Raw genomic sequence first — 57671 nt, forward strand, 5'->3', positions numbered from 1 at the left:
CAATAAATAGCCAACTGGCTTAACCAAACCCACCAACCCGCCCACAGGTTATGGGTAAGAAAATGTGCGCCGCGCATGATCTGACCAAAGCCCATCACCATGCCTAGCGCGATGCCGCCGCACCAACACCACCAGGCGAGGCGCGGACGCTGCGGATAAAACAGGAAAAACAACGCCATCACCGTGAAACCGCTCGAGGCGTGCCCGCCGGGGAAACAGCGGCCGGGGCCCGGCAGCGCCGGTACCGCGCCGAATAGCGGGAAGGACATCGCTTTGCCGCCGTACTCAATCAGATCCCACGGGCAGGAGTGCGCGCTGGTGGCTTTGAGAATGCCCACCACCAGCGGGCCGATGCCAATCAGCAGCATGGTCACGATCAGGCGCGCGCTGCGGCGATAGATGCCCCAAAACAGCGTCAGCACCGCGCCTACGATCACTATCTGCTTCAACAGGCGGTGATTGATCAGATCCAGCCAATAATTGTTTTGCCACGGGAAATGCCCGCTGGCGGCATCGTACCAATAGTTGCTGATCGCCCAATCCAGCTGTTCGTTGCGGGAGAGCCACAGAAACGCCAGACCGCTGATCAGCAGGCCAAAAACCTGCCAACGGTAAAAGGATGTCGACAGGGAGTAAAGGGCGGTTGTCTTAATTTGCGGTGTCGTTGAGGATTGATTTAATGACGATTCTGGATTCACGCGCAGGCTCGGTGACAGGATTGAATGACGTCACTGTAATAATTCTGTCTTAAGAAAACCTTAGTCCGCCGGCAAGAAAACCCTATCTGATACACCCGCTTGTGCGAAGGTAATCGCTTGTTTTTCTCGTCTTAACCCGAGGGTGTGCTGGCTAATTGCTCCGCTTAACGGTTTATATCAGGCGATTGTCACTATTTATCACCTATTGTAAAGAAGATTAAACCTGTGGCGGGCTTGGCGGTAGTGTATTAGTTTATAGTCGGATTATTTGACAAAGTGTAGGGATAAAACATGAACAAGGCATCCGTTGTATTTTCCGGCCTGCTGATGGCCGTTTCCGCTGGCGCTATGGCGGCGACCTCTGGCGATGATGCAGACATGAGCAAACAGCCGCTGGAAAAAGTCGCGCCTTACCCGAAAGCCGAGAAGGGCATGAATCGCCAGGTGATCTACCTGCCGAAGCAAGAGCACGAAGAGAACTACAAGGTAGAACTGCTGATCGGCAAGACGCTGGAAGTGGACTGCAACCGCCATATGATTGGCGGCACGCTGGAGACCAAAACCCTGTCCGGCTGGGGTTACGACTACCTGGTGCTGGAGAAGCTGTCTGAACCGGCCTCGACCATGATGGCCTGCCCGGACAATACCAAGACCAAGAAATTCATCGCCGCTAACCTGGGCGACGCCGCGATGCAGCGCTACAACAGCCGCCTGCCGATCGTGGTGTATGCGCCGAAAGACGCGGAAGTGAAATACCGCATCTGGAAAGCCGAAGACACCGTAAGCCAGGCTGAGCAGAAATAACCGCCGCCTGACGCCGCTCCGCTGGCCATTCCCGGTTGGCGGAGCCTTTCTCCTTCCTGTCTCCTTATCATTCCCGCATCTTTGACACTCGACTGATTGCTTTCGGACGTGGCTTTTAGGCGCGACATGGCAACGAAATACGCAAGCCAATACCTCTTCACAAATGCACAGGAAGCACGCAGCTGCATGGATGGGAGAGGATGCGCGCGTATAGAAATAGAGCAAAGAAATCTTTACTGAAGTGTGATAATTTTGCGCATGCCCTATTAATGGAATGACACAGAAGATAAGGATATCCAATGCGTTATCGTTCACTAACGCTCGACGAGCCCTGTAACAGCCGCACACCTGGCGAGTTGCTTGATGATGGTGCGCCTGTGCCGACCACGGAACCCTGCGAGTGGGCAGGCACCGTATGAAACTGATTCATTTCTCCTCTGAACACACGGCGCCGGAAAGCTTTTCCAGGATACTTAACCCGACAGCAGCGCGGCATGAGCTGGAACGGCACTATTTGTTCGGCGGCGCAGCCGGCATATCGATAAGCAGCCGGTATCCGATTACCCGCAATACTCAATCCGGGATTGGCGTCACCGGTTATCGTGAGGACGTGGCTATGAAGCGCAGCGTACTCGATGAGATCAACCGGGGCGGCTTGCTGGCGATTGATCAGGGAATCGGCACCTGGACGCCGACGAAATATGCCTTTTACGTCGACGCGGAAGGCCGATTACAGCGCTACCCAGGCAGCTCTCTTCCCGCCTTTTATCCTACCGGGCGCGTGATCGCCCGCTATGAAGAAATGGTCAGCCGCTATGGCCACCGGGCAAAACCGACGGTGCTGCCGGCGAGGCAGAGTACGACCCGGAATCCCCCTCTGCAACAAGCCATTGCTACCGCAGTGGCAACCGTTGCCGCCACGGTGCAGGCCATCCGCCCAATGACCAAGGCAGAACGCTGGCAAGAACGCCAGTACCTGATAGGGCGAGGCAACCGCAGCATTTACCCGGATGCGCGCATGGCGGCACAGCGCCTGGCGGAGAACAACGTCGCGGTCGAAAAGGCGAAGTTGGCTGAGAATGTCTATAAGACCACTAACCCGCTCAAGGACACGATAGACATCCCTGAAGGCTGGAAGGATATCAGTAACAATGATGGGGCACTGGGTCGGCTAGGTTTGAGCAGTAACATGCTTTATGACAAACCAATGAATCCTGATTTTTTAGCCCGAGTTTATCAGCCAGACGAGAGTGTCTTTGGCAAGGCGATGAACCCGACGGTGGTGTTCCGCGGATCGCCTGCGCCCGAGTTCCCGGAGGGAATAAGCAAGGCTGCCCAGAAAGCGTTATTGAACGGCGATTTGTCAGGGATTAAAAACCTGAGTGACTGGTCAAATAACGGCGCTTAGGGGTTGGGGTTTAATTCTGAATACTATAAACAAGCCGTTATAATTGGCGATAAAATTTCGAAAGTATCAAATATTGACGTTGCGGGTCATTCATTAGGAGGCGGTATGGCCTCTGCGACCTCCATAGCCAGCGGCAAACCGGCTTGGACGTTTAATGCAGCAGGCCTGAATGCGGGAACCGTCGAAAAATACGGTGGCTCTATAATAGGCAGCGCCGATAATATTCAGGCGTATCGCGTAAAAGGGGAGCTGTTGACCAAGCTGCAGGAGGTTGATTTGTGGGAAGATGCCAAAGACCTTAAATTTTATCCCCCGGCGGTGATGGCGAAAGAGCGGTTGTCCATGTTGGCGCCTGACGCCGTGGGAGTAAAGCACACGCTTCCCGGTGGAACAGGTTCACTGCTGGATAAGCACGGTATAGACCAGGCGATACAATGCATTGAAAATGAGAAAGACGATGACATTGCCACAATCAAGGGACGAATATGAAAAAAATCATACTCATTATCACGATGCTAGTGTCTATGCTCATCATTCAGGGGTGCAAACAAGGTATGGATTTACAACCGCAGGATTATTTTGACGGTCAGCAATTGGACATTGCCAAAGCCATTTATGATGGTGACAGGCCGCAGTTGGATAACTTATTGTCATCAGTAAACAAAGAGATCTTAAATCGTCCAGCTAAGGAAGAAATGACCTTATTGTTTTGGGCAATAAACAATGCCATCTATGACAAAACCACACCTGAAAGGCTGAAAATTATCACTGACTTGGTAAAAGCCGGAGCAGACCCTTTACAGCCTCAACCTAACACGCCGGGTAGTCCCGCTGAATTTGTTATGAAAGCGGATAAAGGCATCTGGATACAGGCTATGTTAGAGGGCGGACTCTCTCCAAATGCTAAGGATAAGGTTCATAATCAACCCATTATATTCAATAGCATCTTTGCAAAAAACACAGAGACATTAGAGGTCATGTTGGATTATGGCGCTGATATAAATATAAGAAATTCACTGGGTGATACGCTGCTCATCGATGCTTTAGATTATCACTCCTATGACCACGTCATTTTTCTATTAGAAAAAGGCGCCAATAGCGATATAAGAGGCAACTCAGGTTGGACGATGGGCAATCAACTGCAACGGCTGATTAATAGAAGTCAGGATGGCAGCGAGGCGAAAGCGTCTCTTGAGCGCATCAAAGACGAGCTAATTAAGCGTGGTGGGAAATGGCCGCCTGCTCCTGTCAGTCAATAAGCCGTTCTCAGTATCCCAAGGGTGTAGAGGGATACTGATACGGTAATAAAGCAAAGTTGGGCCGTGGTTATGTTAAAAACGGAGATGGCATGAGGCACAGCGCTCTTATCATTATCATGTTGCTGTCGATGCTCATGATGCAGGGATGCGAACAAGGCAGGGATCTACAGCCACAAGATTATTTTGAAGGGACGCAGTTGGCTATCGCCAAAGCTATCTACGAAGGCGAGAGACGGAAGCTGAATGCGATGTTACCGACGGTAAGCAAAGAAACGTTAAATCGGCCGGGCAAGGCGGAGATGACGTTGCTATTCTGGGCGATCAATAACGCTATCTTTGACAAGAACACGCCAGAGCGGCTCAAGATCATTACGGATTTGGTCAAGGCGGGAGCAGACCCATTGCAGCCAAGAGCTGAGGGAGGGAGTAGCCCAGCTGAATTTGTTATGAAGGCGAATAAAGGCGTATGGATACAAGCTATGTTAGAGGGCGGGCTCTCTCCAAATGCCAGAGATAAGGTTCATAATCAACCCATTATATTTGAAAGTTTTGATGCGGCGAACACAGAAACATTAAAGATGTTAATTGCATACCAAGTTGATGTTGATATCAAAGGCGCTATGAACCGAATGCCATTAATTAATGCCCTGTATAACAGTTGCCCAGAACACATTGAGGTTCTGTTGGCTCATGGAGCTAATCCATTAGCCAAAGATGATTTTAATGACAGCTTCCTCTCGCTGATTTCTGCGGAAATAGCTAAAGGGGATAAGAGCAATGCGTATATAAAGAAACTAATTAAAATTAAAGAAAAAATAAAACAGGTGAATTAGATAGTCTCGACTATCATGGGGGACAATGCTGGTCTTCTTCCAGTGCAGTAACATGACGTTATGATATACAGGAAGATGATGGAATGAGCCACCAAAGAGCACCCAGCCGACGGCGACGAGAGTGCTGTTGTTAAGTCCCGTTTGTGACGCCATCTCTTTGAACAGTGGCGAACCCACAAGCAGCGTTTCTATGTTGAAACCTGCACATTGATAGGGATGCTGGCGTAAGCGACGCTCAGAGATAGGATGCTTTATGCCTGATGGTGAGGTAAGTAACGGCGGCCATCGGAGTCTGTTCCAGGCAACAAAAAAACCGATTTCCTCGCTAATGACGATGATCGCCGATTTTGAGCAGGCCGCCGCTATCCGTGGCGATAAAGGGATGTTTATCACCCTCACCACCCCATTCAAATATCACCCGACGCGCGCCGTCGGCAAGAACAGCCCAAAGGTGCATTTTAACCACAAGCGGGACGATGAAGCCTACACGCCAAAAGACGGCCAGCGCTATCCTGTGAAGCTGTTTAGCAAGATCCGCACGGCGTTTAAAGATGCGGGCCTGCAGGCCTACGGCGTGCGCGTTGTCGAACCGCACCATGATGCGACGCCGCACTGGCATATGATGCTGTTTACCTCTAAAAAACAGCGCCAGCAGGTGATCGACATCATGCGCCGTTATGCCACGGCTGAAGATGGCGACGCCGCCAAAAATCGTTTTGACTGCAAGCACCTGAACAAAGGCGGCGCGGCGGGCTATATCGCCAAATACATTGCAAAAAATATCGACGGCTACGCGCTGGACGGCGAGCGCGATTATGAAACCGGCGAGCTGTTGACTGATACTGCCGCCGCCGTCACCGCGTGGGTGTCAACATGGCGTATCCCTCAATTCCACTTTATCGGCCTGCCGTCGCGCGGCGCATGGCGTGAGTGCCGCAAGATCCGCTCTGTCAGTCTGGCCGATGAGTTTGACGAAACCGTTGAGGCGGTGCGCGCTGCTGCTGATGCAGATGATTTTGCCGCTTATATTCTGGCGCAGGGTGGCCCTAACGTTGCCCGCGACGATCAGACCGTGCGTGTAGCTCGCCGGGTTGCCGACGAACGCAACGCCTATGACGAAGAAGTGCAGAAAATCGCGGGGATTTTTGCCCCGCATATCGGCGCCGATCGCGTTTATTAAACCCGCACCACGCAATGGCGCATCGTCGCTAAAGCCGTTGCCGTTGAGCCTTTGACTTTGAAAAGCGCCTCCGGCGCGCCTCGGAGTCCTGTCAATAACTGTGGGTTGGTCGGCAGCGGTGGCGCCGAAAATACGCAGGATGGGGAGCCTGTAGAGGCTGTGGCGGTGATGGAACGTGCACCGGAAACCCAGATGACTGGGATGACATGACCGTTGCACGGTCTGTTATGACGCGTTTACGGGCAAATGCTCCGCAGATAAACAGGCAGCAAAGAGGAATTGACCCACATAAGCGCATAGAGCCTGCTGCCTCGGCCAGATTGACCACCAACGAGCACGATCGTGTAACCAGAATTTACTCAGAGCTGGCACTACATGGCATCGAGCCGACGCGATGGGAACTCGAGGCGCTAGCGCGCGGCGCTAAAGTCAAATTTGTTGATATTTCAATGCACTATCCAGCGGTTAACGATTGGACTAGCTTCCAATAATGTCTTGCGCACATAAATCCGATAGGCATATTCTGTATATGCATACAGTAATTAAGCATCGGAGGGAAAGGGTGCAAGCAGTGGATGAATTGGTTGTTTTAGAAAGAATTGAACTTATCGCCCGTCTGGGGGTTTGTTATGAGAGCCAAGCGAAAGACAAAGACATTGCACTGATATGGATTTCAGAACTGGCGGGGGAGATGAAAACTAGCATTACCCCCGAAAAAGTAGAGGTGATCAGGCAGCTTGCCGCGATCTCTTAATCCATAGGTGACGTATGAGACAAGATTTAAACTTAGCCGGGGCGTTTATGGAGGCGCTGAACTTCAACGAGAACGGCAAGGGCCGCCGCATAAGAACCGTTGATTTCATTCACGCCGCAAACCGGCTCGGCACACACCTAACGCCTGAAGAGGCGAATTACTACATCAAGCACCAGTCCGGCCACGTGTTCAGGCTGATTGACGAGGGACGTTATCAGCACAATACATACCTGTTTCTCTGCTAATAGGCCTATGCATGCACTGAGTGCATGAAATCGCATGATGATCCGGTGTTGTCTTTCTCCATGCGGCTCCAGTGCTGGTGCGGATCGCACCGGATCATGCAACTGCATCAAAAGCGACACATGAAGCGGGCAGGCGAGGCGGGGATAGCATTGCGCGCAAACTGGGTAGATCGATTGTTTTTGTTCGATTACTATGTATCTTTGACGATCACTCTTAAAAGTGGATCTTGAAATTCAGCCGTAGAGAGGTAGGTAAATGGAAGACTATGCCAGCGCTGCAATTAGGCATTATATAGATGCCGAAAAGTTAAAGAGTAGTGGCTCAATTGATAATGCAGGGCACCTTGTCGGATTTGCTGCAGAATGCGCTTTAAAATATAAAATAAGCACTATCTCTCCAGATATGGATAGACCACGAGGACATTTTCCTGATTTTGTTAATATTGCGAAAAAAAAGATTGAATTCTAGAGCACATATGTCTGTCTTTAAGCTTCTTTCCAATCCAATTTTAGCTGGGTGGGATGTTAATTATAGATACTATGTTGATGGTACAGTTAACTCGGCCGTTCTAGATTCTTGGATTAGAGATACAGTTAGATTAATTTCTGCTGCGGGGTTAAAAGTAAGAAAATGAATAAGAAAATATATTTTGATGACTCGCTGCCTATTTTTGCAAAGTTTGTAAGTGAGGAGCTGGGCGTTGCAGCCCTCGAGAATAATTATTTTTTGCGCGATGCGGAAGGTCGACTCTCCGTAATTGTTTTAGATGATAAAATTGACAAGGAAAATAGAACGCGACTTTCAACTAAAGCTAAAGATCATTTGGGTGATTATGTCGATGATAATGATTTTGTCTTCTCTACTCCTGATGAGCTCTTTGATGAGTCGTTAAAAGATATTGGTATTGCTTCTAAAATAACCTTGTCCTCTAGTTTTTATAGCGGGAATGTGTTTTTATTTGAAAGGCGAATAATAGGTTCTGATTGGTTGAAAAAAACAAAACAAGAAACTAACAATCCAGTGAGAATTGTTTTTTCAAGTATTAAGGGGGGGGTGGGTCGTTCGACAGCCTTGTGTGTTGTTGCTAGTGCATTAGCCCAAGAAGGAAAAAGAGTATTAGCAATAGACATGGATTTAGAAGCTCCTGGGCTTGGCAACATGCTTTTAACTGAAAAAACTTTGCCAAAATATGGTCTTTTAGACTTTTTTGTTGAAAAAAATGTCAGTAAAGTTAATGGTTCTAGTTATATTGATATGGTCAGCTCTTCATGGATTTCATCGGGGAAGGGGCGTGTTGATGTAATTCCTGCTCTTGGTGAAAGTTCATTCAATAATCCAGAAAATGTCTTAGGGAAGATTGCTCGATCTTATCTTTCTACAACTGATTGTGCTGGTAATAACTTCTCTTTCATTGATTACATGGATATCTTGGTAGATAAATTTTCTGATCCCACTAGATATGATGTTATTTTAATTGATGCTCGTTCCGGTTTGCATGAAACGACAGCGTCTGCAATGGTCGGCTTGGGGGCGAATATATTTTGTTTCGGTGTGGATCAGCCTCAAACTTTTGCTGGGTATGATCTGTTGTTTTCACATTTATCTATATTCAATAATATTGATCCCTCATGGTTAAATAGATTTAATTTTGTTCAGGCTAAAGCTTCTGACGGACAAGATAAACGAGATCTTTTTGCCCAAAAAATGGAAGCTAAAATAGCTTCATATTTCTCAAAAAAAGAGGCTGATGTTGATATTAATGTGGCATCCCTTAAGGACACATTTGAAGTAGAATGGGATGATACTGAATCAGTAGAGCTTATAACCGAAGAGATTGATGTTATTAATCCGATAATAAGTATTTTAGATGATAGCAGGTTCAGTGATTTTGATCCTATTTCGAATAGGGATATACTAACAAGTAATTTTTATGATGTTACATTTAAACTTCTTTTGGAGAGGGTGAGATCAATCCTAGAGGAGTCTTTGGAGGGGGAGGAGATATGAATACCATTAATTACTCCAAAATATCAGAGGCCTTAGCTTCGTTGCCTTCTGATCATGATGCTAGTGGAGAGTATAAACCAACAGTAGATGAGATATTTGCGCCACAGCAACATGCTAATGCCTTAGATCCTTATACGACAATAGTTGTAGGTGCTAGAGGTACAGGGAAGAGCTTTTGGGCTGGTGTACTAGCGCAAAAGGATACTCGAGATGTTGCGGCTCAGTCGTATCCTAATTTAGGCCTTGAAAAGCTATTGGTTGCGGAAGGTTATAATGGTTTTTTATCGACAAGAATACTGCAGGAGTTAGTGCCTGAGGGACAGGAGAGTAAAAAATCTTACGAATTTTGGCAAGCGTCCATAATAATGGCTATCGATCGGATGATTGCTGAAGAAAAGGGCGTTAAATTTAAAGAAAAATTATCTGACTATATAAAGAGATACTCAGATCCTGAAGATGCAGATCTATATCTTTCTGATCTTGATGATAAACTTGAAGAGGATGAAAAGACAGTTTTAATAACATTTGATGCCTTGGATAAGTTGTCTAAAGACTGGAGCCGTTCAAATTTATTACTGGATTCTTTGTTTGAAGTTGTATGGGACTTGCGAATCAGAAAGCGTATTCGTGCAAAAATATTTATACGTCCTGAGCAATTCAATGATGATTCTTTAAAGTTTGTAGAAATACCAAAATTGAGAAGTTCTCGAGTTGAACTAGAGTGGACACAGATCGAGCTTTATGGGCTTTTGTTTTCTCGCTTAGGTTATGATCAGTCTAAAAATGCAGATGAATTTCTTAAAGTTGCAAAGTCGATAGGGGCTCCATTTAAGCCTTTACCCCATAAGCAAAGAAGAAATTGGAATCTTGTTAGTGATAAAAAAATTCAAAAAGACATGATGACTGCTCTTGCTGGCCCTTATATGGGGAAGAACTTTAAAAAAGGTGGAACATATGATTGGCCTTATAAACATTTGGCTGACGCTAATGGGGATGTTACACCTCGGAGCTTCTTGAAGCTATTTTCAGAAGCTGGTAAGTTTGGCTCCTTATTACAAGATAGGGCGATCTCCGCGGAAGGCATTCGACATGGTTTACGTGAGGCTTCAAAAGTAAGGGTTGAACAGTTAGTTGTTGAATATCAATGGGTTAAGAGGGCTTTGGCACCTTTGGCCGGATTGCGTGTGCCATGTACGGAAGAGGATATACTTTCCCGTTGGGAAGATAGTAATACCATAGAAGTTATTATGAATGCTTCTCAGTCTGATAGTGGTGGTTTCTTGCCACCATACCCTTATCCCCTCTACAAGAAGTTGAAGGGTGAGGCGAAATTATCAGCCTTAGCCGACTCAATGGCTAAGATTGGCTTGTTTGAAATTAGAGCTGATGGCCGCTTTGATATCCCTGATTTATTCAGGGTTGCAGCTAAGATGTTGAAAAAAGGCGGTATAACACCAACCGCAAAATAATTTGGTAAGGCTGCTATTATTGCAGCCTTAATTTTAAAATAATTTTATAGTATATATTTTTTAAAATTAATCACATTGCAATTGAAATGCGAATTTATTGCTTGCATTCTTTCTTGTAGTGGTATCAATTCGTTCCGCACAAACACCTGACTAGCCTTCTCAACATCTCCAAAACCGCCAGTATTGTTCGGAATAATCCCCATCATCTGAGGTGGCACCCGATGGGCACTCAGCAGATCGTCCCTCGTTGCATTCTTAATATTGAAGAAATCATCTTTGGTAGCGACTTCACTCAGAGGCAGTATTTTTATGCCGTCCGGCTTGCCGTTCGGCGCGTACATAAACAGATTCCGGAAGTTCCCCAGTCCCTTTGTGTCTCGCATCGCTTGGCGCATTCTGTTGACGTCGCTGGTACTTTGCGCAGCATCGGTCATATACAGTATGTATCCGGCGTGCGCGCCGTTTTGATAGTATTTACGGCGAAATAGTGTTGCCGCTTCATTCAACCACGCAGAGTTCAACGCACTAAGGTATTCCGGCAGGCCATAAAGTTCCTGATTAATGTCCGGTTCAATTAGTTGAAACACGCTTCCCGGCGCAAATTGGTGTGGCTCTTTCCAGTCATGCACAAACCAATACGTATCAGGTTCAACACCCCGGCGGGTGTATTTTGCCGGTGAACACTGCAGGTGCAGTGGTTCACCGAGTCGATTTTTCCTGACCTCTAAAAGGCGTTACCAAATACCAGATAATCCAGCGCATAGCGGCTAAACTCCTGCTGACTTAACAGCCGGTGCGGGATAAACGTTGACGCTAAAATGTTGCGCTTAACGTACATCGGCGAGCTGTGATGCACGGCGGCGCGCACGCTGCGTGCCAGCCCATCGAAGCTGATCGGCGGCTCGTACCACTTGCCATTGGTCGTGCACTCGGTGTAATCCAGAATTTCCCGTTTATCCAGCACAGTGGACGGCTTGCCAAAGGTGAACGCCTTAAAATCCTGCTTCTGCTCTGCTGCCGGGGCTGGCGCCGGGGTGGTAAATGCCTTGCGGCCTTTGCGCTTGCTCATCAGTAAAACTCCAAAATGTTCGGGCTGCTGTGGCCGCTGCCTGCGGTCAGCGGTTCGTTTAAGAGGGCGTGCATGATTGCCCACGAAACATCGGCGTGGCTCGCTTCTTCGCTGCGGCTGGCGGTGTAGGTGGAGCGCGCGCCGCTGGCGGTCATGGTTTTGCGGATCGCCATAAAGGCGGCGGTGATGTTGGTGTGGCTGGTGTCGTATTCCAGACAGCCGCTCCCGATGGTGTCTTTTGCCTTCAGCACCATGGCGGTTTTGATTTCCGGGGTGTATTTGATTTCCCGCGCGGCCGGGAAGAACTCGCGCACCAGTTGGAAAACACCTTGGCCGACGGTGGTCGCATCGATGCCGATGTACTCCACGCAGTATTTTTCGGTAAGGTCTTTAATCTTCTGGGCCTGATCGGCAAAGTTCATGCCCTGCCACTGGTGGCGCTCGAGCACGCGGAACTTGCCCCCGGCCACCATGGGCGTCGCGATCACCGCGCACCCGGCGCTGTCCCTGCCGTTGGCTTCCGATGGGTCGTAGCCGATCCACACCGGGCGATAACCGAACGGCCGCACGGCGTAAGGGTTGAAGTCCTCCCATTCTTCCAGCGTATCGACCATGCAGCCTTGCAGCTCGGCGAACGTGAATACCGACGCGGTATCGCCCACAAATTCACACATCAGCAGGTTCTGATACTCAGCCGGGCTGTATTCGAGCGACAGCTGATCGAGGTCGAACAGGTTACAACCGCCGGTCAGCGCATCCTCAGCCGTGACAATCTGGCACCATTGCCCATCATCGCACAGCACGCCTTTTGACAGGTGGCTGTGGCTGAGGTCGAGCTGAACGTGATCGGCTTTGCTGCGCCGCCCTTTGTTGAACAGTTCCCCCGACCAGAACGGATAAGCGGAGTGTGCCAGACTCGACGGTGTGGAAAATAGGTGGTGCTCCATCGCTTGTGCAGCGACATCCCGCTGGCGGTGAAACTTCGGTATCCAGAAATACTCATCCAGATACAGATTTAGCTCTGCGCGGTGCGCACGTTGGTGCCGAGGAACATCAGGCGGGAGCCGTTCGGCAGCACCATCGGATCTCTTAGTGAGAACACTAAAGAGCGTTATCATCAATGCCAAAACATAAATTGCAGTTGTACTTTTGTAACGTTGGAATCCATTCAGCGGCAGATCGTATCACCGGGCAAAGTTGATATCGCTCCGCCACACCCAACCCGAAGCAATCAGGGAACACTTTGGATTTAACAAGAAGCCTGCGAAAGCAGGTTTTTTTATGTCCGTAAAATGGCTGTCGCCACTTTGTCGCCACAGGGTAATTATGTGTTTTTCGAAGCATTGTTTTATAAGGATATTTTTCAAGGCAACAAAAAAACCCGATAATCTTGAACCTAAAAGGCGGGATTATCGGGCTCCACAAAATGGGGACATCAAAGAAAAGCAGTGGCACTAATTCAGACTGCGGCCCCCAACGAAAGTTCTGGCCGGCGACAAAAAAATACAAAATAATTTTTATCGCCGATCCATCTCTCCCGCTAATCGATCAGCCGAGTATGCCCGGCCATAGCACCACGATGAGTGAACCCGCCAGCGTTAACAGCACGTTAGCGATGGCGTAGGTGCCGGCGTAACCCAGCGCCGGGATGTTGCTGCGCGCGGTATCGCTGATGATCTCCATCGCCGGTGCGCAGGTGCGGGCGCCCATAATCGCGCCGAACAGCAGGGCGCGGTTCATGCGCAGCACGTAGGCACCGAACAGGAAGCAGATAATCACCGGCACCAGGCTGACGATCAGCCCGGCGATCAGCATCTGGCCGCCGACCGCGCCCAGGCTGTGGCCGATGCCGGCGCCGGCGCTCAGGCCTACGCCCGCCATAAACACCATCAGGCCGAACTCTTTCACCATGTTCAGCGCGCCCTGAGGAATGTAGCCGAAGGTCGGGTGGTTGGCGCGCAGGAAGCCGAGCATGATGCCGGACATCAGCAGGCCGGCGGCGTTGCCGATGCCGAACGAGAAGTTGCTGAACTGTATGGTGATCTGGCCGATCAAAAGGCCGATGATGAAGAAGGCGCAGAACGCCAGCAGATCGGTCACCTGGCTGTGAATCGAGATAAAGCCAATTTTCTCCGCCACGCTCTTCACCCGGCGCGCGTCGCCGCTCACCTGCAGCACGTCGCCTTTGTTGAGCACGATGCTGTCGTCGATCGGCATTTCGATCTGGCTGCGGATCACGCGGTTGAGGAAGCAGCCGTGGTCGGTCAGCTTCAGCTGGCTCAGGCGTTTGTTCACCGCGTTGCTGTTCTTCACCACGATCTCTTCGGTCACGATGCGCATGTCGAGCAGATCGCGATCGAACACTTCCTTACCGTTGCGGAAGCTCGGATCCAGCCGCGCGTGGGCGTCCGGGTAGCCGACCAGCGAAATCTCATCGCCCACCTGCAGCACCGCGTCACCGTCCGGGTTGGCCAGAATGCCGTTGCGGCGGATGCGTTCGATGTAGCAGCCGGTCTGGCGGTAGATGCCCAGCTCGCGCAGGTTCTTGCCGTCGGCCCAGGCCACCAGCTCGGGGCCGACGCGGTAGGCGCGGATCACCGGCAGGTAGACCTTGCGCTGGCTGTCGGTGTCCAGGCCGCGTTCACGGGCGATTTGCTGGGCGGAGGTGGACAGATCCTGGTGCTGCAGCTTCGGCAGGTAGCGAGCGCCAAAAATCAGGCTGACCAGACCGATCAGGTAGGTGAGGGCATAGCCGAGGCTCAGATGATCCTGCGCCGCCAGCAGCGCCGGGCCGTTGACGATGGTGTTGCGCAGCGTATCGCCTGCCCCCACCAGCACCGGCGTGGAGGTCATCGAGCCGGCCAGCATGCCGGCGGTCAGGCCGATGTCCCAGTGGAACAGCTTGCCGAGACCGATGGCGATCACCATCGCCGAACCGACCATCACCAGCGCCAGCATCAGGTAATTTTTGCCGTCGCGGAAGAAAATCGAGAAAAAGTTAGGCCCGGCTTCCACCCCGACGCAGAAAATAAACAGCATGAAGCCGAGATTCAGCGCCTCGGTGTTAATGGCGAAGTGTTGCTGGCCGAGCAACAGGGAAACCACTAAAACGCCAATGGAATTACCGAGTTGGACGGAGCCCAGACGGAGTTTACCGAGGCACAGCCCCAGCGCGAGTACCACGAACAGTAACAGAATGTAGTTACCGTTTAACAAACTAGCGACGTTTATGTTCACGGAGGATAACTTATTGTTTACCAGTAAGTGCTTGATATAGATAACTATAAGAGATAAATTCAGCCTTAAAACGACGTCATAAATCACCACCAGCAGAAAGCGAAGCGAACCATCGTTCGGCGGCGTTCATTCTAGACGCTATGACCGATGACAGCCAGCACAGAAAGCTGATTTCCTGCGCCGCCGTGCGCATTTAACTCTCTTTTGGCCAAGGAAAAAATTCGGTTCAGCGTCACCTCACGGGTGGCTGGGCTGATTTCTATTGATGCGGTAATTGGGCGGGGGAGAATTCGCATGACGAGTTATCGATATTGGCTGGGCATTCTCAGCTGTTTTCTGTTGTTCAACCTGGTGTTTCTCGGCCAGCAAACCGGCCTGTTCGGCAGCACGGATCATGAGCACCACGGGGAAACCGGCCTGCTGCTGTTTGTGATCCCCGGCGCGATCGCCAGCTATCTGTCGAGCCGCAAGCGGCTGCTGTGTCCGCTGCTGGGGGCGCTTTATGCCTTGCCGCTCTGCCTGCTGATCCGTCACTTCTGGCTGACGCCGTCCTATTCGTTCTGGCAGGAGCTGGCTTACGCCACCAGCGCGGTGTTCTGGTGCGTGTTCGGCGCGATGCTGATGCTGTTCGCCCTCGGTCTGTTGCACACGCTCCAGCAGCTGCATCGGCGGCAGCGGCAATAAAAAAAGGCGCGTTAAGCGCCTTTTTTGTCGTTCAAAAACTTACTGGAACAGGTTCAGGTGTTCTTTAGCGTAAGCTTCGAAATCGGTGCAACCGCCGATGTGCTTCTCGTCCAGGAAGATCTGCGGAACGGTTTCAACCGGTTTACCGACGGTTTTTTCCAGATCGGCCTTGGTGATGCCTTCCGCGTGGATGTCAACGTAACGGAAGTTGAAATCGTCGCGTTCTTCAGTCAGTTTTTCCGCCAGTTCTTTAGCGCGGACACAATAAGGACAGCCAGGACGCCCGAAGATTACTGCAAACATGCAACGCTCCTTAATTGGATTTTCAAAAAATTGTTCGCTACCGCAACGACATCCCGTCACCGAAAAAGTCATTACCTGCGTCAGATGGCGCCTACTATGCCCGTTGAGGCGGTGAAAAAAAAGCAGGAATTACCTGTTAATCTGATTCATGTAACCAATTAGTCTGCCGGGGCTGTCGTCGTCGACGGGAATTCACTACACTGGGGGCAGACCTTCTGGAGAAGAAAAATATGCGTTCATTCGGTGACTTACCGCGCCCAGTGCTGGTGTTGGAAGGGCTGGGCATCGTGATGCTGGTATTGGCCTACCTCAGCATTCACGGGCACCTGCAGCTGCCGGGCTGGCTGGCGTCGCAGCAGGCGGCGGTCGGCATGATTTTCCTCGGCGTGGCGCTGATGGTGCCGGCGGCGGCGTTTCTGGTATGGCGCGTGGTGCAGGGGTTCGGGCCGCTGATGCGCGGCGGCCTGCCGCCGGAAAACGATCGCCGCAAGCCGCAAGATACGGACGTATCGAAAAATCATCAGGACAGCGATCCGCGCGCCTGAGCGCCGCGGCCGCTAACCCGCCTGCGGGGCAGGCGTTGGCCTTTTTGGGGTGACGAGTGAAAATTGCCATTCTTTCTCGCGACGGATCGCTCTATTCGTGCAAGCGGCTGCGTGAAGCGGCGGAAGATCGCGGGCACAGCATCGATATCATCGATCCGCTTTCCTGTTATATGAACATCAACCCGGCGGCGCCGACCATTCACTATCGCGGCCGTCAGTTGGAGCGTTATGACGCGGTGATCCCGCGCATCGGTTCCGCCATCACCTTTTACGGCACCGCGGTGCTGCGCCAATTCGAGCTGCTTGGCAGCTACCCGCTCAACGAATCCGTGGCCATTACCCGCGCCCGCGACAAGCTGCGTTCGCTGCAACTGTTGGCCCGGCAGGGTATCGATCTGCCGATCACCGGTTTCGCCCATTCACCGGACGATACCGGCGATCTGATCGAACTGGTCGGCGGCGCGCCGCTGGTGGTCAAGCTGGTGGAAGGCACGCAGGGCATCGGGGTGGTGCTGGCGGAAACTCGCCAGGCGGCGGAAAGCGTGATCGACGCCTTTCGCGGCCTGAACGCCCATATTCTGGTGCAGGAGTACGTGCGCGAAGCGCAGGGCCGCGACGTGCGCTGCCTGGTGGTGGGCGGCCGGGTGGTGGCCGCCATCGAGCGGCAGGCGAAGCCCGGCGAGTTTCGTTCCAACCTGCACCGTGGCGGCAGCGCCCGCAAAGTGACCATCACCGCCAGGGAGCGGGCGATTGCGGTCAAAGCGGCGAACACGCTGGGGCTGGACGTCGCCGGGGTGGATATCCTGCGCGCCGAGCGCGGCCCGCTGGTGATGGAGGTCAACGCCTCACCGGGGCTGGAAGGGGTGGAAACCACTACCGGGCTGGACATTGCCGGCATGATGATCGAATACGTCGAGCAGCGCGGCCGGCCGGGGTTCCGCCTGAAATCGGGCGGCTGACGGTACGCGCGTTGCGCTTTTCCCGCCGAGCAATATCTTAATTAGTGAATTAAGCCGCATTGATCGTGGCGTATCGGGTGAATATTCCGTAAGCTATGCGCCTTTTCGCGTTTTGAATATTGTGAGGCTGGTTATTATGGATTCACTCATTGTCCCCGATTTGGCGCTGTTGCGGCGCTGGCTGGATCAGTCGGGCATTTCTTTCTTTGAGTGCGATTCCTGCCAGGCGCTGCACCTGCCGCACATGCAGAACTTCGACGGCGTGTTCGACGCCAAGATAGATCTGGTGGACAACGTCATTCTGTTCTCCGCGCTGGCCGAGGTGAAGCCGACCGCGCTGATCCCGCTGGTGGCGGATCTGAGCCAGATCAACGCCAGCTCGCTGACCATCAAGGCCTTTGTCGACATTCAGGACGACAACCTGCCGAAGCTGATCGTCTGCCAGTCGCTGAGCGTGGCGGTCGGCATCACCTACGAGCAGTTCACCCACTTCATGCAGCAGGGCGAAGAGCAGGTCTCGATGGTCATCCTCGAGGCGCGGGCGAACGATCTGCTGTTTATGGGGGACGAAGAAGAGATCCCCGCTGGCGCCGTGCGTCAGCCGATGCTGCACTGATCCTCGCTGTACCTTAAGCATGCCGTCGCTCCGGCGGCATGCTGCCGTGATTCCCCTCCGCAATTAAATATTCTGCACTTTGGCCTCTGCCGCCCGATCTTTCTCGGCTTTTACGCCGTTAATGCCGTATCACATAGAGAAAAATTGCATAAAAAATCGATAAATGGCGTTTTTTACCCTGGGGGCTGGCGGGTTGCGATGGCAGCGGCTATGCTGCTGATTCTGCAAAGGGCTTGCGATTTCCCTTGTAACCACGCGAGCAGGGCAGTGCAAAAAGGCGCATGCAATCATATGCATAGCCATTCATTTCGCGGTTGCAACGATTGCGCTCAATCAGGAAAGGTTTTGTATCGCTGCAGATACAAGTTCAATTCTATGATTTACCCTGTTTTGGAGGAAGTTACGGATGGTCACCCAACGTAAAAAGTGGTTATCGGGTGTGGTTGCCGGTCTGTTGATGGCTGCGTCCGTCACGGCGTCAGCCGAAGAGAAAACGCTGCACGTGTATAACTGGTCCGACTATATCGCGCCGGATACCCTGGCCAAATTCCAGAAAGAAACCGGTATCAAAGTGGTGTACGACGTCTTTGACTCCAACGAAGTGTTGGAAGGCAAACTGATGGCGGGCAGCACCGGTTACGATTTGGTGGTCCCTTCATCCAACTTCCTCGAGCGTCAGTCGCAGGCCGGCATTTTCGAGCCGCTCGACAAGAGCAAGATCCCCAACTACAAAAATCTCGATCCCGAGATGCTGAAGCTGGTGGCGCATAACGACAAAGACAACAAATACGGTATCCCTTACATGATGGTGACCACCGGCATCGGCTATAACGTCGACAAGGTGAAAGCGGCGTTGGGCAAAGACGCGCCGGTCAACAGCTGGGATCTGATCTTCAAGCCGGAAAACCTGGAGAAGCTCAAGAGCTGCGGCGTCTCCTTCCTCGATGCGCCGAGCGAGGTCTACGCCACCGTGCTGCATTATCTGGGCAAAGATCCCAACAGCACCAACGCGGCGGACTACACCGGCGCGGCCAACGATCTGCTGCTGAAGCTGCGGCCGAACATCCGCTATTTCCACTCTTCTCAGTACATCAACGATCTGGCGAACGGTGACATCTGCGTGGCGATCGGTTGGTCTGGCGACGTGATGCAGGCGGCCAACCGCGCCAAAGAGGCGAAGAACGGCGTGAATGTGGCCTATGCGATCCCGAAAGAGGGGGCGCTGACCTACTTTGACATGTTCGCCATGCCGGCGGACGCCAAAAGCAAGGACGCCGCCTACCAGTTCCTGAACTTCCTGCTGAAGCCGGACGTGATGGCGGACATCAGTAACCACATTTACTACGCCAATGCGGTGAAAGATTCCACGCCGCTGGTGAACGCCGAAGTGCGCGATAACCCGAACGTCTATCCGCCGGCCGATTTGCGCGCCAAGCTGTTCACGCTCAACGTGCAGTCGCCGAAGCTGGACCGTGTCATTACCCGCGCATGGACTAAAGTTAAAAGCGGGAAGTGATGATGGGGGAGCCCCCCATCGTCGGTAAACCGGCAGGCGGGTGTTCCCCGCCTGCATTGCCGTTTTGGGCCACGGCGCTCGCCGTGGTTTTGTGCCGCTTTACGCCGGAGAGCACCCCGATTGAACGACGCTATTCCTCGTCCTCAAGCCAAGTCGCAGAAGGTTTTCACCCCTCTGCTGGAAATCCGTAACCTCACCAAAACCTTCGACGGGCAGAATGCGGTCGAAGACGTCAGCCTCACCATCTATAAGGGTGAGATCTTTGCGCTGCTTGGCCCGTCCGGCTGCGGCAAGTCCACCTTGCTGCGCATGCTGGCCGGTTTTGAACAGCCGACGGAAGGGCAGATCGTGCTCGACGGGCAGGATATGTCGCATGTGCCGCCGTACCAGCGGCCGATCAATATGATGTTTCAGTCGTACGCGCTGTTCCCGCACATGACCGTGGAGCAGAATATCGCGTTTGGCCTTAAGCAGGACAAAATGCCGCGGGCGGAGATCGCCGAGCGGGTGGCCGAAATGCTGGCGCTGGTGCACATGCAGGAGTACGCCAAGCGCAAACCGCACCAGCTTTCCGGCGGCCAACGGCAGCGGGTGGCGCTGGCGCGCAGCCTGGCCAAGCGGCCGAAGCTGCTGCTGCTGGATGAGCCCATGGGCGCGCTGGACAAGAAGTTGCGCGACCGCATGCAGCTGGAAGTGACCGACATTCTCGAGCGCGTCGGCGTGACCTGCGTGATGGTGACGCACGATCAGGAAGAAGCGATGACCATGGCGGGGCGCATCGCCATCATGAACCGCGGCAAGTTCGTGCAGATCGGCGAGCCGGAAGAGATCTACGAGCATCCGAACAGCCGCTTCAGCGCCGAATTTATCGGTTCGGTCAACGTCTTCGACTGCGTGCTGCAAGAGCGCCACGACGATGCGCTGATCCTGCAAAGCCCGGGGCTGCGCCATGCGATCAAAGTGGATCCGGACGCCTCGGTGGTGGACGGCGTGCCGATCCAGGTCGCGCTGCGGCCGGAAAAGATCCTGCTGTGCGAACAAGTGCCGGAAGACGGCTGCAACTTCGCGGTGGGGGAAGTGGCGCACATTTCCTATCTGGGCGATCTGTCCATCTACCACGTGAAGCTGCACAGCGGGCAGATCATCAGCGCCCAGCTGCAAAACGGCCATCGTTTCCGCAAGGGGATGCCCACCTGGGGCGATGAAGTGCGTCTATGTTGGGAAACCGACAGCTGCGTCGTGTTGACGGTGTAGTGGATCCGGTGAGGAGTAACCCGTATGACCCTGCTTTCTGAACGCGCGCCGGAACCGCCGGCCAAAGCGCCCGGCGCCCTCAGGGCGCTGTTCCATCGCCTGCTGATGGCCCATGGCCGCAAGCTGGTGATCGCGCTGCCGTATTTATGGCTGACGCTGCTGTTTATGCTGCCTTTCCTGATCGTGTTCAAGATCAGCCTGGCGGAGTTGGCGATGGCGGTGCCGCCTTACACCGAGCTGATGAGCTGGGTGGACGGCAAACTGAACATCGCGCTCAACTTCGCCAACTACCTGCAGCTGACCGACGATCCGCTGTATATCGACGCCTATCTGCAGTCGCTGCGCGTGGCGGCGGTTTCGACGTTGTGTTGCCTGATCATCGGCTATCCGCTGGCCTGGGCGGTGGCCCACAGCAAGGCGTCGACCCGCAACATCCTGCTGTTGCTGGTGATCCTGCCTTCCTGGACCTCGTTCCTGATCCGCGTCTATGCCTGGATGGGCATTCTGAAAAACAACGGCACGCTGAACAACTTTCTGATGTGGTTAGGGGTGATCGACCAGCCGCTGGTGATCCTGCATACCAACCTGGCGGTGTATATCGGCATCGTCTATTCCTACCTGCCGTTTATGGTGTTGCCGATCTACACGGCGCTGATCCGGCTGGATTACTCGCTGGTGGAGGCGTCGCTGGATCTGGGCGCCCGGCCGCTGAAAACCTTTTTCAGCGTGATCGTGCCGCTGACGCGCGGCGGCATCATCGCCGGCTCGATGCTGGTGTTCATTCCGGCGGTGGGGGAGTTCGTGATCCCGGAGCTGCTCGGCGGGCCGGACAGCATCATGATCGGCCGCGTGCTGTGGCAGGAGTTCTTCAATAACCGCGACTGGCCGGTGGCCTCGGCGGTCGCCACCATCATGCTGCTGTTGCTGATCGTGCCAATATTGTGGTTCCACAAGCACCAGAACAAGGAAATGGGAGGCCAGGCATGAACAACTTGCCGGTAGTGCGTTCACCGTGGCGCATCGCCATCCTGACTGTCGGCTTTACCTTCCTGTATGCGCCGATGCTGATGCTGGTGATTTACTCCTTCAACAGCTCCAAGCTGGTGACGGTGTGGGCCGGCTGGTCCACGCGCTGGTATAGCGAACTGTTCCACGATTCGGCGATGATTAGCGCGGTGGGGCTCAGCCTGACCATCGCCGCCGCCGCCGCCACTGCCGCGGTGGTGCTGGGCGCCATCGCCGCGGTGGTGATGGTGCGTTTCGGCCGTTTTCGCGGCTCGACCGGCTTCGCGTTTATGCTGACCGCGCCGCTGGTGATGCCGGACGTGATCACCGGCCTGTCGTTGCTGCTGCTGTTCGTGGCGATGGGGCACGCCTTCGGTTGGCCGTCGGAACGCGGCATGTTCACCATTTGGCTGGCGCATGTCACCTTCTGTACCGCTTATGTGGCGGTGGTGATCAGTTCGCGCTTGCGCGAGGTGGATCGCTCAATTGAAGAGGCGGCGATGGACCTGGGGGCGCCGCCGCTGAAGGTGTTTTTCGTCATCACCTTGCCGATGATTGCGCCGGCGCTGATCTCCGGCTGGATGCTGGCGTTTACCCTGTCGCTGGACGATCTGGTGATCGCCAGTTTCGTCTCCGGCCCGGGCGCCACCACGTTGCCGATGCTGGTGTTCTCCAGCGTGCGCATGGGGGTGAATCCGGAAATTAACGCGCTGGCCAGCCTGATCCTGCTGGTGGTGGGCATTCTCGGCCTGATCGCCTGGTGGTTTATGGCGCGCTCGGAAAAACAACGATCGCGTGAATTGCAGCGGGCGGCCCGTAGCTGAATCGTAACAAACCTGCTATTTTTGCAATCAATAAGTATTGCAACTAACTACCTGACTTTACATGCGCCATTTGAATGGCTCCAATGAATTTCACACTGCCGCCAACAACGCGGCAATGTGAAAGGCGTAGGGGCAGTGGCGCGTCGTAGCGGAACACGGATATGTCAGACATGCTGAAAAGCGGGCAGGGAATAAGATCGACTTCGGATGCGCCGGTGCCGGTGATGGTGGCGGGCACCGCCATGGTGGCGATCAAGTGTATCAGCGTGGTGCTGCTGCTGGGCGAGCTGGGCGTCGACGGCGCGAAGGAGTTTGTCAGCACCAGCGCGCAGGCGTGGGATTCCACCTTTATCTTTCTGGCCGGGCTGATGCTGCTGTGCCTGCAAATCAGCTGCGGTTTTGCGGTGATGCGCGGCCGCAACTGGGGGCGCTGGGGCTACGTGGCCTGTCAGTGCATCGTGGTGCTTTACCTGCTGCTGGCCACCATCGGCAGCGTCTTCCCCGAGGTGTTCACCGTGGAGGGGGAAACCAGCGGCCAAATCCTGCACGTTCTGATCCTGCAAAAGATCCCCGACGCGGTGATCCTGGCGTTGCTGTTCGTCCCCACCGCCAGCCGCCGCTTCTTCACCGCGCGCAAGTGAGATTTTAGGCGCGCGGAGTGGTAAACTCTGCGCCCTTAATTCGTCATCCTGAACTTCACGGTATCTTCATGCATTGCGCTTTGTATACGGCGGGCACCTGCCGTTCCTGTCAGTGGTTGGAAAAGCCCTATCCGCAGCAGCTGGCCGACAAACAGCATCACCTGCAATCGCTGCTGGCCGGGCGCGATGTCGCGCAGTGGCTGCAGCCGGCGGCGGGGGAGCTGAGCGCATTTCGCAATAAAGCCAAGATGGTGGTCAGCGGCAGCGTGGAGCGCCCGCTGCTCGGCATGCTGCACCGCGACGGCACGCCGGTCGATCTGAGCGACTGCCCGCTGTATCCCGCCGGCTTTGCGCCGATGTTTGCGGTGCTGAAAAGCTTCATCGCCCGCGCCGGCCTGACGCCGTATAACGTGGCGCGCAAACGCGGCGAGCTGAAATACCTGCTGCTGACCGAAAGCACGCTCGACGACGGCGTGATGCTGCGCTTCGTGCTGCGCTCGGAAACCAAGCTGGCGCAGCTGCGCGCCGCGCTGCCGTGGCTGCAGCAACAGCTGCCGCAGCTCAAGGTGATCTCCGCCAATATTCAGCCGGTGCATATGGCGATCATGGAAGGGGAGCGCGAGATCGCGCTGACCGATCAGCAGGCGCTGGAGGAACAGTTCAATCAGGTGCCGCTGTTCATCCGCCCGCAAAGCTTCTTCCAAACCAACCCGCAGGTGGCCGCCGATTTGTATGCCACCGCCCGCGACTGGGTGCGCGCGCTGGGTATCGACAGCATGTGGGATCTGTTTTGCGGCGTCGGCGGTTTCGGTCTGCACTGCGCGCAGCCGCAAACTCGCCTGACCGGCATCGAAATCAGCGCGGAAGCGATCGCCTGCGCGCGCCAGTCGGCGCAGCGATTGGGGTTGCTGCAGGTCGACTTTCAGGCGCTCGATTCCACCCGCTTCGCCACCGCCGAAGGGCAGGTGCCGCAGCTGGTGTTGGTCAACCCGCCGCGGCGCGGCATCGGCCAGGCGCTGTGCGATTATTTGAGCCGGATGGCGCCGGATTACATTCTGTATTCCAGCTGCAACGCCGAGAGCATGGCGAAAGATATCGAGATGTTGCCGGGATACCGCATCGAACGGGTGCAGCTGTTCGATATGTTCCCGCATACCGCGCACTACGAAGTGTTGACGCTGTTGGTGCGGCGCTTATAAAACATAAGGCCCGGTTATCCGGGCCTTATTGCTTATTGCGGGAACCATTTGTCGTTGATGGCCTTGTAGGTGCCGTCGGCCTTGATGGCGTCCAGCGCGGCGTTCAGCTTGGCCAGCAGCGCCTGATTGTCCGGGCGCACCGCGATGCCGAGGCCGGTGCCGAAGTATTGCGCATCGGTGATATGTTCGCCGACCGGCGCCAGCTGCGGGTTGGTTTTGAGCCACTCGTTCACTACGGCGGTATCGCCGAAGACGCCGTCAATACGGCCGTTTTTCAGCTCCAGAATAGCGTTCTGGTAGCTGTCGTAAGAGACGGTGTTAATCTCCGGGTGCTTGTCCTGCATGTATTTCTGGTGGGTGGTGCCGTTTTCCATGCCGAGCTTTTTGCCTTTCAGATCCGCCAGCGAGCTGAACTTGCCTTTTTGCGCGATCACAATCGCCGAGTTGGCATAGTAAGGTTGGGTGAAGGCGACCTGTTTGCTGCGCTCCGGCGTGATATCCATACCGGAAATCACCGCATCGTATTTTTTGAATTTCAGCGCGGCGATCAGGCTGTCGAACGCCTGGTTGGTGAAAGTGCACTGCGCCTGCATCTGTTTGCACAACGCGTTGGCCAAGTCGATATCGAAGCCGACGATCTGGTTGTTGGCGTCCAGCGATTCGAACGGCGGATAGGTGGCGGAGGCGGCGAAGCGGATAGTCTCGGCCGCGGTGGCGTTAAAGGTCATTCCGGCCAACATCGTCGCGGCAAGCAGCAGTTTTTTCATGCGTAGAGCTCCTGTCTGGATCCTGAAAGTGATTATTTCGCTATCGTTTGTTTTTACTGGTAATCGCCAGAGGTTTTTGCGAGGACACCTGCTGATAACCCTGCCACTGAGTGAATTAAAATGCAATATAAATGATTAAATATTGCAGTGGGGATAAAAAAAGCCCCGCGCAATGGCGGGGCTGGAGAGGGGGATGGCTTCAGTTGCGGCGCTCAAACGCCAACGCGCGGCGCTCCACCAGCCGCATCAGCAGCGTTAGCAGGCCGTTGACGCACAGGTACACCAGACCTGCGGCGCCGAACACCATCACGTCGTAGGTGCGGCCGTACATCAGCTGGCTATAGCCCATCACTTCCATCAGCGTGATGGTGTAGGCCAGCGACGTGCTTTTGAACACCAGTACCACTTCGTTGGAGTAAGATGACAGCGCGCGCTTGAAGGCGAACGGCAGCAGAATGCGCAGCGTCTGCCGGCGCGACATGCCCAGCGCTTCGCACGACTGCCATTGTCCGGCGGGGATGGCGCGCACCGCGCCGTAGAACAGCTGCGTGGTATAGGCCGCGCTGTTCAGCGCCAGCGCAATCATCGCGCACAGCCAGGGCTGCGACAGCAGGTTCCACAGCCACGGGTAGTCGCGGATCGCCGGAAACTGACCGGGGCCGTAGTAGATCAGGAAGATCTGCACCAGCAGCGGCGTGCCGGTGAACAGCGTCACATAGGCCTTGACCAGCGGCGTCAGAACCGGCGTTTTCAGCGTCAGGATCACCGTCAGCAGCAGCGACAGCAGCAGCGCCACCAGCAACGCGGCGACGGTTAGCGTCAGGCTGGTATGCAACCCTTTAAGGATTTCCGGTAAATATTCAATCATCAGACCGGCCCCCGTTCAAACCGCGTGGCGCGCAGCTCAATGCACTTGATGACGTATTGGCTGAACAGCGTCACCAGCAGATAGATGGCCGCCGCGATCACGTACCAGGTAAAGGGTTCCTGGGTGCGGGTGGCGATGCTTTTGGTTTGCAACATCAGATCGTTCACGCTGATCAGCGACACCAGCGCGGTGTCTTTCAGCAGCACCAGCCACTGATTGCCGAGGCCGGGCAGGGCATGGCGCCACATCTGCGGCATGATCAGGCGAAAGAAGATCGCCGCTTTGCCGAGACCCAGCGCCTGGCCGGATTCCCACTGCCCCTGCGGTACCGCTTTGAGCGCGCCGCGCAGCGTCTGCGAGGCGTAGGCGGAATAGAGCAAGGCCAGGGCGATCACCCCGCACAGGAACGGGCTGACTTCGAAATTGTCGATCGCCAGCTGAATCGGCAACTGGAACAGACCGAGGTTAAGGGTAAAGCCGTCGGAGAGCATCAGCAGCAGCTGCGACGAGCCGAAATAGATAAACAGCACCACCAGGATTTCCGGCAGGCCGCGCAGCACGGTCACCCAGGCGGTGCCGAGCCAGCTGACGGCTTTCCAGCGGGACGATTCCCATACGGCGAACAGCATCGCCAGAATCAGCCCGAGGATCAGGGCGCAAACGGCAAGGCCGACGGTCATGCCGGCGGCGCTTGCTAAAGGTTGTAATTCATTCATCGGGGCGTATTACTGCTGGAACCATTTTTTGTAGATGGTTTCATAGGTCCCATCCTGCTTGATCTTGTCCAGAGCGGCGTTGAACTTGCCCTGCAGATCGGTATTTTTCTGGCGTACCGCGATGCCGAGGCCGGTGCCGAAGTAGTCTTTATCCGTTACTTTGGCGCCCACTGTCGCCAGCGCGTCATTCTGCTTCAGCCACTCGTTGACCACCGCGGTATCGCCGAACACCGCATCAACGCGGCCGTTCTTCAGATCCAAAATGGCGTTTTGGTAGCTGTCGTAAGGCACGGTGGTGATTTCCGGGTGCTTGTCGGTCAGGTATTTTTGGTGAGTGGTGCCGTTTTGCACGCCGACTTTCTTGCCTTTCAGCGCCGCCACGTCGGCGATTTTGCCTTTCTGCGCGATGAACAGCGCCGAGTTATCGTAGTACGGCTTGGTGAACAGCACCTGCTTTTCACGCTCCGGCGTAATGTCCATACCGGCCATGACCGCATCGAAACGCTTGAACTTCAGGCTTGGGATCAGGCTGTCGAACGCCTGATTGGTGAAGGTGCACTCGGCCTGCATCTCTTTGCACAGCGCGTTGGCCAGATCGACATCAAAACCCTGAATTTTGTTGCCGGCGTCAATAAATTCAAATGGAGGATAGGAGGCTTCGGTAGCGAAACGGATGGTTTCGGCTGCGGAGGCGGAAACGCTGATGCCGGCCAGAACGGCGGCGATTATTTAGTTTTTTCATCGCAAACTCCCCAAATTACAGCAAGTTAATTGTTAGTGTGATAAGTAGTTGGCAAACTCGGTGGTCCGCGGCTGCGTGAAGTGGCTGCTGTCGCCTTGCTCCACCACATGGCCGTTTTCCATGTACACCACGCGGCTGGCGGTCTTGCGTGCCACTTCCACTTCGTGGGTGACGATCACCTGAGTGATGCCGGTGCCGGCCAGTTCGCGAATGATGCTGACGATCTGGGCGGTGATTTCCGGATCCAGCGCTGCGGTCGGTTCATCGAACAGCAGCACCTGCGGCTCCATCATCAGGGCGCGAGCGATCGCTACGCGCTGCTGCTGGCCGCCGGAAAGGTGCAGCGGAAAGCGATCGGCGAAGTCGGTCAGGCGCAGACGCTTGAGCAGCTTGTCGGCGCGCTCCATCGCCTGAGCCTTGGTCAGACCCAGCACGCGGCAAGGCGCTTCGATCAGGTTCTGGACCACGGTGAGGTGAGGCCACAGGTTGTATTGCTGGAAGACCATGCCGACATTTTGCCGCAGTTCGCGAATGGCTTTTTCGCCCGGCGCCTGCTTGAAATCGAATTGGTTGCCGGCGATCTTTAGCTGACCCGAACGCGGCATTTCCAGCAGGTTCAGCACCCGCAGCAATGAACTTTTCCCGGCGCCGCTTGGGCCAAGCAGCACCAGGGTTTCCCCGGCTGGACATTCCAGCGTGATGTCAAACAGCGCCTGGTGAGCGCCGTAATAGCAGTTGATACCGTTAAGTTGAATACTCATGCGCCAGAATTGAATAGACATTGATGCCGCAAATGTTAACTTCCACAGAATACTTATGCAATCTTTGTGCGTTAAAATTTATGAGTGTGCGGCGGGACAGTAAAAGATTAGCACAAGATACCGCGACTCAGGCCGAGGGAGGGGATTTGTGGCGCAGGCTGTGAGATCGGTAGCGAAATTTTTTCTATCGGACGAAATCTGAGCGGCGCAAGGGGAGACGGGAACGACCGACGCGGCGGGCCCGCGTCGGCCGGGGAGTGCGGGTTATCGGTTTTCCAGCACCTGACGCACGCTGCCGTTGGTGGCGTGCGCTGGAACATTCAGGTAGCGAATATCATCAACCACCCAGCAGGTGCCTTCGCGCACCATCAGCACTTCGTCTTGCCAGTTCACGGTACTGTTGGCGTCTTTCTGGTAGCTCAAGTCAACGCGCAGCGGGATGTTCTTCGCATCGGTGTTGGGAATGGTCGAGGCGCTGGCGACGGACGCGCTGCTTGGCCCTTGCGCGTTGCCGGAGAACAGATCGCCGGTTATCTGATGCTTGCCCGGATTTTGAGCGGCGCTGACCAGATCCTGATACAGCACTTTGCTCAGATAAGGCTGCAGCTGCGCCAGGCGGTTGCTGTCCGGCAGGCTGGAACCTTGCTGGATGCGCAGGTCATAGAACTTTTGCGCGACCGTATCCGGGCCGCCTTCCACACAGCTGCCGCTGCGGGTGCCGATATCCTTGTATGCCGGTTCCACCGTGGTACAGGCACTCAGCAACAGCGCTAAGGGTAAAACAGCCGCAATCGTTTTTGTTTTCATCTTATTACCTTATGTGAAAGTCTCTACCATGAAGACCGATAGCTTACAGTATAAATGCGTTTTTTAGCCTTGCATTCGTACTGCGTGCCATTGATTAAGCGAACATAATGTCAATCTTCTGGTCATAGATACGTTGAATTAATCAAACAAGGAATTCTGATGCAGCTTTCAACTACCCCGACCCTGGAAGGGTTCACCATCACCGAATACTGCGGCGTTGTGACCGGCGAAGCGATCCTCGGCGCCAACATTTTTCGTGATTTCTTCGCCGGCGTGCGCGATATCGTCGGCGGCCGCTCGGGCGCTTATGAGAAAGAGCTGCGCAAGGCGCGCTTGATCGCGTTCGAAGAGCTGGAAGATCAGGCGAAAGAGCTGGGCGCCAACGCGGTGGTCGGCATTGATATCGATTATGAAACTGTTGGTAAAGACGGCAGCATGCTGATGGTGACCGTCAGCGGCACCGCGGTGAAAGTCAGCCGCTAACGCCATTCTCGCGCCCTGGCCGTTCCGCCGGGGCGGCGTTCTCTTGCTTTACCCCACCTTGTGCTGCTCGACGATCGGGCGGTGCTCCTGCGGTTTTACCGGCGCCGGCTCCTGGCGATGCTGTATCGGCTGAACGAACGACGGGCGGATCTGCGGCGCCGGGACCGGATGCGGCATGACGCGTTCTTGCGGCATCGGCGTCGGGCGCACTACCGCCGGGTGCGGCGCTACGGCCGGTTCGTGTACCGCCGGCTGAACGACGTGCGGCGCGACCTGAACCGGTGGCCGCACGGCGGATTGATGCACCGGCGCGACGGCCGGCATCGGATGCGTCTGTACCGGCGCTGAATGCACGGCCATCGGCTGCTGCGCGTGGGGCGCCGCAGGCGCGGTATGCGTGAACGTCGGCATGCTCATCGGTTGCTGCACATGGGACGCGTTGACCGATTGTTGCACGTGCGGCGCGGCCGCTACCGGCTGGGTATGCGCAAAGTTCGGCATGGTCATCGGCGCATGGGCTGCAGGCGCGACGCGCGGCTGTTGCGGCGCCGCGTTCGGCGCCGATGCGTTGAAGCGCGGCGTCGGCGCGGCGGGGACGTATTGTAGTTGTTCACCGTGCTGGTGCTGCTGCGATTCACATTGTTGACGTTGTTATATTGGTTGATGTTGGTGACGCGATTTACCACGGTGGTGGAGTGTGAGACATAGGGCGCATTGCGGTAGACCACCGGCTGGCGGCGATCGTCCCAGCGCATATCCCAGTTGTGCCAGCCGCTGTCGTGCTGGTTAAACAAGGTAGCCACCGCGATGCCGACGCCGAAGCTGATCACGCCGGCCGCCAGCATGTCGCCGCCGCTGTAGCCCGAGGGCTGATACTGATAGCTCGGATAGGCCGGGACCGGCGTGCCGTAGGCTTGCCAGGGATCGTAATGCGGGACGTAAACCGTATCCGGCTGGCTGGGTTCGATAACGATGGTCTCGCCCGGCGCCGCCACCACGCGCTGGCGATAGGGCTGCTGTTCGACATAACGCGTCGTCGGCGCCACGACGATGCGCTGCTGCGGAGTATTTTTCAGCGTGCCTTGGCTGGCCGCCCGTTGACGCATCACCTGAATGGCGTTCATCACGTCGGTGGGATCGTTCAGGTAGGCGCTGCCCAGGGCGGTGGTCCAGGGGATGTTTTTCGCCATTTGGTCGAGCACGTCGGGGAATTGCACCAGGCCGCGCACGCTGGGATCCCAGGGCTGAGCGTCGGCCGCTGAGCTGAGCGCCGCCGGTTGCAAGCCGCGGTTTTGCGCCAGCCAGGCATCCGCGGCGCTGATTTGGTCAGGATAGCCCGCGCCGGCCAACACCTGCGCCAGCAGCTTGTCGGGGAACAGCGCCACCGGACTGACCAACTGGTACAGTTGATCGGCGCTCAGCGGCGTATAGGCCGGCGTACTTGCATTGGCGGCAGGAGCGGCCGGGGGTGGAACGTTGCCGCCCATCGCACCGGCGACTTTTTGCTGATCGCAACCGCTCAGCGGCAACATGGCGGCACAGAGCAACCAGGACAGATAGCGTGGCGTGAACATGTTCGACTCCGCTCTTTCAGCGCAGATGATACTTTGAGACTATCATGGGCGGGAGAGGCCGCCAGTCGGGAGAAACACTCGCTTGCACATCGGCGCTATCTGTCATTGTTTCTCGATGAGCGTGATGATTGGATACAGGTTAATCGCGTCGCGTTACATCTTTCACGGACGACAATCAGGAGGATAAGTGAAAATTTGGCCAGGGATCATCGCCGCCGCGCTGTTGGCGGGATGCCAAAATCCGCAGCAGGACACGCTCGTCGATCGTGGCGCTTACCAGCTCGAAACCTTGCATCAGGCGCAGGGCGCCGATCAGCGCATTCGGTTTCTGGTGATGCACTATACGGCGGAAGACTTTCATTCCTCGTTGAAAACGTTGACCGACGAACACGTCAGCGCACACTACCTGTTGCCGGCGCATCCGCAGCGCGAACACGGCAAACCGACGGTGTACCGGTTGGTGCCGGAGGCGATGCGCGCCTGGCATGCCGGCGTCAGCACCTGGCGCGGGCGCAGCAATCTCAACGACACCTCGATCGGCATTGAAATCGTCAACAAGGGTTTCACCCGCAGCATGCTGTTCACCCACTGGCAGCCCTACACGGCGGAACAGATCGCCGTGTTGATTCCGCTGAGCCGCGACATTATCCAACGCTATGGCATTCAGCCGCAGGACGTGGTGGGGCACAGCGACATCGCGCCGCAGCGCAAACAGGATCCCGGCCCGCTGTTCCCCTGGCGGCAACTGGCGCAGGCCGGCATCGGCGCCTGGCCGGACGAGGCAGACGTGCAGCGATTGCTGGCGGGGCGCGATCGCCATGCGCCGGTACCTATGGCGCCGCTGCTCGAAAAGCTGGCGCGTTACGGTTACGCGATCGACCCGTCGTGGGATGCGCGGCAGCAGCGCAACGTGCTGGCGGCGTTTCAGATGCATTTCCGGCCCGACGATGTTCGCGGCGAGCCGGATGCAGAGAGTGAGGCGATTATCGATGCGCTGCTGTTGAAGTACGGCGCGTGGCGTTGATTACAGGCCGTGCAGTTTGCCGTGATCTTTCAGCCAGCGGGCGGTGCGCGCGATGCCTTCTTCCAGCGAGACGATCGGCTGATAGCCCAGCTCTTGCTGCGCGCGGGTGGTATCGAGCGTGAGATCGAAGTTGAGTTTGGCGACGCCGTAATGGGTCAGCACCGGCTCCTTTTCGCTTTTGCTGCCCAGGCGCTCCATGCCGCGCGCCATCATGTCGAGCATCGGATAGGGGACGGAGCGGATGCGGCACTTCATGCCCAAATCGTCGATCAGCTGCTGCACCACGGTGCGAAGCGGGCGCGGCTGCTGGTTGGTGATGTTGTAGGCGCGGCCGGACGGCGTGTCTTCTTTTAGCGTCGCCAGCCACATGGCGTGCACCGCATTCTCCAGATAGGTCATGTCCACCATCGCCGCGCCGCCGCGCGGCAGCAGCAGGTTGCCGTAGCGTTTGATCATCTGCAGCAACCGCGGCAGCATCACCTTGTCGTGCGGCCCGAACAGGCCCTGCGGGCGCAAAATGGTGAAATGGGTCTGCGGATTGGACAGCGCCAATTGCTGGATCACCTGCTCGCCGGCGGCCTTGCTGCGCGCGAACTCGTTGGCGTAACGCTGCGGGCGAAAGTCTTCGGTTACGTTGCGGTGATGGTGGTAGTCGAAATAGATCGCCGGGGAAGAGATGTGAATGAACTGCGCCACGCCATAGGCCGCCGCCCATTCGCCGAGGCGGCGGGTGGCGCGGACGTTGGCCAGTTCGAAGGCTTCTTCGGTGCCCCAGGGTGAGGTAAAGCTGGAGCAGTGCCACAGCACATCGACGTCCGCCAGCATCGCTTTGGCCTGCGAAGAGATCAGGTTGGTGAGATCGGCATGAATGAACTCCGCGCCCATTTTTTCCAGCAGGCCGCCCATCGCCTGGTTACGACCGGTGGCGCGCACTTTGATGCCCTGGCGGCGCAGATATTCAACGGCGTTACGGCCTAACCCACTGGTTGCACCGGTGACCAATACCTTCATAACGGACTCTATTCTCACCCAAAATCGGAATACCGGCGGGCGCTTGCGGCGCTCCCAGCAAATAAGATGCCATTCTTCCGTGATTTCGTGCGCTATGCAATCGGAAAGCCCCGAAGCACAGCGGCAAACTGTGCGGTTGATCGACAAATGAACGGCATTCAGCGCTGTTGGCGGTCCAGGTTCTCGGCCAGCGTCGCGATGCGCTTCGCCATGCCGCGAAAAATGAACAGGTGCGCGGGCATCATGGCGAACCAATACAGCAGCCCGCTGAAGCCGGCCGGATGCCACCAGGCGCGCACGTCCAGCGTGCGGCGATCGCCGCGATCGGTAATGGTGAAGCTCAGCCGCCCCAGCCCCGGCGCCTTCATGCCGAACAGCAGCGCCAGCTGCCGCAGCGGCTTCAGCGTGATGACTTTCCACCCGTCGATCTCGTCGCCCAGCGCCAGGGACGCGCGCGCCGGGCGGCCATAGACCACGCCGTTGCCGATCATGTCGTCCATGCGGGCGCGGATCCGCCACAGGATATTGGCGTAGAAATAGCCTTCCTCGCCCCCCAACTGCTGCACCGTTTGCCACAGCGCCTGGCTGGAGGCGGCGGTGTCGAGCGAACACCCCGCCTGTTTCGGGTAATAGCCGTAGCCGGGGCGCCAGCGGGCCCGCGCCGCCGGATCGTAGCCCCAGTCGGCGGAATCGACCACCTCCAGTTCGCGCTGCAGCGTGGCGGTGACCGCCTGATCGAAGGTGTGCAGACGTTGCGGGATCAGGGCCTGCAACGGTTTGCCGTCGGCGGGCAGATCGTGCTTCAGGCCCTGGATCAGCGCGCGCGCGATCGGCGTCGGCACCGAGGTGATAAGGCTGATGAACCACACTGAAATCAGCCGCGTTGGTAAGGGGATCGGGATCAGCCAGCGCCGCTTGCCGCTGATGGCGATAAAGCGTTTGAACATATCCTGATAGCTGAGGTATTCCGGCCCGGCGACGTCAAAGATGCGGTGTTCTTGCGCCGGGTGCGCCAGCAGATCGGCCAGATAAACCAGCAGGTTCTCCAGCGCTACCGGCGAGGACTTCGAGCGCACCCAGCGCGGCGGCGTCAGCACCGGCAGGTTATAGACCATGTCGCGCATCACTTCGAACGCCGCCGAGCCGGGGCCGACGATGATGCCGGCGCGCAGCTCGGTCACCGGCACGCCGCTCTGGCGCAGGATCTCGCCGGTCAGGCGGCGCGCCGCCAGGTGCGGCGAACTGTCGTCGTTCGGCTGCAGCGCGCCGAGAAAGATCACCTGCTTGACGCCGGCATTGCGCAGCGCGTCGCGCAGATTTTCCGCCGCCTGGCGTTCCTTCTCGATAAAGTCGTCGCCGTCGCCCATCGCGTGCACCAGATAGTAAAGCGTATCTATCTCCCACAGCGCCGCGCTCAGGGTGTCCGGGCGGTACAGATCGACATACAGGCAGTTGACCTGCGGCCAGTTCTGCTCCTGCAGCCACTCGATGCGCCGCGCGGCGGCGGTAATCTGGTGCCCCTGTTCGATCAGGTGCGGGATCAGGTTCTGGCCTATATAGCCGCTGGCTCCAAGAACCAGTACGCGTTGGGGTGTCATCGAGCCGCCTTGTGCGGTAGAGGATTGGCAGAACGACAGGATGCCAAATTCAGGGTTTAAATGCACATTTTGTATGGGTATAAGCCGGTTGCATCCGCCGCGGCGCGAGTTCACACTACGCGCCCCTTATCGCACGAAAAACCGAATGCCATGAAACTCAATGTGATTTGTTACGCCCTGCTGGGCCTGGCGCTGATCGCCAGCCTGTTCTCGCCGCATCCGGTGTGGATGTGGCTGCTGTCGGCCAACCTGCTGACGTTTCTGATCTACGGCGGCGATAAGCTGGCGGCGCGCAAGGGATGGCGACGGGTGCCGGAGACGACGCTGTTGCTGTTCGGCGCGTTGGGCGGCTGGTTGGGCGCGCTGCTGGCGCAGCAGCTGTTTCGCCACAAGACCCAGAAGCAGCCGTTTAAAACCTGGTTCATCCTCAGCGTGGCGCTCAATCTGGCGGCGGTGCTGGGGCTGTGGTACTGGGTTTACGGCCGCTGGATCTTCTGAGTGCGGGGCGCGGTCTGCGCCCCGAGCGATCAGGCGTGCTGCTGAAGAAACTCCCGCCACAGTTCGACCACCCGCTGCAGATCCTGACGGCTGACGTCGAGGTGGGTCAGAATGCGCGTCAGCGGGCCGCTGCTGATCAGCACGCCGCGTTCGCGCATCCACGGGCCGAGTTTGGCCGCCAGCGCCGGCGGTTGGCGCAGGTACAGCACGTTGGTCTGCGCGCCGGGAGCGGCGATCTCTACGCCGATCTGCCGCAGCTGTTGCTCCAGCCAGACCGCGTTGTCATGGTCTTCGCGCAGCCGTGCAACGTTATGCTCCAGCGCGTAGAGACCGGCCGCCGCCAGGATGCCGGCCTGACGCAGCCCGCCGCCGGTCATCTTGCGCCAGCGCAGCGCGCGTTGGATGAAAGCCTCGCTGCCGCACAGCAGCGAGCCGACCGGCGCGCCCAACCCTTTCGACAGGCAAATGGTGAAGGTGTCGCAGTATTGCACGATCTCTTTCAGCGGCAGGTTCAGCGCCACGGCGGCGTTGAAGATGCGCGCGCCGTCGATATGCAGCGCCAGCTGCCGCTCGCGGGTAAACTGCCACGCCTGCTGCAGGTAGGCCTGCGGCAGGACTCGGCCGCTGATGGTGTTTTCCAGGCTCAGCAGCCGGGTGCGGGCGAAGTGGATATCGTCGGGTTTGATGGCGGCGTCGAGCTTGTCCAGCGGCAGCGTGCCGTCGGCGTCGGCCTCGATCGGCTGCGGCTGAATGCTGCCCAGCACCGCTGCGCCGCCGGCTTCGTATTTGTAGTTGTGCGCCTGCTGGCCGACCAGATATTCATCGCCGCGCTGGCAGTGGCTCAGCAGCGCCACCAGGTTGGCCTGGGTGCCGCTGGGCAGAAACAGCGCCGCTTCTTTGCCCGACAGACGCACCGCTTCCGCCTCCAGCGCGTTGACCGTCGGATCATCGCCGTAGACGTCGTCGCCGACTTCTGCCTGAGCCATCGCCTGGCGCATGGCGGCGCTGGGGCGGGTGACGGTGTCGCTGCGTAGATCGATAAGCATAGGGTTCCTGGAATGTAAGGGAGAGGAAAAGGGTACATGGCATCATATACCCTTTATTTTACCGGGTAGCTTGCTTAACGCAGCCAGTTGGTTTTCGCCAGCTCGACCACTTCGTCGCCGCGGCCGTTGATGATGGCGCGCAGCATGTACAGGCTGAAACCTTTCGCCTGTTCGAACTTGATCTGCGGCGGCATCGCCAGCTCTTGCTTGGCGGTGACCACATCCAGCAGCGCCGGGCCGGGGTGCGCCAACATCTCCTGCAGCGCGCCGTCCAGATCGGAGGCTTTTTCCACGCGGATGCCCTTGATGCCGGCGGCGTTGGCGATCGCCGCGAAGTCCGGATTATGCAGATCGGTGCCGTCGGTCAGGTAGCCGCCGGCCTTCATCTCCATCGCCACAAATCCCAGCACGCTGTTGTTGAACACCACGATTTTCACCGGCAGCTTGAGCTGCGCCAGCGACAGGAAATCGCCCATCAGCATGGTGAAGCCGCCGTCGCCGCACATGGCGATCACCTGTTTATCCGGCGCGGTGGCCTGAGCGCCTATCGCCTGCGGCATGGCGTTGGCCATCGAACCGTGGTTGAACGAACCGAGCAGGCGGCGCTTGCCGTTCATTTTCACGTAGCGGGCGGCCCACACCGTTGGCGTGCCGACGTCGCAGGTGAAGATGGCGTCGTCGCTGGCATAGTGGCTGAGCTGCTGCGCCAGATACTGCGGGTGGATCGGTTGGTCGTCGCCGGCGGTCGCCAGCCCGTCGAGATCCTTGCGCGCGTTGCGGTAATGCTCCAGCGCCTTGTCGAGGAACGCCCGATCGCGCTTCGGCTCCAGCTGCGGCAGCAGGGCGGTGAGGGTGGTGTGGATATCGCCCACCAGCGCCATATTGACCGGGCAGTGCGCGCCGATGCTGCCGGGGTTGATGTCGATCTGAATGATGTTGGCGTTGGTGGGGTAGAACGCCCGATAGGGGAACTGGGTGCCGAGCAGCACCAGCGTGTCGGCGTTCATCATCGCGTGATAACCGGAGGAGAAACCGATCAGCCCGGTCATGCCGACGCTGTACGGGTTGTCCCATTCGATATGTTCTTTACCGCGCAGCGCGTGCACCACCGGCGCCTGCAGCAGTTCGGCCAGCTTGACCACTTCATCGTGCGCGCCGGCGCAGCCGCTGCCGCACATCAGGGTGATGTTCTTCGCCTTGTTCAGCGTTTCCGCCAGCTTGTTCAGCTCGCTCATCGGCGGCTGCACCAGCGGCAGCGCCGGGGTATGCCAGGTCACGGCCGCGTCTTCCGGCGCCATGCGCAGCGCCACGTCGCCCGGCAAGACGACCACCGACACGCCGCGATTGAGGATCGCCTTGCGCATGGCGATCTCCAGCACGCGCGGCAGCTGTTCCGGGTTGGAGACCAGTTCGCAATAGTGGCTGCATTCGCGGAACAACTCCTGCGGATGGGTTTCCTGGAAGTAGCCGCTGCCGATTTCGCTGGAAGGGATGTGCGCGGCGATCGCCAGCACCGGCACATGGTTGCGGTGGCAGTCGAACAGGCCGTTGATCAGATGCAGGTTGCCGGGGCCGCAGGAACCGGCGCACACCGCCAACTGGCCGGTGAGCTGGGCTTCGGCGCCGGCGGCGAAGGCGGCCACCTCTTCATGGCGGGTGCCCAGCCATTCGATGGTGCCCATGCGGTGCAGGCTGTCGCTGAGGCCGTTGAGCGAATCGCCGGTCACGCCCCAAATGCGTTTTACGCCGGCTTGATCCAGCGTTTTGGCGATCAGTGTGGCTACGGTTTGCTTCATGGTTCCCCCAAACATGGTTTGAAAAACGATGTGGACTCGATCCGGTGAGTGGCAGCAGAACAACTGCAAGCATAGCTTACCGGCTGTGGACGAGATGCGGTCAGGAAGGGTAAAGAGCGTAGGACGGGGAAAAGTGTAACCGGGCTGGCCACGGGGAACTTGCCGATAAATGCCCCATCGCGGCGATGGGGCCAGGGATCACGCCAGGGTGACGTCGCCCTGCAGCTGGCAACTGCAGGCCAGCACGTAGCCCTGCGCTACCTCTTCCTCGCTCAACGTCATGGTGCTGGTGGTGGTGTAGTCGCCCTCGAGGAGGCGGGTTTTGCACGAACCGCATACTCCGGCGCGGCAGGCGGCGTTGACCGGCAGGGCATTGGCCTCCATCGCTGCCAGCAGGGTGCTGCCGACCGGCACGCGGAATTCGCGCAGCGGGCGGGCGGCGCGCAGCGTCAGCCCTTCGGTGGCGTCAGCCTGTGCCGTCGGCGTGTGGAACTGCTCCTTATGGAAACGCTCGGCCGGCACGCCGAGCCGGCGACAAAGTTGCTCCACCTGATCCATGTAGGGCGCGGGGCCGCAGGTCATTACCGTGCGTTCGGCGATATCCGGCGCCGCCTGCCGCAGCGTCTGTTCATCGATGCGGCCGCTGAGGTAGCCGGGTTGCAGATCCTGCTCGGCCATCAGCGTCAGGCGCAGCTGCGGATGGGCGGCGCACAGCGCGCGCCATTGATCGGCGAAAATCGTGCCGGCGGGGGTGCGTACGTTAACGATCGCGGCGATATCGCAGGCCGGACGGTTGGCGGTCAGCCAGCGGCACATCGAGACGATCGGCGTCACGCCGCAGCCGGCCGCCAGCATCAGATAACGATCGGCCGGGTGGCGCTCGCAGCTGAATTCGCCCTGCGCGTCGGACAGCCACAGCGTGTTGCCGGGCTTGACCTCTTGCGTCAGCCAGCGCGACCCGATGCCGTCCGGCAGGCAGCGCACGCTGATGCTGAGAAAGCGGCTCTGGCCGGGCGAGGAGGAGAGCGTATAGGCGCGCAACGTCTCCTCGCTGTTGCGAATGCTGACCAGCGCGAACTGGCCGGCCTGGTAAGGGTAGAAAACGTCGCAGATCAGGTTCAGCGTCCAGACGTCGGCGGTTTCACGCTGGATGGAATGCACCTGCATGCGGTTCGGGCAAAGCGGAGTGGGTTGAGTCATCGGGGCACCTCAAAAAACAAAGGGGCCGGCGCAGGCGGCCCCATAACGTAACGGCATCAGGCGAGCAGCGCTGCAATATCCTGCTCGACGGTGGTGATCGGACGCAGGCCGAATTTCTCGTTGAGGATCGTCATCAGGTTGTCGGTCAGGAAGCCCGGCGCGGTCGGGCCGGTGACGATGTTTTTCACCCCCAGCGACAGCAGCGTCAGCAGAATGACGATCGCCTTCTGTTCAAACCACGACAGCACCAGGCTGAGCGGCAGCTCGTTGACGCTGCAGCCGAGCGTATCCGCCAGCTTGACCGCCAGCATGATGGCGGAGTAAGCGTCGTTGCACTGGCCGACGTCCAGCAGGCGCGGCAACCCTTCCAGCGTGCCGAAATCCAGCTTGTTGAAACGGTACTTGCCGCAGGCCAGCGTCATGATCAGGCAGTCTTGCGGCACGCTGCGGGCGAAGTCGGTGAAGTAGCTGCGCTCGTCGCGGCTGCCGTCGCAGCCGCCCACCAGGAAGACGTGGCGCAGTTTTTTCTGCGACACCAGGTCGATGACCGTGTCGGCGGCGTTCAGCAGCGTCTGGCGGCCGAAGCCAACGGTGATCAGGTGCTCGATCTCGGTATAAGGGAAACCGTTCATGCCCTGAGCCTGGCGGATCACGGCACCGAAGTCGTCGCCTTCCAGATGGTTGACGCCCGGCCAGCCGACGATACTGCGGGTCCAGATGCGATCGCCGTAGTTGCCGACGTTAGGATCGATGATGCAGTTGGAGGTCATCACGATCGGGCCGGGGAATTTGGCGAATTCCGTCTGCTGGTTCTGCCAACCGCTGCCGTAGTTGCCCACCAGATGTTTGAATTTTTTCAGTTCCGGATAGCCGTGCGCCGGCAGCATTTCACCGTGGGTGTAGACGTTGACGTTTTGCCCTTCGGTTTGCTCGAGCAGCATGCGCAGATCTTTGAGATCGTGGCCGGAAATCAGAATGGCTTTCCCGGCCACCGGGCGCACGTTGACTGCGCTGGGCTGCGGATCGCCGTAGGCCTGGGTTTCACCGCGATCGAGGATCGCCATCACGTTGAAGTTCATCTTGCCGATGCCCATGGCGTTGTTCAGCAGGGTGTCGACGTCGCGCGGTCGGGTGCCGAGCCAGGCCATAAAGGCGTGGTAGTCGGCATAGAGTTGCTCGTCGAACTGGCCGAGCACGTGCGCGTGTTCCATATAGGCCGCCGCACCTTTCAGGCCATACAGACACAGCAGGCGCAAACCGTGTACGTCGTCGCCGACCTCGGCCTTGTCGCTGTCGAGGGCAAACTGCGCCGCCTGCTGCAGCAGCGCAGGCATAGCGTCGCCGGCCAGCTGCAGCGCCGCCATCGGGTGATCGACGCGCACGCCGCCATCCAGCAGCCGGCAACGGGCGGCCAGCGAGTCGCGCAGCAGCAGGGTTTCCCGCGCGTAACCGATGATGCGCTGGGAATCGAAGTTGACGTTGGTCAGGGTGGAGAAGAAGGCGCGCGGGGCGAAGCTGTCGATTTCGTGGTCGACGATGCCCAGCGAACGCGCCTGCAGCGCCCAGGCGGAGAGGCCCTGCAGCGCCGCCACCAGCAGATCCTGCAGATCGGAGGTTTCCGCCGTTTTGCCGCACATGCCCTGAGCATACGCGCAGCCGTTGCCTGCCGGGGTTCGAATGGTTTGTTCACATTGCACACAGAACATAGTCGCTTCCTTTTATTTTTAAAGTTGCATTTATAATGCTTGTTTAAAAGCATAGATCGGCGATCGGGGTTGCAAAAGGCTTTTGTGCGACTACTGCGGGCAAGTTTGATTTAGCGCAATTTTGCCGTGCGGATGGGAATGATTACGCTTTGGGGGCCGGGGTGGCCCCCAAGGGGAAAGGATCAGGAGAACAGGGCGATCAGCACCGGCGCCAGCAGGCTCAGCAGGAAGCCGTGCACGATGGCGGGCGGCACCATGTCCAGTCCGCCGCTGCGCTGCAGCACCGGCAGGGTGAAGTCCATCGAGGTGGCGCCGCACAGGCCGAGGGCGGTGGAGCGGCTGCGGCGCACCAGCGTCGGGATCAGCATGATCGCCACCAGCTCGCGCGCCAGATCGTTGAAGAACGCGGCGCTGCCCATCACCGGGCCGTAGGCGTCGGTGATCAGAATGCCGGACAGCGAGTACCAGCCGAAGCCAGAGGCCATCGCCAGCCCGGCCTTGACCGGCAGCCCCAGCAGCTGCGCCGCCAGCGCGCCGCCGGCCAGAGACGCGACGACCACCGCCAGCGCCACCAGCGTGCCGCGGCGGTTGAGCACGATCTGGCGCAGCGTCATGCCGCTGTTGCGCAGCTGAATGCCGACCAGCAACAGCAGGAAGATCAGCGCATATTCGCTGCCTTTATGGGCGAACTGCAGCCATTGCCACTGCGTCAGGCCGAGCAGGAAGCCGCCGAGCACCACGCCGCACAGCTTGAGCGACTCCAGCGCCATATGCACGCGCGAAGGCAGCTTTTCCTGTTTATGGCTGCTGCGCCACGGCATGCGCCGCTCCAGCAGCGCCAGCAACAGCAGATTGGCGCAGAGAATGCAGAAGAAGAACGCCGCGCTGTACTGGAAGATCAGCATCAGATTGCTGCTGAGATTCTCCATAAACGCCAGGCTGATGCCCATGAAAAACAGGATCACATACACCATCCAGCTCAGCAGGCGGTTGATCAGCACCAGCAGCGGGCGATGGCGTAAGGGAATGAGGTAACCGACAATCAGCGGTAACAGAATAATCAACAGTCCTGAGTACATGGTGCAACGAGTGTCCTTGAGTTTTGATGCGCGACGAACGGCGGCGAGGAGCACACGCTAACCAAAAGCCCGGCCGGAGTAAAGCGGCAGATTTGACGCTGGCCGCTTGACCTGCAAGGGGTTTTTTGACCATGCTCTGTGAAAGTCGCCTCATTGAAGAGGCGACGGCGCGCACGGGAGGCGGCGGATGTTCTTGGAGCGTATCGAAATTGTAGGTTTTCGCGGTATTAATCGGCTGTCCCTGATGCTGGACGATAACACGCTGTTGCTCGGCGAAAACGCCTGGGGTAAATCCAGCCTGCTGGATGCGCTGACGCTGCTGCTGGCGCCGGAGCAGAAACTGTATCGATTTGAAGCGCACGACTTCCATTTTCCCCCCGGTGAGGAGGCGGCCAAAGAGCGCCACCTGCAGGTGGTATTCACCTTCTGCGAGAAAGACATCGGCCACGCGCACCTGCCGCGCTACCGCCATCTGACGCCGCTGTGGGTCAAGGGGGAAGACGGCCTGAGCCGCATTCATTACCGCTGCGAGGGCGAGCTGGCCGATGACGGCACGGTGTGCACCTGGCGCGGTTTTCTCGACGCCGACGGCAACGCCTTTCAACTGCACCATATCGAACAACTGGCCCACGCCATCATCCGCATCCACCCGGTTTTGCGCCTGCGCGACGCGCGCTTTATTCGCCGCCTGCGCCCCAGCAGCCTCGGCGATGAACGCAAACCCGATACGCAGGCGTTGGCGCAGCAGCTGGATCAGCTGACGCGCGAGCTGGTGCGCAATCCGCAGAAGCTGACCAACGGCGAGCTGCGTCAGGGGCTGGCGGCGATGCAGCAGTTGCTCGAGCACTACTTTGCCGAGCAGAGCTCGCAGGTGGCGCGGCCGCGCCGCCGCGGCGGTGAACCGGAGCAGGACGCCTGGCGCGCGCTGGACGGCATCAACCGCATGGTTGCCGAGCCGAACAGCCGCAGCATGCGTCTGATCCTGCTGGGCATGTTTTCCACCCTGCTGCAGGCCAAGGGCGACGTCAAGCTGGATCCGCACGCCCGGCCGCTGCTGCTGGTGGAAGACCCGGAAACTCGCCTGCATCCGATCATGCTGTCGGTGGCCTGGGGGCTGCTCAATCAGCTGCCGCTGCAGCGCATCACCACCACCAACTCCAGCGAATTGGTGTCGCTGGTGCCGGTGGAGCACGTGTGCCGGCTGGTGCGCGAGTCGGGCCGCGTCGCGACCTATCGTCTCGGGCCGCGCGGGTTGAGCGCCGAAGACGGGCGGCGCATCGCGTTTCACATCCGTTTCAACCGGCCGTCGTCGCTGTTCGCCCGCTGCTGGCTGCTGGTGGAGGGCGAAACCGAAGTGTGGCTGCTGAACGAACTGGCGCGCCAGTGCGGCTATCATTTCGAGGCGGAAGGGGTAAGGGTCATCGAATTCGCTCAGTGCGGCCTGAAGCCGCTGCTGCGCTTTGCCCGCCGCATGGGCATCGAGTGGCATGCGCTGGTGGACGGCGATGAGGCGGGCAAAAAGTACGCCAACACCGTGCGCAGCCTGCTGGACAATCATGAAGACAACGAACGCGATCGGCTGACCGCGCTGCCGGCGCCGGACATGGAACACTTCATGTTCCGCGAAGGGTTCGCCCCGGTCTATCACCGAATGGCGTCGGTGCCGATCAATGCGCAGATGCCGGTGCGCAAGGTGATCCTGAAAGCGGTCCACCACTCTTCGAAGCCGGATCTGGCGATCGAGGTCGCGATGCAGGCCGGCGAATGGGGCACGGACTCGGTGCCGCCGCTGCTGAAGAAAATGTTCTCACGGGTGATCTGGCTGGCGCGCGGCCGGGCGGACTGACGGCCCGCCGGGTGTTATCGGGCGCAGAAGTGCGCCGCCAATCCCTGTTCCAGCTCGTCCAGCAGCTGATAGCGGCGGCGATACTCGGCGCGCTTCTTGCTGGCGATCTCTTCGATCGGCTTGCGGGCGATGCGTTCGGGCAGCAGGAAATAGCCGCTGTCGAGCGGTTTGGCGCCCATCGACAGCCAGAACTGATCGTAATCGGCGTGCAGCTTGTCCTTCTTCTTACTCTGGTAGCGCCAGTTTTGATAGATATGGGTGGCGTTGCCGACCGCCACAATCTGGCGGATGCCGAGGTGCCGCGCCAGCGTGCAGATGCCTTCCAGCACCAGCCGTTTAGGGAACAGGCCGTGACACTCTTTGGTGGTGTGCTGGATCTCGGCGTGCGGCACGTCATGGTTCGCGCCCTGCAGGCCGCCGATGAACAACGTCGGCTGCTGCTGATAATGCATCAGCGCAAAGGTGATCTCCGCCAGCATCACGCCGTTGGCGTTGCGCAGCAGCAGCGTGGCTTCCCCTTCCTTATTCAGTTTGTCGATCGCCGCCAGCTCCAGCGTGATCGGCGCTTCGTTCTTGCCCATCGCGCTGGCCAGCACGAAGGCATGCGGGCCGAGGTGGCCGAGGCGCATCTTCAGCGGCATGCGCTGTACGATGAGATCGTAATGATCGCGCAGGGCGAACAGGCATTCGATCTTGCTCATGTTGGCCGCCAGGTAGGGACGATGCAGTTTGCACGGCAGGTTCGGCTGCGCGCTCAGGATCTCCTCCAGCAGCGGATTGCTGGCCAGGGTGCTGAGCAGGCCGCTGGTGGTGCGCCAGTTGAGCAGCGAACGGCCGAGAAACTTCAGGCGAAACGAGGTTTTTTTCCAGGCGTTGCTCGGTGCCTTTTCGCCATTGATCAGCGCCGTCATCAGTTGCCAGCCGTTAAGCGGCCGGGCGGAGGCGAGTGGGTAGCTGAGCTGTGACATGATGAAATCCTTGGCTGTGTTGAATGGCGCTATTTCATCAAGGCTTCACTAAACGGGAGTTCAATGCCGAACTGTAACCAAGCGTGTCTCCACATTGTGTTGAGCTAAGGTTTAGTTATTCCCTACGGTGCGTGCTAATTTAGCTCCGCCGCCGCAATGGGCGGTTGATATTCACAAGCACAGGCAGGTCAATTTTGACAGGGTTTAAAGGACATAAACGCCGCTGGATACTCGCACTGGCGGTGATTGCGGCGATTGCCGCGGCGGCCGTTTGGCACTTCCGCCATCCGGCGCCGACCGATTTCAAAACGGTAAAGGTCACCAAGCGCGATCTGCAGCAGAACGTGTTGGCGACCGGCCAGCTGGACGCAGTGCGCAAGGTTGACGTCGGCGCGCAGGTCAGCGGGCAGTTGGAAAAGCTGTATGTCGAGATCGGCGACAAGGTGAAAAAAGGTCAGTTGCTGGGGGTTATCGATCCGCAACAGGCGCAGAACAGCATCCGTGAAGGCGAGGCGACGCTGCGCGAGCTGCATGCGCAGCTGCTGCAGGCGCAGGCGGAACAGCAGCTGGCGGCGGTTACGCTGCAGCGCAACCAGGCGCTGGCCAAACTGCAGGCGGTATCGCGTCAGGATCTGGATCAGGCGGCGACGCAGCTGGCGGTGAAGAAAGCGCAGGTAGGCACCATCAATGCGCAGATCGCCCGCAACCAGGCCAGCCTGGATACCGCCAAGATCAATCTGGCCTATACCCGCATCGAAGCGCCGATGGATGGCGACGTGGTGCAGATCACCACGCTGCAGGGCCAGACGGTGATCGCGGCGCAACAGGCGCCGAACATTCTGACGCTGGCGGATCTCGGCACCATGCTGGTGAAGGCGCAGGTCTCGGAGGCCGACGTCATTAACCTCAAGCCGGGTCAGAAGGCCTGGTTCACAGTGCTGGGCGATCCGACCCGGCGCTTCGACGGCGTGCTGAAAGACATTCAGCCGACGCCGGAAAAGGTCAACAACGCCATCTTCTATTACGCGCGTTTCGAAGTGCCCAACCCGGAAAGGCTGCTGCGCTTGCAAATGACGGCGCAGGTGCACATTCAACTGGCCGGCGTCCAGCAGGCGCTGGTGATCCCGCTGGCGGCGCTGGGCGATCAGATCGCCGACAATCGCTACCACGTTTCGGTGCTGAAACAGGGCAAGGAAGAGAAGCGTGAGGTGGCCATCGGCCTGCGCAACAATATCGATGTGCAGATCCTCAGCGGGCTCGAGGCGGGCGATGAGGTGATCGTCAGCCGCGGCGGCGTGGAGGCCGGCTGATGGCGGCGCTGTTGCAACTGAACGGCATCCGCCGCAGCTACCGTTCCGGCGAGCAGACGGTGGAGGTGCTGAAGGGGATCAGTCTGAGCATCGACGCCGGTGAAATGGTGGCGATCATGGGGGCTTCCGGCTCCGGCAAATCGACGCTGATGAACATTCTCGGCTGCCTGGACAAGCCGAGCGCCGGCGTCTATCGGGTGGCCGGCCAGGACGTGGCGACGCTGAGCGACGATGCGCTGGCGCAGCTGCGGCGCGAGCATTTCGGCTTTATCTTTCAGCGTTATCATCTGCTGCCGCACCTGAGCGCGGCGCATAACGTCGAGGTGCCGGCGGTGTACGCCGGGCTGGGCAAAGCGGCGCGGCGCGAACGGGCGGAGGCGCTGTTGCGCCGTCTGGGGCTGGGGGAGCGCGTCAACTATCGGCCGAGCCAGCTTTCCGGCGGCCAGCAGCAGCGCGTCAGTATCGCCCGCGCGCTGATGAACGGCGGGCAGGTGATCCTGGCGGATGAGCCGACCGGCGCGCTCGACAGCCATTCCGGCGAAGAGGTGATGGCGATCCTCAAACAGTTGTGCGCCCAGGGCCACACGGTGATCCTGGTGACTCACGATCCGGCGGTGGCGCGTCAGGCTGAACGGATCATCGAGATCCGCGACGGCGAAATCATCGCCGATTCCCGTCCGGCGCCGTCGGAGGATGCCCAGGCCAAGCCGCTGACGCTGGCCGCCGCGGCGCCTTCCTGGCGGCAGATGGGCGGCCGCTTTCGCGAAGCGCTGGTCATGGCCTGGCGCGCGATGGCGGCCAACAAGATGCGCACCGCGCTGACCATGCTCGGCATCATTATCGGCATCGCCTCGGTGGTATCGATCCTGGTGATCGGCGACGCTGCCAAGCAGATGGTGCTGGCGGACATTAAATCGATCGGTACCAACACCGTCGATATCTACCCCGGCAAGGACTTCGGCGACGACGATCCGACCTACCGGCAATCGTTGAAATACGGCGATCTCGACGCGCTGCGCGAACAGCCGTACATCAGCGCGCTGTCGCCGAGCATCAGCAGCAGCATGCGGCTGCGGCTGGGCAACGTCGACGCGGCGGCCAACGTCAACGGCGTCAGCGAGCAGTTCTTCCGCGTGTACGGCATGAGCTTTACCCAGGGCGTCGGCATCGACCCGATGCAGGTGCAGTCACAGGCGCAGACGGTGGTGATCGACGCCAATACCCAACGGCGGCTGTTCCCGCACCAAAAGAACGTGGTAGGCGAGGTGATCCTGGTGGGCAACATGCCGGCGACGGTGGTCGGCGTGGCTAAAGAGAAGCAGTCGATGTTCGGCAGCAGCAAGACGCTGAACGTGTGGGTGCCGTACAGCACCATGGCCAACCGGCTGATGGGCAACAGCTATTTCGATTCGATCACCGTGCGCATCCGCGACGGCTACGACAGCAAGGAAGCGGAACAACAGCTGTCGCGTCTGCTGACGTTGCGCCACGGCAAGAAGGATTTCTTCACCTATAACATGGACAGCCTGGTGCAAACTGCGGAGAAAACCACTCGCACGCTGCAGCTGTTCCTGACGCTGGTGGCGGTGATTTCGCTGGTGGTGGGCGGCATCGGCGTGATGAACATCATGCTGGTGTCGGTGACCGAGCGCACGCGTGAGATCGGCATCCGCATGGCGGTGGGCGCGCGTTCCGGCGATGTGTTGCAGCAGTTCCTGATCGAGGCGGTCTTGGTTTGCCTGGTGGGGGGCGCGCTGGGGATTACGTTGTCGTTCGCTATCGGTTTGGCGGTGCAGCTGGTGTTGCCGGGTTGGCAGATCAGTTTCCCGCCGGCGGCGTTGCTGAGCGCGTTCCTCTGTTCCACCGGCATCGGCGTGGTGTTCGGCTATCTGCCGGCGCGCAATGCCGCGCGGCTGAATCCGATCGATGCGCTGGCGCGCGAGTAAGTCATAGGCATAAAAAATGCCAGTCACACGGCGGCTGGCATTTTTATCGCAGTCAGAGTCAGTGCAGCGCGACGCTGCCGGAAGCGTTTAGGACAGCGCCTCGCTTTCCACTGGCACAATAAGACTGGCATGGTTGCCTTTGGGCCCTTGATGCACGTCAAAGCTGACCTGCTGGCCCGCCTTCAACGTTCTGTAACCATCCATCTTGATTGTGGAATAATGCGCGAAAATATCTTCGCCGCCGCCGGCTGGGCAGATGAAGCCAAAACCTTTGGCGTTGTTAAACCATTTAACAGTACCCGTCTCCATGCTTTTACATCCCTCGCAACGCTATTTTAAGTGAGATGAATAACTGATTTCGCACTCGCCGTGGGCGAGTAGCAGGGTGGACAAGGGGTGGTTAAAAGACCACCAGCCACGAATTTACACTCTAGAGCAAATGATCGGGGCGTCAAGGGATCGGCTTTTGTCGGCGGGGAGCAGTTCACCAAAGTTTGAAGCAGGTAACGCTATTGCCACGATTCAGTCACAATTGGCCCGTTTTTTTGCGCACGTTACAGTGCGGCGGGACGATGCCGAAGATGATAAAATAGTAACTATCCCCACTTTGAATAACCGAAACCTGTCCCCATATCAGAGGGCAGAGCAGAGAAGATGAGCAGCGATGGGCAATAACAACGATTGGCTAAACTTTGAACACTTGGCCGAAGAAAAACAAATCGATGCGGTAAAACCGCCGTCTATGTATAAAGTTATACTTAACAACGACGATTACACACCGATGGAATTTGTGATTGACGTTCTGCAAAAGTTCTTTTCTTATGATATTGAACGCGCAACGCAACTGATGCTCACGGTCCACTATCAAGGCAAGGCGATCTGTGGTGTTTTTACCGCCGAGGTGGCGGAAACCAAAGTCGTCCATGTGAACCGGTACGCAAGGGAGAACGAGCATCCGTTGCTTTGTACGCTGGAAAAAGCCTGAATAAGGCAATCTATTGGGGAGGTGCTTATGCTCAATCAAGAACTGGAACTCAGTCTCAACATGGCTTTCGCCAGGGCGCGTGAGCACAGACACGAGTTTATGACCGTGGAGCACCTGTTGCTGGCGTTGCTGAGCAACCCTGCCGCGCGAGAAGCGCTTGAGGCATGTACGGTGGATCTGGCCGCGTTGCGCCAGGAGCTGGAAGCCTTCATCGAACAAACCACACCGACGCTGCCCGCCGGCGAAGAAGAGCGCGACACTCAGCCGACGCTCAGCTTCCAGCGCGTGCTGCAGCGCGCGGTCTTCCATGTGCAATCCTCCGGCCGCAGCGAAGTGTCCGGCGCCAACGTGTTGGTGGCTATTTTCAGCGAGCAGGAATCGCAGGCGGCCTATCTGCTGCGCAAGCACGACGTCAGCCGTCTCGACGTGGTGAACTTCATTTCACATGGCACGCGTAAAGACGAGCCGGGCCAAGCGCCGAATGCGGAAAACCCGGTGAACGAAGAGCAGTCCGGAGGGGAAGACCGTATGGAAAACTTCACCACCAACCTCAATCAGTTGGCCCGTGTGGGCGGCATCGATCCGCTGATCGGCCGCGATCGTGAGCTGGAGCGCGCGATTCAGGTGCTGTGCCGTCGTCGTAAAAACAACCCGCTGCTGGTCGGCGAATCCGGCGTGGGCAAGACTGCCATCGCCGAAGGCCTGGCCTGGCGTATCGTGCAGGGCGACGTGCCGGAAGTGATGGCGGACTGCACGCTGTATTCGCTGGATATCGGTTCACTGCTGGCCGGCACCAAATACCGCGGCGACTTCGAGAAACGCTTCAAGGCGCTGCTCAAGCAGCTGGAACAGGATCAGAACAGCATCCTGTTCATCGATGAAATTCACACCATCATCGGCGCCGGTGCGGCTTCCGGCGGGCAAGTGGATGCCGCCAACCTGATCAAACCGCTGCTGTCGAGCGGCAAGATCCGGGTGATCGGCTCGACCACCTACCAGGAGTTCAGCAACATCTTCGAAAAGGATCGCGCTCTGGCGCGCCGTTTCCAGAAGATCGATATCACCGAACCGACGGCGGAAGAGACCGTCCAGATCATCAACGGCCTGAAGACCAAGTATGAAGCGCACCACGACGTGCGTTATACCGCCAAGGCGATCCGCGCCGCGGTGGAGCTGTCGGTGAAATACATCAACGATCGCCATCTGCCGGACAAGGCGATTGACGTGATCGACGAGGCGGGCGCCCGCAGCCGGTTGATGCCGGCCAGCAAGCGCAAGAAAACCGTCAACGTGGCCGATATCGAATCCGTGGTGGCGCGTATCGCTCGCATCCCGGAGAAAACCGTGTCGGCCAGCGATCGCGACGTGCTGAGAAACCTGGGCGATCGCTTGAAGATGCTGGTATTCGGCCAGGATCAGGCGATCGAAGCATTGACGGAAGCGATCAAGATGAGCCGCGCCGGTCTGGGCCACGAGCGCAAGCCGGTCGGTTCCTTCCTGTTCGCCGGGCCGACCGGGGTCGGGAAAACCGAGGTCACCGTACAGCTGGCCAAGGCGATGGATATCGAGCTGCTGCGTTTCGACATGTCCGAGTACATGGAGCGGCATACCGTCAGCCGTCTGATCGGCGCGCCTCCGGGCTACGTTGGTTACGATCAGGGCGGGCTGCTGACCGATGCGGTGATCAAGCATCCGCATGCGGTGGTGCTGCTCGATGAGATCGAGAAGGCGCACCCGGACGTGTTCAACCTGCTGCTGCAGGTGATGGACAACGGTACGCTGACCGACAACAACGGCCGCAAGGCGGACTTCCGCAATGTGATCCTGGTGATGACCACCAACGCCGGTGTGCGGGAAACCGAACGCAAGTCGATCGGCCTGGTGCAGCAGGACAACAGCACCGACGCGATGGAAGAGATCAAGAAGGTGTTTACGCCGGAATTCCGCAACCGTCTGGACAACATCATCTGGTTCAACCATCTGTCTACCGAGGTGATCCAGCAGGTGGTCGACAAGTTTATCGTCGAACTGCAGGCGCAGCTGGATGCGAAGGGCGTCTCGCTGGAAGTGAGCGACGAAGCGCGCGACTGGCTGTCGGTGAAGGGCTACGACCGTGCGATGGGTGCTCGTCCGATGGCGCGCGTCATGCAGGAAAACCTGAAGAAACCGTTGGCCAACGAATTGCTGTTCGGTTCGCTGGTGGACGGCGGTTCCGTGAAGGTCGAGCTGGACAAGGACAAGAAACAGCTGACTTACCACTTCCTCAGCGCCGCCAAGCGCAAGGCGGACGAGGGCGCGGTGCACTAAGGCTGCCTGCAGGCAAAGAAAAAGCGATGCTTCGGCATCGCTTTTTTTATGGGTGAGATTCACCGTACAACAGAAACGAGTGAGCCCTCTCAGTTTACCTGCGCACCTGCAACCCGTTGTTTAACGTCGCTGCGGGGGTAAACGGAAAGGGCTCCCGAGGGATTACATCCTCGATGCCGCCAGCGTGTGGCGCGCGGTGAGCCGATTAACGGCTACGGAAGACAATGCGGCCTTTGCTCAGGTCGTACGGGGTCAGCTCTACAGTGACTTTGTCGCCCGTCAGGATGCGGATATAGTTTTTACGCATTTTACCGGAGATGTGTGCGGTTACCACGTGCCCGTTTTCCAATTCAACGCGGAACATGGTGTTGGGCAGCGTATCAAGAACGGTGCCCTGCATTTCAATATTGTCTTCTTTGGCCATCGAATCCTCTAGGTCTAACTACCTTAGTTTTTAACCGGCAAGATAATGCCGAAAAACCCCCATTATGTAAAGATGTGTCGGTGAACATTGCACCGTTTCCATCAATTAGTTTACTGGATAGGGCGGTTCAACCGGCTGTGGGGATATGACTTGCGGCTCCCAGCACGCCGGTGCCAAAGGCCGCCGTTGAAGGGTGCTGAGCTGCTGCAAGAATTGACGGCGCGGAATTTCACGCGCGCCAAGGCGGGCAGTGTGAGCGTTCAGCACCTGGCAGTCAATCAATTCCCCGCCATAAGCGGCAAAATGGCGGCAAAAGGCCATCAATGCGCATTTTGAGGCGTTGGTGACGCGGCTGAACATTGATTCGCCGCAGAACAACGCGCCCTGCGCCACGCCGTACATGCCGCCAACCAGTTGATCATCCTGCCAGACCTCCACCGAGTGCGCGTAGCCGAGGCGATGCAGATGCTGATAGGCGCGCTGCACCTCCGGGCCGATCCAGGTGCCTTCATCCGGCCGGTGGGCGCAGGCGGCGATCACCGCGGCGAAGTCGTGATTGAGCGTGATGCGAAACGGATCGTGGCGCAGAAAGCGTTTCAGGCTGCGGTTAAGATGAAACTCGGCCGGGAACAGCACCGCACGCGGGTCGGGCGACCACCACAGGATGGCCTCTCCCGGCGAATACCAGGGGAAGATGCCGCGCTCATAGGCCGCCAGCAGCCGCGGCGCCGTGAGGTCGCCGCCGATCGCCAGTAGGCCGTTGGGGTCGCGCAGGGCGCCCTCAGGCGAGGGAAACGCCAGCGACTGCGGGGAGAGCTTAACGATGCGCATACAGGGTCTCTGCGTCCTCTACGGGCCGATTAAGGCGCCAGGTTGCTGATACGGTTGCGAAAGCGGGCATAGCGGCCCTGCTGGCGCATCAGGGTGGCGTGATCGCCCTGTTCGACAATTTGGCCGTCATCCATTACGCAAATGCGGTCGAGATGTTCCAGGCCGTACAGGCGGTGCGTCACCAGGATCAGCGTCTTGCCCTGACAATGCCGGCGCAGCAGCGCCAGGATCTGCTGCTCGGTCTCGGCGTCCAGCCCTTCGGTCGGTTCGTCAAGCAGCAGCAGCGGAGCCGGATGCAGCAGCGCGCGGGCGATGCCTAGCCGACGCTGTTCGCCGCCGGACAGCTGCCGGCCGCCTTCGCCGAGCCAGGCGTTCAGCCCGCCGTCGCTGTCCAGCAATTTGCCCAGCCCCACCTGCTGCAGTACGTCACTCAGGCGAGCGTCGTCGGCATCCGGTGCGGCCAGCCGCAGGTTTTCCCGCAGCGTATCGCTGAAGATATGCACTCGCTGGCTGACGACCGTGGTCATTCGGCGCAGCGTGGTTTCATCATAATCCTCCAGCGGTTCGCCGTTGAGCAGAATTTTTCCGCCGTCGGTGCGCCAGGCGCGGGTCAGCAGCTGCAGCAGGGTGGACTTGCCGCAGCCGGTGCGGCCGAGCAAGGCGATGTGTTCGCCGGCCGCCACCTCGAGCGTAACGTCGCGCAGCACCGGCTGCGGCTGATCGGGGTAGGTGAAACTCAACTGCTGCAGGCTGAGCTGCGCCCGATCGGCAGCGGCCGGGCCGGCGGCAGGGAAGGTGACTTCCGGTTGGCGATCGATGATCTGTTTGACCCGCGTGGCGGAGGCGATCACCTGACCGAGATGCTGGAAGGCGCCGGCCACCGGCATCAGCGCTTCGAACGACGCCAGCGCGGCGAAGACAAACAGCGCGATCAGCGCGCCGGGTTGGGTATCGCCGCCGATGCCCGCGGCGGTCAGCCACAGCAGCAGCGTCACCGTCAGCCCGCTGGCGAGGATCATCAGCGCCTGCGCCTTGCCGCTCAGCGAGGCCTGCTGCCACTGGCGGCGTTGCCACCGCTGTTCGGTGGCGTTCAGCGTCTGGCGGAAGTCGTTGACGGCGCCGAACACCACCAGTTCCGCCTGCCCCTGCAACCAGGCGGTCAGGTCGGTGCGGTATTGGCCGCGCAGCGCGGTGAGTTGGCCGCCGATCGGTTTGCCGGCGCGATAGAACACCGGCGGCACCAGTAGCAGCAGCAGCAGCAGAATGCCGCCCAGCGTCAGGGCGAGTGCAGGATCCAGCCAGCTCAGGCCGTAAGTGACGACCAGGATCACCACCGCCGCGCTGATCAGCGGCGAGATCACCCGCAGATAAAGATGATCCAGCGTGTCCACGTCCGCCACCAGGCGGTTGAGCAGGTCGGCCTGGCGGAAACGGGCGATGCCGCCCGGCGTCAGCGGCAGGATCTTGCTGAAGGTGAACACCCGCAGGTGCGACAGCACGCGGAAGGTAGCGTCGTGGCTGACCACGCGCTCGGCGTAGCGCCCGGCGGTGCGGAAGATCGCCGCGCCGCGCACGCCGGCGGCGGGCAGCATGTAGTTGAAGGTTAGCAGGCCCGCCAATCCGGCCAGCGAAGAGGCGGCCAGGAACCAGCCGGAGAGCGCCAGCAGGCCGATGCTGGCCAGCAGGGTGACGATCGCCAAAATGATGCCCAGGCTAATCAGCAGGCTATGGCGGCGATACAACGCCAAAAACGGCAACAACACGCGCATGATTAAAGCTCCCCGCGGCGGTGGGCGATCAGAGTGGCGAACAGGCCCGGCTGGGCGCTGAGGGTGGCGTAATCGCCCTGCTGCACGATACGCCCGTTATCCATCACCCAAATCTGATCGTAGTCTTCGGTATCTTCCAACTGATGCGTCACCAGCAGGGTGGTTTGTTGATGCGAAGCGGCATTCAACGCCTGCATCACCCGTTGTTCGCTATGGGCATCGAGGCTGGCGGCCGGTTCATCGAGCAGCAGCAAGCGGCGCGGGCCGATCAGCGCCCGGGCGACCGCCACGCGCTGCGCCTGGCCGACCGACAGGCGGGCGGCGTTATCGCCCACTTCGGTGTCGAGCCCCTGCGGCAGATACGGCAACAGCTCGCTGACGTAGGCGTGTTCCACCGCCTGCTGCAGCTGCGTTTCATCGGCCTGCGGGCAGCCTAGCAGGATATTGGCGCGCAAGGTTTGCGCCGGCAGGTGCGGGTTTTGCCCGACCCAGCTCAGCTGCTGCCTCCAGTTCTCTGCGGACAGGTCACGCAGTTCGATGCCGTTGACGGTCAACGATCCACGGTAGGGCAGGAAGCCGAGCAGCAGATTGAGCAGCGAACTTTTGCCGGCGCCGCTCAGCCCGACCAGCGCCACGCGCTGCTGCGGTTGCAGGGTGAAACTCAGCGGCCCGGCCAGCAACACGCCGTTCGGCGACAGAATTTCCAATTCGTTCGCCTGTAGCGTCAGCGATTGATCGGCGGGCAACTTCCGCGTGCCGTTGCCCATCTGCTCGCCTTCGGCGCTGAGGAAGGTTTCCAGCGCTTCCGCCGCGCCGACCGCCTGCGCCTTGGCATGATAGAAGGTGCCGAGATCGCGCAGCGGTTGGAAGAACTCCGGCGCCAGAATCAGCACCAGAAAACCGGAAAACAGCGTTACGCCGAGGCCATAGCTGCCGAAGTTGAGTTCGCCGAGGTAAGAAAAGCCGAAATACACCGCCACTACGGCGATGGAGATCGACGCGAAGAACTCCAGCACGCCGGAGGAGAGGAAGGCCATGCGCAGCACTTCCATGGTGCGGCTGCGGAAGTCTTCGGAGGATTTGGCGATCTGCGCGGTTTCGGCCTGCGCGCGGTCGAACAGCCGCAGGGTGTCCAGGCCGCGCAGGCGGTCGAGGAAGTTACCGCTCAATCGCGCCAGCGCCACAAAGTTGCGGCGGTTGGCGTCGGCGGCCCCCATGCCCACCAGCGCCATAAACAGCGGGATCAGCGGCGCGGTCGCCAACAGAATCAAACCGGCGGCCCAGTTGATCGGGAAGACGGCGATCAAGATCAGCAGCGGGATAAACACCGCCAGATACATCTGCGGCAGATAGCGCGAGTAATAGTCCTGCATATCCTCGATCTGTTCGACGATGATGCTGGCCCAACTGCCCGCCGGTTTGCCCTGGATCCAGGCCGGCCCGAGCTGCTGCAGCTTATCCAGCACCTGCCGGCGCATGCGCTGGCGGATCACCTGCCCACACAGAAAACCGACCCGTTCCCGCAGCCAGCTCAGCAGCGCCCGCAGCGCGAACGCGATGGCCAGCCAGATAAACGAAGGGATCAGTTGCTCACGCGGGGTATGTTCGATGATCAGGGCGTGCAGCAGGCTGGCCAGCAGCCACGCCTGCGCCACGATCAGCAGGCCGCTGAACAACCCCAACAGCATGGAAAGGCGCAGCCAACGCTGCGCTAACGAACTCTGGGTTTTAAGCCAACGGGTTAACTGTTGCTGTCTGGTTTTTTTCATCAGATATGCGTCTGCGTCGCCGGCGCCCGTTTGTTACGGGCTGGGTTAACGTACTGTTAAATAATAGTGTTTGGCGCAATCGGCGACAAACAAGCGAGGCCTCATGTTACCTCGTGACCCGGCAGACTGAAAAGAATAAAGCGGGCAAATATGGCTATAACAGATGGGAGAGAGAGATTGCTGAGCCCAGAAACAAAAAAAGCGGCTCGAGAGCCGCTTTTTGCCGATGATGAAAACGTCTTAGCAGACTTCTGCGCCGGCGATGCCGTCCAGATAACGCTCTGCGTCCAGCGCCGCCATGCAGCCGGTGCCGGCGGAGGTGATCGCCTGACGGTAGATGTGATCCATCACGTCGCCCGCGGCGAAGACGCCGGGGATAGTGGTTTGGGTCGCATTGCCGTGAATGCCGGACTGCACCTTGATGTAGCCGTTTTCCAGCTCCAGCTGACCGCCGAAGATGCCGGTGTTCGGGCTGTGGCCGATGGCGATGAACACGCCGGCCAGTTCCAGCTCACGGGTTTCGTTTTCCGCTTTGGTGCTGCGGATACGCACGCCGGTCACGCCCATTTCATCGCCCAGCACTTCGTCCAGCGTATGGTCGGTGTGCAGCACGATGTTGCCGCTCTTCACTTTTTCCATCAGCCGGTCGATCAGGATTTTCTCCGAACGGAAGCTGTCGCGACGGTGGATCAGGTGAACCTCGGCGGCGATGTTTGACAGGTACAGTGCTTCTTCAACGGCAGTATTGCCGCCGCCGACCACTGCGACTTTCTGGTTGCGGTAGAAGAAACCGTCGCAGGTTGCGCAGGCGGAAACGCCTTTGCCCTTGAACGCGTCTTCGGAAGGCAGGCCAAGATAGCGGGCGGAGGCGCCGGTCGCGATGATCAGCGCGTCGCAGCTGTATTCACCGCTGTCGCCGAACAGGCGGAACGGACGCTGCTGCAGATCGACGCTGTTGATGTGGTCGAAGACGATTTCAGTCTGGAACTTCTCCGCGTGCTCGCGCATGCGCTCCATCAACGCCGGGCCGGTCAGGCCTTCGGCGTCGCCGGGCCAGTTTTCCACTTCGGTGGTGGTGGTCAGCTGGCCGCCTTGTTCCAGACCGGTGATCAGCACCGGGTTCAGGTTGGCGCGCGCCGCGTAGACGGCGGCGGTGTAACCGGCCGGGCCGGAACCCAGAATCAGTAATTTGCTATGTTTAGCCGTGCCCATGAATAACCTCTTTATTCCACAATGGCGGACAATGAAGCCGATTGTAGGGAAAATAGCGCAGTAAAAAAAGCGCCGGGCGACGTTGTTAACGATTTGTATGATAGTTGTCGCCTATTAA

At 58.4% G+C, this 57671-nt stretch carries 49 protein-coding genes and 6 pseudogenes (1 of these 55 running past the window's edge); 29 read left to right on the forward strand and 26 right to left on the reverse strand.

Annotation, left to right across the window (positions count from 1 at the left end):
• Nucleotides 1-698: the 5' portion of a phosphatase PAP2 family protein gene (locus SERRSCBI_RS07875; RefSeq protein WP_042784076.1), read on the reverse strand. 37 nt of this gene lie to the left of the window's left edge; 698 of the gene's 735 nt are visible here — the first part of the coding sequence; the start codon lies at nt 696-698; its stop codon lies off the left edge, out of view.
• Between the two features lie 291 nt (nt 699-989).
• On the opposite strand from SERRSCBI_RS07875, the gene eco reads away from it, so the two are divergent.
• The 10 genes and pseudogenes from eco to SERRSCBI_RS07920 all read left to right on the forward strand — a co-directional run bounded on the left by eco (nt 990) and on the right by SERRSCBI_RS07920 (nt 10658).
• Entirely contained in the window at nt 990-1502 is a 513-nt protein-coding gene (gene eco, locus SERRSCBI_RS07880) for a serine protease inhibitor ecotin (RefSeq protein WP_033642514.1), read from the forward strand.
• Nucleotides 1503-1917: 415 nt separating this feature from the next.
• Nucleotides 1918-3399 (forward strand): annotated as a pseudogene (locus SERRSCBI_RS07885) (phospholipase).
• A complete protein-coding gene (locus tag SERRSCBI_RS07890; protein WP_042784077.1) occupies nt 3396-4169 on the forward strand; it encodes an ankyrin repeat domain-containing protein in 774 nt (257 codons plus the stop codon). Before SERRSCBI_RS07885 ends, SERRSCBI_RS07890 begins: the two are co-directional and overlap by 4 nt.
• Before the next feature lie 89 nt (nt 4170-4258).
• Nucleotides 4259-5002, forward strand: coding sequence for an ankyrin repeat domain-containing protein (locus SERRSCBI_RS07895; protein ID WP_042784078.1), 744 nt, complete (start codon nt 4259-4261; stop codon nt 5000-5002).
• 325 nt (nt 5003-5327) lie between these two features.
• Nucleotides 5328-6673 (forward strand): annotated as a pseudogene (locus SERRSCBI_RS07900) (replication endonuclease); the annotation flags it as partial.
• A gap of 80 nt (nt 6674-6753) precedes the next feature.
• Entirely contained in the window at nt 6754-6936 is a 183-nt protein-coding gene (locus SERRSCBI_RS07905) for a hypothetical protein (protein ID WP_369795916.1), read from the forward strand.
• Nucleotides 6937-6983: 47 nt separating this feature from the next.
• Nucleotides 6984-7181: a hypothetical protein gene (locus tag SERRSCBI_RS07910; protein WP_154640637.1), complete on the forward strand. Its 198-nt coding sequence runs from the start codon at nt 6984-6986 to the stop codon at nt 7179-7181.
• A 256-nt stretch (nt 7182-7437) separates the two neighbouring features.
• Nucleotides 7438-7650, forward strand: coding sequence for a hypothetical protein (locus tag SERRSCBI_RS24680; protein ID WP_156965091.1), 213 nt, complete (start codon nt 7438-7440; stop codon nt 7648-7650).
• 162 nt (nt 7651-7812) lie between these two features.
• Nucleotides 7813-9189 (forward strand): KGGVGR-motif variant AAA ATPase, encoded by a 1377-nt coding sequence (locus tag SERRSCBI_RS24010; protein WP_071883540.1) that lies wholly within the window; start codon nt 7813-7815, stop codon nt 9187-9189.
• Nucleotides 9186-10658 carry a P-loop ATPase, Sll1717 family gene (locus tag SERRSCBI_RS07920; protein ID WP_042784082.1) on the forward strand — a complete coding sequence of 491 codons (1473 nt, stop codon included), beginning with the start codon at nt 9186-9188 and terminating at the stop codon, nt 10656-10658. Before SERRSCBI_RS24010 ends, SERRSCBI_RS07920 begins: the two co-directional genes overlap by 4 nt.
• Before the next feature lie 44 nt (nt 10659-10702).
• On the opposite strand, the pseudogene SERRSCBI_RS07925 reads toward SERRSCBI_RS07920, so the two are convergent.
• Both SERRSCBI_RS07925 and SERRSCBI_RS07930 read right to left on the reverse strand, forming a co-directional pair.
• Nucleotides 10703-11727 (reverse strand): annotated as a pseudogene (locus SERRSCBI_RS07925) (phage portal protein).
• Nucleotides 11727-12814: pseudogene (locus SERRSCBI_RS07930) on the reverse strand (terminase large subunit domain-containing protein); the annotation flags it as partial. The pseudogenes SERRSCBI_RS07930 and SERRSCBI_RS07925, both read right to left, overlap by 1 nt.
• Here SERRSCBI_RS07930 and SERRSCBI_RS24015 point away from each other — a divergent pair.
• A complete protein-coding gene (locus SERRSCBI_RS24015) occupies nt 12765-12980 on the forward strand; it encodes an ogr/Delta-like zinc finger family protein (RefSeq protein ID WP_071883588.1) in 216 nt (71 codons plus the stop codon). The pseudogene SERRSCBI_RS07930 and the gene SERRSCBI_RS24015 sit on opposite strands and share 50 nt — an antisense overlap.
• A 295-nt stretch (nt 12981-13275) precedes the next feature.
• Here the strand turns inward: SERRSCBI_RS24015 and SERRSCBI_RS07935 are convergent, their stop codons facing one another.
• A complete protein-coding gene (locus SERRSCBI_RS07935; protein WP_004938680.1) occupies nt 13276-14964 on the reverse strand; it encodes an aspartate:alanine antiporter in 1689 nt (562 codons plus the stop codon).
• A 294-nt stretch (nt 14965-15258) separates the two neighbouring features.
• Between SERRSCBI_RS07935 and SERRSCBI_RS07940 the strand changes: the two genes are divergently transcribed.
• Entirely contained in the window at nt 15259-15648 is a 390-nt protein-coding gene (locus tag SERRSCBI_RS07940) for an inner membrane protein YbjM (RefSeq protein ID WP_033642521.1), read from the forward strand.
• Between the two features lie 39 nt (nt 15649-15687).
• Here the strand turns inward: SERRSCBI_RS07940 and SERRSCBI_RS07945 are convergent, their stop codons facing one another.
• Nucleotides 15688-15951, reverse strand: a complete 264-nt coding sequence (locus SERRSCBI_RS07945; RefSeq protein WP_004938676.1) for a GrxA family glutaredoxin — start codon at nt 15949-15951, stop codon at nt 15688-15690.
• 230 nt (nt 15952-16181) lie between these two features.
• Here SERRSCBI_RS07945 and SERRSCBI_RS07950 point away from each other — a divergent pair, with 230 nt between their 5' ends.
• The 9 genes from SERRSCBI_RS07950 to rlmC all read left to right on the forward strand — a co-directional run bounded on the left by SERRSCBI_RS07950 (nt 16182) and on the right by rlmC (nt 24510).
• Nucleotides 16182-16496, forward strand: a complete 315-nt coding sequence (locus tag SERRSCBI_RS07950) for a YbjC family protein (protein ID WP_042784084.1) — start codon at nt 16182-16184, stop codon at nt 16494-16496.
• Nucleotides 16497-16552: 56 nt separating this feature from the next.
• Nucleotides 16553-17455 (forward strand): 30S ribosomal protein S6--L-glutamate ligase, encoded by a 903-nt coding sequence (gene rimK / locus SERRSCBI_RS07955; RefSeq protein WP_042784085.1) that lies wholly within the window; start codon nt 16553-16555, stop codon nt 17453-17455.
• Between the two features lie 136 nt (nt 17456-17591).
• Entirely contained in the window at nt 17592-18071 is a 480-nt protein-coding gene (locus SERRSCBI_RS07960; RefSeq protein ID WP_004938666.1) for a YbjN domain-containing protein, read from the forward strand.
• Between the two features lie 406 nt (nt 18072-18477).
• Complete coding sequence (potF, locus tag SERRSCBI_RS07965; RefSeq protein ID WP_033642524.1) at nt 18478-19587, forward strand: spermidine/putrescine ABC transporter substrate-binding protein PotF; 1110 nt, start codon at nt 18478-18480, stop codon at nt 19585-19587.
• Between the two features lie 120 nt (nt 19588-19707).
• Nucleotides 19708-20841 (forward strand): putrescine ABC transporter ATP-binding subunit PotG, encoded by a 1134-nt coding sequence (gene potG, locus SERRSCBI_RS07970; protein ID WP_004938650.1) that lies wholly within the window; start codon nt 19708-19710, stop codon nt 20839-20841.
• Between the two features lie 24 nt (nt 20842-20865).
• A complete protein-coding gene (gene potH / locus SERRSCBI_RS07975; RefSeq protein ID WP_042784087.1) occupies nt 20866-21828 on the forward strand; it encodes a putrescine ABC transporter permease PotH in 963 nt (320 codons plus the stop codon).
• On the forward strand, nt 21825-22670 hold the full coding sequence (potI, locus tag SERRSCBI_RS07980; protein ID WP_042784088.1) for a putrescine ABC transporter permease PotI: 846 nt from the start codon (nt 21825-21827) through the stop codon (nt 22668-22670). The genes potH and potI overlap by 4 nt, the downstream gene beginning before the upstream one ends.
• Before the next feature lie 161 nt (nt 22671-22831).
• Nucleotides 22832-23311 carry a YbjO family protein gene (locus tag SERRSCBI_RS07985; RefSeq protein ID WP_047024958.1) on the forward strand — a complete coding sequence of 160 codons (480 nt, stop codon included), beginning with the start codon at nt 22832-22834 and terminating at the stop codon, nt 23309-23311.
• Between the two features lie 68 nt (nt 23312-23379).
• On the forward strand, nt 23380-24510 hold the full coding sequence (gene rlmC / locus SERRSCBI_RS07990) for a 23S rRNA (uracil(747)-C(5))-methyltransferase RlmC (RefSeq protein WP_042784090.1): 1131 nt from the start codon (nt 23380-23382) through the stop codon (nt 24508-24510).
• 32 nt (nt 24511-24542) lie between these two features.
• Here rlmC and artJ (SERRSCBI_RS07995) read toward each other — a convergent pair whose 3' ends face one another.
• The 6 genes and pseudogenes from artJ (SERRSCBI_RS07995) to SERRSCBI_RS08020 all read right to left on the reverse strand — a co-directional run bounded on the left by artJ (SERRSCBI_RS07995) (nt 24543) and on the right by SERRSCBI_RS08020 (nt 29171).
• Complete coding sequence (gene artJ, locus SERRSCBI_RS07995) at nt 24543-25277, reverse strand: arginine ABC transporter substrate-binding protein (protein ID WP_015377297.1); 735 nt, start codon at nt 25275-25277, stop codon at nt 24543-24545.
• Nucleotides 25278-25476: 199 nt separating this feature from the next.
• Nucleotides 25477-26145, reverse strand: coding sequence for an arginine ABC transporter permease ArtM (artM, locus tag SERRSCBI_RS08000; RefSeq protein WP_033650651.1), 669 nt, complete (start codon nt 26143-26145; stop codon nt 25477-25479).
• Nucleotides 26145-26861 carry an arginine ABC transporter permease ArtQ gene (gene artQ, locus SERRSCBI_RS08005; protein ID WP_042784091.1) on the reverse strand — a complete coding sequence of 239 codons (717 nt, stop codon included), beginning with the start codon at nt 26859-26861 and terminating at the stop codon, nt 26145-26147. Before artQ ends, artM begins: the two co-directional genes overlap by 1 nt.
• A gap of 9 nt (nt 26862-26870) precedes the next feature.
• Nucleotides 26871-27603: pseudogene (gene artJ, locus SERRSCBI_RS08010) on the reverse strand (arginine ABC transporter substrate-binding protein).
• A 32-nt stretch (nt 27604-27635) separates the two neighbouring features.
• Nucleotides 27636-28364: an arginine ABC transporter ATP-binding protein ArtP gene (gene artP / locus SERRSCBI_RS08015; RefSeq protein WP_089192582.1), complete on the reverse strand. Its 729-nt coding sequence runs from the start codon at nt 28362-28364 to the stop codon at nt 27636-27638.
• 264 nt (nt 28365-28628) lie between these two features.
• The gene (locus SERRSCBI_RS08020; RefSeq protein ID WP_033642535.1) at nt 28629-29171 is read right to left on the reverse strand and encodes a lipoprotein; all 543 of its coding nucleotides are present in this window, start codon (nt 29169-29171) and stop codon (nt 28629-28631) included.
• 159 nt (nt 29172-29330) lie between these two features.
• Between SERRSCBI_RS08020 and SERRSCBI_RS08025 the strand changes: the two genes are divergently transcribed.
• Complete coding sequence (locus SERRSCBI_RS08025) at nt 29331-29654, forward strand: heavy metal-binding domain-containing protein (protein WP_004928400.1); 324 nt, start codon at nt 29331-29333, stop codon at nt 29652-29654.
• Between the two features lie 48 nt (nt 29655-29702).
• Here SERRSCBI_RS08025 and SERRSCBI_RS08030 read toward each other — a convergent pair.
• Nucleotides 29703-31228 (reverse strand): annotated as a pseudogene (locus SERRSCBI_RS08030) (DUF3300 domain-containing protein).
• Nucleotides 31229-31415: 187 nt separating this feature from the next.
• Between SERRSCBI_RS08030 and SERRSCBI_RS08035 the strand changes: the two are divergent.
• Nucleotides 31416-32252: an N-acetylmuramoyl-L-alanine amidase gene (locus SERRSCBI_RS08035; protein WP_042784093.1), complete on the forward strand. Its 837-nt coding sequence runs from the start codon at nt 31416-31418 to the stop codon at nt 32250-32252.
• Here the strand turns inward: SERRSCBI_RS08035 and SERRSCBI_RS08040 are convergent, their stop codons facing one another.
• Nucleotides 32253-33263 carry an NAD(P)-dependent oxidoreductase gene (locus SERRSCBI_RS08040; RefSeq protein ID WP_004928393.1) on the reverse strand — a complete coding sequence of 337 codons (1011 nt, stop codon included), beginning with the start codon at nt 33261-33263 and terminating at the stop codon, nt 32253-32255.
• A gap of 158 nt (nt 33264-33421) precedes the next feature.
• On the reverse strand, nt 33422-34861 hold the full coding sequence (locus SERRSCBI_RS08045) for a DUF2867 domain-containing protein (RefSeq protein ID WP_042784094.1): 1440 nt from the start codon (nt 34859-34861) through the stop codon (nt 33422-33424).
• Between the two features lie 150 nt (nt 34862-35011).
• Here SERRSCBI_RS08045 and SERRSCBI_RS08050 point away from each other — a divergent pair, with 150 nt between their 5' ends.
• Nucleotides 35012-35359, forward strand: a complete 348-nt coding sequence (locus tag SERRSCBI_RS08050; RefSeq protein ID WP_033642539.1) for a DUF1294 domain-containing protein — start codon at nt 35012-35014, stop codon at nt 35357-35359.
• Between the two features lie 29 nt (nt 35360-35388).
• On the opposite strand, the gene ltaE is transcribed toward SERRSCBI_RS08050, so the two are convergent.
• The 5 genes from ltaE to SERRSCBI_RS08075 all read right to left on the reverse strand — a co-directional run bounded on the left by ltaE (nt 35389) and on the right by SERRSCBI_RS08075 (nt 42186).
• A complete protein-coding gene (gene ltaE / locus SERRSCBI_RS08055) occupies nt 35389-36405 on the reverse strand; it encodes a low-specificity L-threonine aldolase (protein WP_042784095.1) in 1017 nt (338 codons plus the stop codon).
• 74 nt (nt 36406-36479) lie between these two features.
• On the reverse strand, nt 36480-38201 hold the full coding sequence (poxB, locus tag SERRSCBI_RS08060; RefSeq protein ID WP_042784096.1) for a ubiquinone-dependent pyruvate dehydrogenase: 1722 nt from the start codon (nt 38199-38201) through the stop codon (nt 36480-36482).
• Between the two features lie 198 nt (nt 38202-38399).
• Nucleotides 38400-39401, reverse strand: a complete 1002-nt coding sequence (gene hcr, locus SERRSCBI_RS08065; RefSeq protein ID WP_042784098.1) for an NADH oxidoreductase — start codon at nt 39399-39401, stop codon at nt 38400-38402.
• Between the two features lie 56 nt (nt 39402-39457).
• Nucleotides 39458-41107, reverse strand: coding sequence for a hydroxylamine reductase (hcp, locus tag SERRSCBI_RS08070; RefSeq protein WP_042784099.1), 1650 nt, complete (start codon nt 41105-41107; stop codon nt 39458-39460).
• 182 nt (nt 41108-41289) lie between these two features.
• Nucleotides 41290-42186: a lysine exporter LysO family protein gene (locus SERRSCBI_RS08075; protein ID WP_033642544.1), complete on the reverse strand. Its 897-nt coding sequence runs from the start codon at nt 42184-42186 to the stop codon at nt 41290-41292.
• Between the two features lie 187 nt (nt 42187-42373).
• On the opposite strand from SERRSCBI_RS08075, the gene SERRSCBI_RS08080 reads away from it, so the two are divergent.
• A complete protein-coding gene (locus SERRSCBI_RS08080; protein WP_033650660.1) occupies nt 42374-44032 on the forward strand; it encodes an ATP-dependent endonuclease in 1659 nt (552 codons plus the stop codon).
• A 14-nt stretch (nt 44033-44046) separates the two neighbouring features.
• Here the strand turns inward: SERRSCBI_RS08080 and SERRSCBI_RS08085 are convergent, their stop codons facing one another.
• Nucleotides 44047-45000, reverse strand: coding sequence for a VirK/YbjX family protein (locus SERRSCBI_RS08085; RefSeq protein ID WP_033642547.1), 954 nt, complete (start codon nt 44998-45000; stop codon nt 44047-44049).
• A gap of 194 nt (nt 45001-45194) precedes the next feature.
• Between SERRSCBI_RS08085 and macA the strand changes: the two genes are divergently transcribed.
• Both macA and macB read left to right on the forward strand, forming a co-directional pair.
• Nucleotides 45195-46310 (forward strand): macrolide transporter subunit MacA, encoded by a 1116-nt coding sequence (gene macA / locus SERRSCBI_RS08090; protein WP_033642548.1) that lies wholly within the window; start codon nt 45195-45197, stop codon nt 46308-46310.
• Nucleotides 46310-48256 carry a macrolide ABC transporter ATP-binding protein/permease MacB gene (gene macB, locus SERRSCBI_RS08095; RefSeq protein WP_033642549.1) on the forward strand — a complete coding sequence of 649 codons (1947 nt, stop codon included), beginning with the start codon at nt 46310-46312 and terminating at the stop codon, nt 48254-48256. The genes macA and macB overlap by 1 nt, the downstream gene beginning before the upstream one ends.
• 87 nt (nt 48257-48343) lie before the next feature.
• Here macB and cspD read toward each other — a convergent pair whose 3' ends face one another.
• Nucleotides 48344-48565, reverse strand: coding sequence for a cold shock-like protein CspD (gene cspD / locus SERRSCBI_RS08100; RefSeq protein ID WP_004928349.1), 222 nt, complete (start codon nt 48563-48565; stop codon nt 48344-48346).
• Nucleotides 48566-48920: 355 nt separating this feature from the next.
• Between cspD and clpS the strand changes: the two genes are divergently transcribed.
• Both clpS and clpA read left to right on the forward strand, forming a co-directional pair.
• Entirely contained in the window at nt 48921-49241 is a 321-nt protein-coding gene (clpS, locus tag SERRSCBI_RS08105) for an ATP-dependent Clp protease adapter ClpS (RefSeq protein ID WP_004928347.1), read from the forward strand.
• 27 nt (nt 49242-49268) lie between these two features.
• Nucleotides 49269-51548 carry an ATP-dependent Clp protease ATP-binding subunit ClpA gene (clpA, locus tag SERRSCBI_RS08110; RefSeq protein ID WP_025302261.1) on the forward strand — a complete coding sequence of 760 codons (2280 nt, stop codon included), beginning with the start codon at nt 49269-49271 and terminating at the stop codon, nt 51546-51548.
• A gap of 205 nt (nt 51549-51753) precedes the next feature.
• On the opposite strand, the gene infA is transcribed toward clpA, so the two are convergent.
• The 5 genes from infA to trxB form a co-directional block, all read right to left on the reverse strand.
• The gene (gene infA / locus SERRSCBI_RS08115) at nt 51754-51972 is read right to left on the reverse strand and encodes a translation initiation factor IF-1 (RefSeq protein ID WP_002211347.1); all 219 of its coding nucleotides are present in this window, start codon (nt 51970-51972) and stop codon (nt 51754-51756) included.
• Between the two features lie 105 nt (nt 51973-52077).
• Nucleotides 52078-52803: a leucyl/phenylalanyl-tRNA--protein transferase gene (gene aat / locus SERRSCBI_RS08120; RefSeq protein WP_033650663.1), complete on the reverse strand. Its 726-nt coding sequence runs from the start codon at nt 52801-52803 to the stop codon at nt 52078-52080.
• 29 nt (nt 52804-52832) lie between these two features.
• Nucleotides 52833-54572 carry a cysteine/glutathione ABC transporter ATP-binding protein/permease CydC gene (gene cydC / locus SERRSCBI_RS08125; protein ID WP_042784100.1) on the reverse strand — a complete coding sequence of 580 codons (1740 nt, stop codon included), beginning with the start codon at nt 54570-54572 and terminating at the stop codon, nt 52833-52835.
• Nucleotides 54573-54574: 2 nt separating this feature from the next.
• On the reverse strand, nt 54575-56341 hold the full coding sequence (gene cydD / locus SERRSCBI_RS08130) for a cysteine/glutathione ABC transporter permease/ATP-binding protein CydD (protein ID WP_042784102.1): 1767 nt from the start codon (nt 56339-56341) through the stop codon (nt 54575-54577).
• A gap of 240 nt (nt 56342-56581) precedes the next feature.
• Nucleotides 56582-57553, reverse strand: a complete 972-nt coding sequence (gene trxB, locus SERRSCBI_RS08135) for a thioredoxin-disulfide reductase (protein ID WP_019454557.1) — start codon at nt 57551-57553, stop codon at nt 56582-56584.
• Nucleotides 57554-57671 lie beyond the last annotated feature (118 nt).

It is taken from the genome of Serratia sp. SCBI, from assembly GCF_000747565.1.
Taxonomy (GTDB): Bacteria; Pseudomonadota; Gammaproteobacteria; order Enterobacterales; family Enterobacteriaceae; genus Serratia; species Serratia ureilytica.

Coding starts and splice junctions, on each gene's coding strand:
- eco (WP_033642514.1), top strand. CDS start 990: ATGAACAAGGCATCCGTTGTATTTTCCGGCCTGCTGATGGCCGTTTCC.
- SERRSCBI_RS07890 (WP_042784077.1), top strand. CDS start 3,396: ATGAAAAAAATCATACTCATTATCACGATGCTAGTGTCTATGCTCATC.
- SERRSCBI_RS07895 (WP_042784078.1), top strand. CDS start 4,259: ATGAGGCACAGCGCTCTTATCATTATCATGTTGCTGTCGATGCTCATG.
- SERRSCBI_RS07910 (WP_154640637.1), top strand. CDS start 6,984: ATGGAGGCGCTGAACTTCAACGAGAACGGCAAGGGCCGCCGCATAAGA.
- SERRSCBI_RS24680 (WP_156965091.1), top strand. CDS start 7,438: ATGGAAGACTATGCCAGCGCTGCAATTAGGCATTATATAGATGCCGAA.
- SERRSCBI_RS24010 (WP_071883540.1), top strand. CDS start 7,813: ATGAATAAGAAAATATATTTTGATGACTCGCTGCCTATTTTTGCAAAG.
- SERRSCBI_RS07920 (WP_042784082.1), top strand. CDS start 9,186: ATGAATACCATTAATTACTCCAAAATATCAGAGGCCTTAGCTTCGTTG.
- SERRSCBI_RS07940 (WP_033642521.1), top strand. CDS start 15,259: ATGACGAGTTATCGATATTGGCTGGGCATTCTCAGCTGTTTTCTGTTG.
- SERRSCBI_RS07945 (WP_004938676.1), bottom strand. CDS start 15,951: ATGTTTGCAGTAATCTTCGGGCGTCCTGGCTGTCCTTATTGTGTCCGC.
- SERRSCBI_RS07950 (WP_042784084.1), top strand. CDS start 16,182: ATGCGTTCATTCGGTGACTTACCGCGCCCAGTGCTGGTGTTGGAAGGG.
- SERRSCBI_RS07960 (WP_004938666.1), top strand. CDS start 17,592: ATGGATTCACTCATTGTCCCCGATTTGGCGCTGTTGCGGCGCTGGCTG.
- potF (WP_033642524.1), top strand. CDS start 18,478: ATGGTCACCCAACGTAAAAAGTGGTTATCGGGTGTGGTTGCCGGTCTG.
- potH (WP_042784087.1), top strand. CDS start 20,866: ATGACCCTGCTTTCTGAACGCGCGCCGGAACCGCCGGCCAAAGCGCCC.
- potI (WP_042784088.1), top strand. CDS start 21,825: ATGAACAACTTGCCGGTAGTGCGTTCACCGTGGCGCATCGCCATCCTG.
- SERRSCBI_RS07985 (WP_047024958.1), top strand. CDS start 22,832: ATGTCAGACATGCTGAAAAGCGGGCAGGGAATAAGATCGACTTCGGAT.
- rlmC (WP_042784090.1), top strand. CDS start 23,380: ATGCATTGCGCTTTGTATACGGCGGGCACCTGCCGTTCCTGTCAGTGG.
- artJ (WP_015377297.1), bottom strand. CDS start 25,277: ATGAAAAAACTGCTGCTTGCCGCGACGATGTTGGCCGGAATGACCTTT.
- artM (WP_033650651.1), bottom strand. CDS start 26,145: ATGATTGAATATTTACCGGAAATCCTTAAAGGGTTGCATACCAGCCTG.
- artQ (WP_042784091.1), bottom strand. CDS start 26,861: ATGAATGAATTACAACCTTTAGCAAGCGCCGCCGGCATGACCGTCGGC.
- artP (WP_089192582.1), bottom strand. CDS start 28,364: ATGAGTATTCAACTTAACGGTATCAACTGCTATTACGGCGCTCACCAG.
- SERRSCBI_RS08020 (WP_033642535.1), bottom strand. CDS start 29,171: ATGAAAACAAAAACGATTGCGGCTGTTTTACCCTTAGCGCTGTTGCTG.
- SERRSCBI_RS08025 (WP_004928400.1), top strand. CDS start 29,331: ATGCAGCTTTCAACTACCCCGACCCTGGAAGGGTTCACCATCACCGAA.
- SERRSCBI_RS08040 (WP_004928393.1), bottom strand. CDS start 33,263: ATGAAGGTATTGGTCACCGGTGCAACCAGTGGGTTAGGCCGTAACGCC.
- SERRSCBI_RS08045 (WP_042784094.1), bottom strand. CDS start 34,861: ATGACACCCCAACGCGTACTGGTTCTTGGAGCCAGCGGCTATATAGGC.
- SERRSCBI_RS08050 (WP_033642539.1), top strand. CDS start 35,012: ATGAAACTCAATGTGATTTGTTACGCCCTGCTGGGCCTGGCGCTGATC.
- ltaE (WP_042784095.1), bottom strand. CDS start 36,405: ATGCTTATCGATCTACGCAGCGACACCGTCACCCGCCCCAGCGCCGCC.
- poxB (WP_042784096.1), bottom strand. CDS start 38,201: ATGAAGCAAACCGTAGCCACACTGATCGCCAAAACGCTGGATCAAGCC.
- hcr (WP_042784098.1), bottom strand. CDS start 39,401: ATGACTCAACCCACTCCGCTTTGCCCGAACCGCATGCAGGTGCATTCC.
- hcp (WP_042784099.1), bottom strand. CDS start 41,107: ATGTTCTGTGTGCAATGTGAACAAACCATTCGAACCCCGGCAGGCAAC.
- SERRSCBI_RS08075 (WP_033642544.1), bottom strand. CDS start 42,186: ATGTACTCAGGACTGTTGATTATTCTGTTACCGCTGATTGTCGGTTAC.
- SERRSCBI_RS08080 (WP_033650660.1), top strand. CDS start 42,374: ATGTTCTTGGAGCGTATCGAAATTGTAGGTTTTCGCGGTATTAATCGG.
- SERRSCBI_RS08085 (WP_033642547.1), bottom strand. CDS start 45,000: ATGTCACAGCTCAGCTACCCACTCGCCTCCGCCCGGCCGCTTAACGGC.
- macB (WP_033642549.1), top strand. CDS start 46,310: ATGGCGGCGCTGTTGCAACTGAACGGCATCCGCCGCAGCTACCGTTCC.
- cspD (WP_004928349.1), bottom strand. CDS start 48,565: ATGGAGACGGGTACTGTTAAATGGTTTAACAACGCCAAAGGTTTTGGC.
- clpS (WP_004928347.1), top strand. CDS start 48,921: ATGGGCAATAACAACGATTGGCTAAACTTTGAACACTTGGCCGAAGAA.
- clpA (WP_025302261.1), top strand. CDS start 49,269: ATGCTCAATCAAGAACTGGAACTCAGTCTCAACATGGCTTTCGCCAGG.
- infA (WP_002211347.1), bottom strand. CDS start 51,972: ATGGCCAAAGAAGACAATATTGAAATGCAGGGCACCGTTCTTGATACG.
- aat (WP_033650663.1), bottom strand. CDS start 52,803: ATGCGCATCGTTAAGCTCTCCCCGCAGTCGCTGGCGTTTCCCTCGCCT.
- cydC (WP_042784100.1), bottom strand. CDS start 54,572: ATGCGCGTGTTGTTGCCGTTTTTGGCGTTGTATCGCCGCCATAGCCTG.
- cydD (WP_042784102.1), bottom strand. CDS start 56,341: ATGAAAAAAACCAGACAGCAACAGTTAACCCGTTGGCTTAAAACCCAG.
- trxB (WP_019454557.1), bottom strand. CDS start 57,553: ATGGGCACGGCTAAACATAGCAAATTACTGATTCTGGGTTCCGGCCCG.